The sequence below is a fragment of the Burkholderia gladioli genome (assembly GCF_000959725.1).
Taxonomy (GTDB): Bacteria; Pseudomonadota; Gammaproteobacteria; order Burkholderiales; family Burkholderiaceae; genus Burkholderia; species Burkholderia gladioli.
Window position 1 is genome coordinate 3,382,458 of the sequence record NZ_CP009322.1, and the last position, 54,690, is coordinate 3,437,147.

59 protein-coding genes and 1 pseudogene (1 of these 60 cut by a window edge) are annotated in these 54,690 nt (G+C 65.7%); 40 read left to right on the forward strand and 20 right to left on the reverse strand.

Annotated features, from left to right (window positions below; genetic code table 11):
- Window positions 1-138: 138 nt before the first annotated feature.
- Window positions 139-1,410: a sigma-54-dependent transcriptional regulator gene (locus BM43_RS14570; RefSeq protein WP_036055059.1), complete on the forward strand. Its 1,272-nt coding sequence runs from the start codon at window positions 139-141 to the stop codon at window positions 1,408-1,410.
- Between the two features lie 27 nt (window positions 1,411-1,437).
- Here the strand turns inward: BM43_RS14570 and BM43_RS14575 are convergent, their stop codons facing one another.
- Together BM43_RS14575 and BM43_RS14580 are read right to left on the reverse strand one after the other, a co-directional pair.
- Window positions 1,438-2,688 carry a phosphatidylserine decarboxylase family protein gene (locus BM43_RS14575; protein ID WP_036055057.1) on the reverse strand — a complete coding sequence of 417 codons (1,251 nt, stop codon included), beginning with the start codon at window positions 2,686-2,688 and terminating at the stop codon, window positions 1,438-1,440.
- A gap of 95 nt (window positions 2,689-2,783) precedes the next feature.
- The gene (locus tag BM43_RS14580) at window positions 2,784-3,287 is read right to left on the reverse strand and encodes a phage protein NinX family protein (protein WP_036055054.1); all 504 of its coding nucleotides are present in this window, start codon (window positions 3,285-3,287) and stop codon (window positions 2,784-2,786) included.
- Window positions 3,288-3,405: 118 nt separating this feature from the next.
- Between BM43_RS14580 and BM43_RS42710 the strand changes: the two genes are divergently transcribed.
- Window positions 3,406-3,816, forward strand: a complete 411-nt coding sequence (locus BM43_RS42710) for a DUF6566 family protein (RefSeq protein ID WP_366920185.1) — start codon at window positions 3,406-3,408, stop codon at window positions 3,814-3,816.
- On the opposite strand, the pseudogene BM43_RS14585 reads toward BM43_RS42710, so the two are convergent.
- Window positions 3,713-4,229: pseudogene (locus BM43_RS14585) on the reverse strand (ferritin-like domain-containing protein). The gene BM43_RS42710 and the pseudogene BM43_RS14585 sit on opposite strands and share 104 nt — an antisense overlap.
- Before the next feature lie 260 nt (window positions 4,230-4,489).
- Between BM43_RS14585 and BM43_RS41350 the strand changes: the two are divergent.
- From BM43_RS41350 to BM43_RS14615, 9 genes are all read left to right on the forward strand, one after another.
- Window positions 4,490-4,654: a hypothetical protein gene (locus BM43_RS41350; RefSeq protein ID WP_155296506.1), complete on the forward strand. Its 165-nt coding sequence runs from the start codon at window positions 4,490-4,492 to the stop codon at window positions 4,652-4,654.
- Window positions 4,655-4,806: 152 nt separating this feature from the next.
- On the forward strand, window positions 4,807-5,109 hold the full coding sequence (locus tag BM43_RS14590) for a hypothetical protein (protein WP_036055051.1): 303 nt from the start codon (window positions 4,807-4,809) through the stop codon (window positions 5,107-5,109).
- Between the two features lie 30 nt (window positions 5,110-5,139).
- Window positions 5,140-5,325: a hypothetical protein gene (locus tag BM43_RS40450; protein WP_036055048.1), complete on the forward strand. Its 186-nt coding sequence runs from the start codon at window positions 5,140-5,142 to the stop codon at window positions 5,323-5,325.
- A 14-nt stretch (window positions 5,326-5,339) separates the two neighbouring features.
- Window positions 5,340-5,651 carry a hypothetical protein gene (locus BM43_RS14595; RefSeq protein WP_036055045.1) on the forward strand — a complete coding sequence of 104 codons (312 nt, stop codon included), beginning with the start codon at window positions 5,340-5,342 and terminating at the stop codon, window positions 5,649-5,651.
- A gap of 68 nt (window positions 5,652-5,719) precedes the next feature.
- The gene (locus tag BM43_RS14600) at window positions 5,720-5,908 is read left to right on the forward strand and encodes a DUF3008 family protein (protein ID WP_013688905.1); all 189 of its coding nucleotides are present in this window, start codon (window positions 5,720-5,722) and stop codon (window positions 5,906-5,908) included.
- A gap of 46 nt (window positions 5,909-5,954) precedes the next feature.
- Window positions 5,955-6,116, forward strand: a complete 162-nt coding sequence (locus tag BM43_RS38880) for a DUF1328 family protein (protein ID WP_025099526.1) — start codon at window positions 5,955-5,957, stop codon at window positions 6,114-6,116.
- Window positions 6,117-6,162: 46 nt separating this feature from the next.
- Window positions 6,163-6,324 carry a hypothetical protein gene (locus BM43_RS41725; protein ID WP_167547487.1) on the forward strand — a complete coding sequence of 54 codons (162 nt, stop codon included), beginning with the start codon at window positions 6,163-6,165 and terminating at the stop codon, window positions 6,322-6,324.
- A gap of 444 nt (window positions 6,325-6,768) precedes the next feature.
- Window positions 6,769-7,728 carry a glycosyltransferase family 2 protein gene (locus BM43_RS14610; RefSeq protein WP_036057033.1) on the forward strand — a complete coding sequence of 320 codons (960 nt, stop codon included), beginning with the start codon at window positions 6,769-6,771 and terminating at the stop codon, window positions 7,726-7,728.
- Between the two features lie 69 nt (window positions 7,729-7,797).
- On the forward strand, window positions 7,798-8,496 hold the full coding sequence (locus BM43_RS14615) for a GNAT family N-acetyltransferase (protein WP_036055043.1): 699 nt from the start codon (window positions 7,798-7,800) through the stop codon (window positions 8,494-8,496).
- A 40-nt stretch (window positions 8,497-8,536) separates the two neighbouring features.
- Here BM43_RS14615 and BM43_RS14620 read toward each other — a convergent pair whose 3' ends face one another.
- Window positions 8,537-9,427 (reverse strand): LysR family transcriptional regulator, encoded by an 891-nt coding sequence (locus BM43_RS14620; protein ID WP_036055040.1) that lies wholly within the window; start codon window positions 9,425-9,427, stop codon window positions 8,537-8,539.
- A 105-nt stretch (window positions 9,428-9,532) separates the two neighbouring features.
- Here BM43_RS14620 and BM43_RS14625 point away from each other — a divergent pair, with 105 nt between their 5' ends.
- Window positions 9,533-9,958 (forward strand): PACE efflux transporter, encoded by a 426-nt coding sequence (locus BM43_RS14625; protein ID WP_036055038.1) that lies wholly within the window; start codon window positions 9,533-9,535, stop codon window positions 9,956-9,958.
- A 46-nt stretch (window positions 9,959-10,004) separates the two neighbouring features.
- Here the strand turns inward: BM43_RS14625 and BM43_RS14630 are convergent, their stop codons facing one another.
- Together BM43_RS14630 and BM43_RS14635 are read right to left on the reverse strand one after the other, a co-directional pair.
- Window positions 10,005-11,390 (reverse strand): cytochrome P450, encoded by a 1,386-nt coding sequence (locus tag BM43_RS14630; RefSeq protein ID WP_103693957.1) that lies wholly within the window; start codon window positions 11,388-11,390, stop codon window positions 10,005-10,007.
- The gene (locus tag BM43_RS14635; RefSeq protein WP_144417668.1) at window positions 11,390-12,493 is read right to left on the reverse strand and encodes a terpene synthase family protein; all 1,104 of its coding nucleotides are present in this window, start codon (window positions 12,491-12,493) and stop codon (window positions 11,390-11,392) included. The genes BM43_RS14630 and BM43_RS14635 overlap by 1 nt, the downstream gene beginning before the upstream one ends.
- Before the next feature lie 370 nt (window positions 12,494-12,863).
- On the opposite strand from BM43_RS14635, the gene BM43_RS41355 reads away from it, so the two are divergent.
- The 13 genes from BM43_RS41355 to BM43_RS14695 all read left to right on the forward strand — a co-directional run bounded on the left by BM43_RS41355 (window position 12,864) and on the right by BM43_RS14695 (window position 25,854).
- Window positions 12,864-13,013: an SH3 domain-containing protein gene (locus BM43_RS41355; RefSeq protein WP_155296507.1), complete on the forward strand. Its 150-nt coding sequence runs from the start codon at window positions 12,864-12,866 to the stop codon at window positions 13,011-13,013.
- Between the two features lie 177 nt (window positions 13,014-13,190).
- Window positions 13,191-14,468, forward strand: coding sequence for an L-fuconate dehydratase (locus tag BM43_RS14640; RefSeq protein ID WP_036055033.1), 1,278 nt, complete (start codon window positions 13,191-13,193; stop codon window positions 14,466-14,468).
- Window positions 14,469-14,520: 52 nt separating this feature from the next.
- The gene (locus BM43_RS14645) at window positions 14,521-15,297 is read left to right on the forward strand and encodes an SDR family oxidoreductase (RefSeq protein WP_036055030.1); all 777 of its coding nucleotides are present in this window, start codon (window positions 14,521-14,523) and stop codon (window positions 15,295-15,297) included.
- 21 nt (window positions 15,298-15,318) lie between these two features.
- Complete coding sequence (locus BM43_RS14650; RefSeq protein ID WP_036057031.1) at window positions 15,319-16,860, forward strand: sugar ABC transporter ATP-binding protein; 1,542 nt, start codon at window positions 15,319-15,321, stop codon at window positions 16,858-16,860.
- A gap of 29 nt (window positions 16,861-16,889) precedes the next feature.
- On the forward strand, window positions 16,890-17,927 hold the full coding sequence (locus BM43_RS14655) for an ABC transporter permease (protein WP_013688914.1): 1,038 nt from the start codon (window positions 16,890-16,892) through the stop codon (window positions 17,925-17,927).
- Between the two features lie 71 nt (window positions 17,928-17,998).
- On the forward strand, window positions 17,999-18,940 hold the full coding sequence (locus BM43_RS14660; RefSeq protein ID WP_036055028.1) for an ABC transporter substrate-binding protein: 942 nt from the start codon (window positions 17,999-18,001) through the stop codon (window positions 18,938-18,940).
- A 91-nt stretch (window positions 18,941-19,031) separates the two neighbouring features.
- Entirely contained in the window at window positions 19,032-19,829 is a 798-nt protein-coding gene (locus BM43_RS14665) for a FadR/GntR family transcriptional regulator (protein WP_036028255.1), read from the forward strand.
- 276 nt (window positions 19,830-20,105) lie between these two features.
- Window positions 20,106-21,005, forward strand: coding sequence for a LysR family transcriptional regulator (locus tag BM43_RS14670; RefSeq protein ID WP_036055025.1), 900 nt, complete (start codon window positions 20,106-20,108; stop codon window positions 21,003-21,005).
- A gap of 155 nt (window positions 21,006-21,160) precedes the next feature.
- Window positions 21,161-22,174 carry a zinc-binding alcohol dehydrogenase family protein gene (locus BM43_RS14675; RefSeq protein WP_036055022.1) on the forward strand — a complete coding sequence of 338 codons (1,014 nt, stop codon included), beginning with the start codon at window positions 21,161-21,163 and terminating at the stop codon, window positions 22,172-22,174.
- 90 nt (window positions 22,175-22,264) lie between these two features.
- Window positions 22,265-22,942: a TetR/AcrR family transcriptional regulator gene (locus BM43_RS14680; RefSeq protein ID WP_230676380.1), complete on the forward strand. Its 678-nt coding sequence runs from the start codon at window positions 22,265-22,267 to the stop codon at window positions 22,940-22,942.
- Window positions 22,943-23,140: 198 nt separating this feature from the next.
- Entirely contained in the window at window positions 23,141-23,995 is an 855-nt protein-coding gene (locus BM43_RS14685) for an N-acyl homoserine lactonase family protein (protein ID WP_036055020.1), read from the forward strand.
- A 66-nt stretch (window positions 23,996-24,061) separates the two neighbouring features.
- Window positions 24,062-25,258 carry an MFS transporter gene (locus BM43_RS14690; protein ID WP_230676379.1) on the forward strand — a complete coding sequence of 399 codons (1,197 nt, stop codon included), beginning with the start codon at window positions 24,062-24,064 and terminating at the stop codon, window positions 25,256-25,258.
- Window positions 25,259-25,566: 308 nt separating this feature from the next.
- Window positions 25,567-25,854, forward strand: coding sequence for a putative quinol monooxygenase (locus BM43_RS14695; protein WP_036028244.1), 288 nt, complete (start codon window positions 25,567-25,569; stop codon window positions 25,852-25,854).
- Window positions 25,855-25,945: 91 nt separating this feature from the next.
- Here the strand turns inward: BM43_RS14695 and BM43_RS14700 are convergent, their stop codons facing one another.
- Together BM43_RS14700 and BM43_RS14705 are read right to left on the reverse strand one after the other, a co-directional pair.
- Window positions 25,946-26,824: a LysR family transcriptional regulator gene (locus BM43_RS14700; protein WP_036055018.1), complete on the reverse strand. Its 879-nt coding sequence runs from the start codon at window positions 26,822-26,824 to the stop codon at window positions 25,946-25,948.
- Between the two features lie 103 nt (window positions 26,825-26,927).
- Window positions 26,928-27,314, reverse strand: coding sequence for a hypothetical protein (locus BM43_RS14705; protein WP_052710572.1), 387 nt, complete (start codon window positions 27,312-27,314; stop codon window positions 26,928-26,930).
- Window positions 27,315-27,643: 329 nt separating this feature from the next.
- Here BM43_RS14705 and BM43_RS14710 point away from each other — a divergent pair, with 329 nt between their 5' ends.
- The 5 genes from BM43_RS14710 (at window position 27,644) to BM43_RS14730 (ending at window position 32,463) form a co-directional block, all read left to right on the forward strand.
- On the forward strand, window positions 27,644-28,003 hold the full coding sequence (locus tag BM43_RS14710; RefSeq protein ID WP_052409109.1) for a carboxymuconolactone decarboxylase family protein: 360 nt from the start codon (window positions 27,644-27,646) through the stop codon (window positions 28,001-28,003).
- 248 nt (window positions 28,004-28,251) lie between these two features.
- Window positions 28,252-29,289: a LysR family transcriptional regulator gene (locus BM43_RS14715; protein WP_080741990.1), complete on the forward strand. Its 1,038-nt coding sequence runs from the start codon at window positions 28,252-28,254 to the stop codon at window positions 29,287-29,289.
- 218 nt (window positions 29,290-29,507) lie between these two features.
- Window positions 29,508-29,882 carry a response regulator transcription factor gene (locus BM43_RS14720; protein WP_036028238.1) on the forward strand — a complete coding sequence of 125 codons (375 nt, stop codon included), beginning with the start codon at window positions 29,508-29,510 and terminating at the stop codon, window positions 29,880-29,882.
- Window positions 29,883-29,923: 41 nt separating this feature from the next.
- A complete protein-coding gene (locus BM43_RS14725) occupies window positions 29,924-31,825 on the forward strand; it encodes a PAS domain-containing sensor histidine kinase (RefSeq protein ID WP_080741991.1) in 1,902 nt (633 codons plus the stop codon).
- 14 nt (window positions 31,826-31,839) lie between these two features.
- Window positions 31,840-32,463, forward strand: a complete 624-nt coding sequence (locus tag BM43_RS14730) for a response regulator transcription factor (RefSeq protein ID WP_036055016.1) — start codon at window positions 31,840-31,842, stop codon at window positions 32,461-32,463.
- A 29-nt stretch (window positions 32,464-32,492) separates the two neighbouring features.
- Here BM43_RS14730 and BM43_RS14735 read toward each other — a convergent pair whose 3' ends face one another.
- From BM43_RS14735 to BM43_RS14765, 7 genes are all read right to left on the reverse strand, one after another.
- Window positions 32,493-33,818, reverse strand: a complete 1,326-nt coding sequence (locus BM43_RS14735) for an MFS transporter (protein WP_036055014.1) — start codon at window positions 33,816-33,818, stop codon at window positions 32,493-32,495.
- A gap of 669 nt (window positions 33,819-34,487) precedes the next feature.
- Entirely contained in the window at window positions 34,488-35,249 is a 762-nt protein-coding gene (locus BM43_RS14740; RefSeq protein WP_036055012.1) for an SDR family oxidoreductase, read from the reverse strand.
- A gap of 27 nt (window positions 35,250-35,276) precedes the next feature.
- Window positions 35,277-36,089: an SDR family NAD(P)-dependent oxidoreductase gene (locus BM43_RS14745; RefSeq protein WP_036055010.1), complete on the reverse strand. Its 813-nt coding sequence runs from the start codon at window positions 36,087-36,089 to the stop codon at window positions 35,277-35,279.
- A gap of 379 nt (window positions 36,090-36,468) precedes the next feature.
- Entirely contained in the window at window positions 36,469-37,209 is a 741-nt protein-coding gene (locus BM43_RS14750) for a glycine betaine ABC transporter substrate-binding protein (RefSeq protein WP_036055008.1), read from the reverse strand.
- Between the two features lie 37 nt (window positions 37,210-37,246).
- A complete protein-coding gene (locus tag BM43_RS14755) occupies window positions 37,247-38,164 on the reverse strand; it encodes a DMT family transporter (protein WP_036055006.1) in 918 nt (305 codons plus the stop codon).
- A 77-nt stretch (window positions 38,165-38,241) separates the two neighbouring features.
- Complete coding sequence (gene nfsB, locus BM43_RS14760; protein ID WP_036028221.1) at window positions 38,242-38,895, reverse strand: oxygen-insensitive NAD(P)H nitroreductase; 654 nt, start codon at window positions 38,893-38,895, stop codon at window positions 38,242-38,244.
- 28 nt (window positions 38,896-38,923) lie between these two features.
- Window positions 38,924-40,138, reverse strand: coding sequence for an L-dopachrome tautomerase-related protein (locus BM43_RS14765; protein WP_042284220.1), 1,215 nt, complete (start codon window positions 40,136-40,138; stop codon window positions 38,924-38,926).
- A 493-nt stretch (window positions 40,139-40,631) separates the two neighbouring features.
- On the opposite strand from BM43_RS14765, the gene BM43_RS14770 reads away from it, so the two are divergent.
- From BM43_RS14770 to BM43_RS14795, 6 genes are all read left to right on the forward strand, one after another.
- The gene (locus BM43_RS14770) at window positions 40,632-41,198 is read left to right on the forward strand and encodes a TetR/AcrR family transcriptional regulator (RefSeq protein WP_025100761.1); all 567 of its coding nucleotides are present in this window, start codon (window positions 40,632-40,634) and stop codon (window positions 41,196-41,198) included.
- 232 nt (window positions 41,199-41,430) lie between these two features.
- Window positions 41,431-41,856, forward strand: a complete 426-nt coding sequence (locus BM43_RS14775) for an organic hydroperoxide resistance protein (protein ID WP_013688918.1) — start codon at window positions 41,431-41,433, stop codon at window positions 41,854-41,856.
- A gap of 79 nt (window positions 41,857-41,935) precedes the next feature.
- Window positions 41,936-42,985 (forward strand): alpha/beta hydrolase, encoded by a 1,050-nt coding sequence (locus BM43_RS14780; protein ID WP_036055004.1) that lies wholly within the window; start codon window positions 41,936-41,938, stop codon window positions 42,983-42,985.
- Between the two features lie 190 nt (window positions 42,986-43,175).
- Window positions 43,176-44,036, forward strand: a complete 861-nt coding sequence (gene kdgR, locus BM43_RS14785) for a DNA-binding transcriptional regulator KdgR (protein ID WP_036055001.1) — start codon at window positions 43,176-43,178, stop codon at window positions 44,034-44,036.
- 586 nt (window positions 44,037-44,622) lie between these two features.
- Window positions 44,623-46,443, forward strand: coding sequence for a sodium:solute symporter family transporter (locus BM43_RS14790; protein ID WP_063769139.1), 1,821 nt, complete (start codon window positions 44,623-44,625; stop codon window positions 46,441-46,443).
- A 201-nt stretch (window positions 46,444-46,644) separates the two neighbouring features.
- On the forward strand, window positions 46,645-47,904 hold the full coding sequence (locus BM43_RS14795; protein WP_052409110.1) for an alginate lyase family protein: 1,260 nt from the start codon (window positions 46,645-46,647) through the stop codon (window positions 47,902-47,904).
- Between the two features lie 67 nt (window positions 47,905-47,971).
- Here BM43_RS14795 and BM43_RS14800 read toward each other — a convergent pair whose 3' ends face one another.
- Window positions 47,972-48,862 carry a LysR family transcriptional regulator gene (locus BM43_RS14800; protein ID WP_017919345.1) on the reverse strand — a complete coding sequence of 297 codons (891 nt, stop codon included), beginning with the start codon at window positions 48,860-48,862 and terminating at the stop codon, window positions 47,972-47,974.
- On the opposite strand from BM43_RS14800, the gene BM43_RS40455 reads away from it, so the two are divergent.
- A complete protein-coding gene (locus tag BM43_RS40455) occupies window positions 48,812-49,222 on the forward strand; it encodes a hypothetical protein (protein WP_124083600.1) in 411 nt (136 codons plus the stop codon). The two genes, BM43_RS14800 and BM43_RS40455, sit on opposite strands and share 51 nt — an antisense overlap.
- 21 nt (window positions 49,223-49,243) lie before the next feature.
- Here BM43_RS40455 and BM43_RS14805 read toward each other — a convergent pair whose 3' ends face one another.
- A complete protein-coding gene (locus BM43_RS14805; protein WP_036054998.1) occupies window positions 49,244-49,711 on the reverse strand; it encodes a MerR family transcriptional regulator in 468 nt (155 codons plus the stop codon).
- 75 nt (window positions 49,712-49,786) lie between these two features.
- On the opposite strand from BM43_RS14805, the gene BM43_RS14810 reads away from it, so the two are divergent.
- Together BM43_RS14810 and BM43_RS14815 are read left to right on the forward strand one after the other, a co-directional pair.
- Entirely contained in the window at window positions 49,787-51,016 is a 1,230-nt protein-coding gene (locus BM43_RS14810) for an NADH:flavin oxidoreductase/NADH oxidase family protein (RefSeq protein ID WP_036054996.1), read from the forward strand.
- Window positions 51,017-51,249: 233 nt separating this feature from the next.
- A complete protein-coding gene (locus tag BM43_RS14815) occupies window positions 51,250-51,954 on the forward strand; it encodes an SDR family oxidoreductase (protein ID WP_036054995.1) in 705 nt (234 codons plus the stop codon).
- A gap of 89 nt (window positions 51,955-52,043) precedes the next feature.
- Here the strand turns inward: BM43_RS14815 and BM43_RS14820 are convergent, their stop codons facing one another.
- Window positions 52,044-52,661 carry a LysE/ArgO family amino acid transporter gene (locus tag BM43_RS14820; RefSeq protein WP_036054993.1) on the reverse strand — a complete coding sequence of 206 codons (618 nt, stop codon included), beginning with the start codon at window positions 52,659-52,661 and terminating at the stop codon, window positions 52,044-52,046.
- A gap of 103 nt (window positions 52,662-52,764) precedes the next feature.
- Here BM43_RS14820 and BM43_RS14825 point away from each other — a divergent pair, with 103 nt between their 5' ends.
- Window positions 52,765-53,655, forward strand: coding sequence for a LysR family transcriptional regulator ArgP (locus BM43_RS14825; RefSeq protein ID WP_013688926.1), 891 nt, complete (start codon window positions 52,765-52,767; stop codon window positions 53,653-53,655).
- Between the two features lie 91 nt (window positions 53,656-53,746).
- On the opposite strand, the gene fnr is transcribed toward BM43_RS14825, so the two are convergent.
- A complete protein-coding gene (gene fnr / locus BM43_RS14830; protein WP_013688927.1) occupies window positions 53,747-54,493 on the reverse strand; it encodes a fumarate/nitrate reduction transcriptional regulator Fnr in 747 nt (248 codons plus the stop codon).
- Window positions 54,494-54,608: 115 nt separating this feature from the next.
- A protein-coding gene (locus tag BM43_RS14835; RefSeq protein ID WP_013688928.1) for a universal stress protein crosses the window boundary here: on the reverse strand, window positions 54,609-54,690 show its 3' end. Its footprint extends 410 nt past the window's final position; only the last 82 of its 492 coding nucleotides appear in the window; its start codon lies beyond the right edge, outside the window; the stop codon is at window positions 54,609-54,611.

Sequence of the window (54,690 nt, forward strand, 5' to 3'; positions counted from 1 at the left end):
CGTCACGCCCGAGGGCAAGACGCCGGTTTTCCGCATTTCCGCTTCCACCGTTTCCTGACCGTGAATATTCCTGGCCTCCCGGCGCTTCGGCGCGAGGGGCGGACGGTGCCATGCCGGAATGCTCCAACAGGAGATTTCATGCCACGTGTGCTGATCGTCGATGACGATGCCGACACCCGAGAAATGCTTGCCGCACTGGCCCAGACGCGGCAATTACCTTGCGATTGCGCCGCCACGCTCGGCGAGGCGCGCTCGCAGATGCGCAACCAGTCCTACGACCTGGTGCTGTGCGACCTGATCCTGCCCGACGGCAACGGGATCGAGTTGTTCGACGATTTTCCCAGGCAGGACACGCCGCCCGAGCTGGTGTTCGCGACCGGCCATGCCACGCTCGATACCGCCATCGACGCGATGCGGCAGGGCGCGTCCGACTACCTGATCAAGCCGTTCCAGATGGGGCGGCTCGATACCCTGTTCAAGCGCGTCGCGCAGGCCGAAGAGCGGCAGGGCGAGGTGGAGGCGCTGCGCTCGGATCTCGAGCGCGCCGGCCGCTTCGGCCGCATGCTGGGCAAGTCGCCGGCCATGTGCCGCATGTACGACGCGCTCGCGCGCGTGGCGGCCACCGAGGCTTCGGTGATGCTGACGGGCGAATCCGGTACCGGCAAGGAGCTGGCCGCGCAGACCGTCCATGAGCTCAGCTTCCGCAAGCAGGGGCCCTTCGTGGCCGTCAATTGCGGCGCGATTCCGGCCAATTTGGTCGAGAGCGAGATGTTCGGCCACGATCGCGGCAGCTTCACGGGCGCGGACCGCCAGCACAAGGGTTTCTTCGAGCGCGCCGACGGCGGCACGCTGTTTCTCGATGAGATCACCGAGATGCCCTTCGAGCTGCAGGTCAAGCTGCTGCGCGTGCTCGAGACGGGGCAGGTGATGCGGCTCGGCTCCTCGCGCGAGACCAGCGTGAACGTGCGCATCGTGGCCGCCACCAATCGCGATCCGGCCGGCGCGGTCGAGGCCGGCGTGCTGCGGCCCGATCTCTATCACCGCATCAACGTGTTTCCGCTGGCGATGCCGCCGCTGCGCGAGCGCGGCGAGGACATCGTCCTGCTGGCCGAGGCCTTCCTGCGCCAGCTCAACCTCGACAGCGGCCGCGCGATGGTGTTCAGCGACAACGCCAGGCGGGCGCTGACGAAATACGACTGGCCCGGCAACGTGCGCGAGCTGCGCAATTTCGTGCAGCGCGCCAGCATCTTCGCCGACGGCGAGGAGATTGCCGTGCTGCCGCCGCCGGTGATGAGCGAGGCCCATGGCGAGGGACTGCGCGCCCAGGCGGCCGAGCTGGTCGACGCGGGGCTGCGGGCCGTCCATGACGGCATCGCCGTGCAGGGCGACAAGCCCACCATCAAGCGCTGAGGCGCCGCCCGGCGCTGGCGCGGGCCCTCAGCGGGCCACCGCGATGGCGGCGTTGACGGGCACCACGCCCGAGTCGCGATCCGGGGCGGCCTCCACCAGGAAATGCCCGATCACGTCGGGCTCGAACAGCAGGCAGAAGGTCGAGCCGCCGTATTGGAAATAACCGAGCTCGTCGCCCTTCGCCAGGCGCTGCCCGGGATGCACGTCGATCACGCACGAGGACACGTCGCCCATCCCCACGAACACGCAGGCCACCGAGCCCATGCCGGGGTCCTCGCATTCGATCACCACCACCGCGCGGGTGGCTACCGCCGTCATGTAGCCCTGCGAATCGTTGAGGCCGGCCGGATCGCGGCCCTCCACGTCCGCCGCCGAGAAATAGCTGCCCGCCACGCGATAGGCATGCGTGACGGTGCCGCCCACCGGCGCGTGCCAGCGATGGTAGTTCCAGGCGCTCAGGTAGGCCTGGTAGACGTCGCCGCCCACGAAGCGCTCGGCCAGCAGCGCATGGTTCGGCGTGAGCATGTCGCGAATCGAATAGGGCTGCGCCTTGATCCAGAAGTCGTCGACGCGCTGCACGCGGCCGGCGATCTGGTAGGGCGCCGCCTCGCAGGCGCTGATCACCACGCGCGGATCGCCCGGCTCGGCGACCGGACGCGCGTCCTCGCGCAGCCGCCGCGTGAAGAAGTGGTTCCATGAGTCGAAGCCCCAATGCGGCTCGTCCGGGCGGCAGCGAAAGGCATCGAGCTCCATTCGCTGGCGTGCTTCCGGACAGAACCAGCCGTTCGGGCCGTTTTCGTGGAGATGCTCGCGCGAATGCGGGCCCGAGAGGAAATCGCACCAGGTCGACAGCACGCGGCCCAGTTGCGTGTTGACGGCCTCGTCGCGGAACAGCGGATAACCCGACGGCATGCACATCGGCCAGTCGAGCAGGGCATTGATCGGGCAGACGATCAGGCTGGTCTCGCTGAACGGCGGCGCGTAGCGCATCACGTAGTCGAGGATCGTCATCAGGTCGTCGATGTTGTTGTAGCCCAGCGCGTAGCCGGCCGCTTCGGCTTCCCCGATCGCGCGCGTCAGGCTCATGCGCAGCACCGCGTCACGCTCGAACAGCGTGGCGAGGTCGGCCACCGCCGCCGCGCGCGGGCGGTTGCCCGCCTGCGCATAGGCGTCGCGCGCGAGCTGGCGGCGATAGGCCGTCATGTGCAGCTCCTCGCTCGCGAGCCAGTCGCCGAGGCGGCGGCGCGTGCTTCGGGCAGGGCCCTGGATCGATGGCATGCTCGTCTCCCTGTCGTTCCGTCGGTTGTTTTCGTCGTATGTTTCATCGGGCGAGCCGTCATTGCCGGTTCGCCGGGCGCGGTGTCGCCTGGCCGTCACGGCCGCGGCAAGGCGCCGATTTCGTTCGGATCGTGCGGGGCGTCGCGGCGCTCGCCGTCGCGGGGCAGCGGCGCGCCGGCCCGATGCGGCGTGACGCGGCCGTTGCTGACGGCATGCGGTTCGGTCGGCACCGGTTCGACCGTGTCGCCGAATCGCGCGCGAATGAAGGCCCGCAGCAGCGCGTGGCGCAGGTTCTCGCCCTCGCCGCGGGCGTCATGCGTGGCGGCGGTGCCGTCACCGGCGAAGCTTGCCGTCACGCTGGCCCGAGCCTCGCCCACCCGCGTCGAGCGCAGCTCGACCACGCGCTCCAGCACCACGGCGGCGTCGGCCCACTCGGCGGCGGGGGAAAAGCGGCTGTCCATGCGCCTGAAGCCGCCGCTGGCGACGGTGACCACGATGTCCGGTTCGACGGCGACGAAGATCAGCGGCAGCTCGTCTCGCGCCAGGGCGCGGGCGGTCCAGTAGTCGAGTTCACGCGCGTCGAGTCGGTCGATCCGCATGGCGGGCTCCGGAGTGGAAACCTTCCTGGCGCAGCATCGGCCATACCCGCCGGGGCGGCGGCGCGCGGGCATGCGCGCTGCGCCCCGCTCGAGACCAAGCTTCGAGCGGAGCCCCGCCATGAACGATATCGACAGGACGGTGACGAGCGACACTTACCGGAACCATGTGATCGCGGTGACGGTCGTGCGCGGCCCGCGCGGTGCGTGGCTGCCGCGCGTGAGCATCGCGCGCGACGAGGCCGGGCACGGCAGGGTCCTGCCTGGACAGCACGAACCCGAATGGCCGAGCGAGGCCGAGGCGGTGCGCGCCGGCCTCGCTCGCGGGCGCGAGGCCATCGACGCGGGCGAGGCGCCGCCGCCGGCTCGAGCGGCGGCCGCCTGGGGACGTGAGCGCCGCCAGGCGCCTCGCGCGGGCTCTCCTTCGCCTACTGCGGCGTCGAAGCCTCTGCCTGGCTGCGTGCCAGGTAGGCGTTCACGATCTCCGGCAGATGCTGCTCCATCCAGTTCGCCATCGCCACCTCCTCGCTGAGGATGCGTTCGCAGATCGCCAGCGTCTGCGCGTCGCCGGCGGCGCGCGGCCGTGATCAGCGTCCGGTAGGCGGCCACCTCGAAGTTCTCGAAGGCAAAACCGGAGATGGCGTTCTTGATCACCTCGTCGGTGGAGAACATGGCGGTAAAGGCCTGCAGCGCCGCCAGGCTGCGCGCGCCGAAATCCTTCAGGACCGACACGTCGCTGCCGCGCCGGCCGACGCACTCGCGAACCAGCCGCTGCTGCTCCCGCGTATCGCCGAGATGCTGCTCGATGCGGGCCTTCAGTTCCGGATAGTGTTCGAGCCGCCGCGCCATCGCGGTGAGCAGGGTGCCGGCCTGTTCCTCCATCGCGTGCGCGTCGCGCAGCCATTCGTCGAGATGCTCGTCGACCGAGCGTTTCGTGTGTGCCATTTCATGCTCCCGTCGGGCGGCGGTCTGGCCGTCCCGGTTGAGGTCGATAAGGGGCTGCGATGCTGCATTGCAGCTACGACGCGAGCGCGTCGCGCCCCGTCGCATGCAAGCGCCGCGCCCGCGCGGCGATACGGCCGGGGCGGGCGGCGCGCATCGGGCCCTGCGCTTTTTGCAATCGATTGTCAAAGTCACACAGCCGCGGCGGCGCCGGCGCGCGGGCCCGCATGGGCTGGTCCGGCGTGGATCGGAACGGAGCTTGCTTGAAGAAAGGCACGACGATTCGAGAGGCGTGCCGCATGCAGGCGAAGTTTCGGAAGCTGCTGCGATTCACGGCGATGGCCGCCGGCACGGTGCTGGTCGGTGGCTGGTCGATGGCAGTGCCCGTGGAAAGCGGCGAACCGGCGGGGCCGGATCGCAGGCGTTAGCGCCCCGGGGCCGGAAGCGGCGGCGAGTCTGGTTTCTGGTTTCGCGCGCCCGCCCGCCTCCGGATCGAATCGATGCGGGTGCAACCATCGCGTCGCGCCCGCTTATCGCGAATGGCGGCATCGGCGGCGGCGCCCTTGGCAAGGAGAGGAACATGAGCGAGAAACCCAACCCCGACGTGCACTATGAGGTGAACGTATGCGGCGGGACCTTCGACTCGGTGCGCGACCGGTTTCGCGCCTGGCAGCGCGAGCCCTTGATGGCGCGCCCGCAACGATCGATGTTCGCGGACAAGGCCGGCGTCGAACGGCTCGACGACACCGTGTTCGAGGCGCCCGAGGACGCGCAGCGCGCCCTGCGCCGTGCCTGCACGCCGCAAGACCGCAATGCGCTGGCGGCGCCGATCGACGACGGCGGGCGCGCGTTGTGGCTGGTGATGGCGGCCTATGTCGATTGAGCGCGGCCTGTCCCGAACCCGGAGCGAATCATGACCAACCCAGCCTTGCGCATGCACCGGCCCGAGCCCGGCACGCCGGACATCCCAGCGCCGGATCCGGCCGAGCCCCCCGGCCCGGGCCCGCGGCCCGACGAGGTGCCCGAGCCGTTCCAGGAACCCGTCGACGAGCCCGTGCCGCCGGTGCGCGGCTGGGCCGCGCCGGCCTGCTTTGCCTAACCAGGAGGTCCGCGATGAGTATCCGTGTGGAACCCGGCCCGCGCCGGGACATCGCCGAAACGATCGGCCGCTATTTCGAGGCGCGCGAGATGCCGTTCGATATCGAACCGACCTCCTCGGGCGGCCTGCACGTGGGCTTCGATCTCGACGGCCAGCCGGCCAGCGTGACGATCAGCTTCGACGCGCACGCCTACGAGCAGTTTGAGCATTGGGACATCCAGCACCAGCGCGCCGCCCTCACGCGCATCGGCGAGGGTTTCGCGCAGGCTTTCGCGCGTCGCGGCCCGAACGCGATCGCCGCCGATTTCCATGTGAGCCGATTCTGATCGACAGGCTTTTGCGCCGGGCACGGTGTTTGCATTGTCTCTCGGCACTGCCATCACGGAGGAGTGTCATGCCAGCCAAGTCACAAGCGCAGCAGCGCGCAGCCGGCGCCGCGCTGGCCGCCAAGCGCGGCGAGACGAAGAAGAGTTCGTTGAAACCGGCATCGAAATCGATGTACGAATCGATGAACAAGAAGCAACTGGAGGATTTCGCCTCCACCAAGACACGCGGTAAACCGCATCACAAGCACGACGCCTGACCCGCAGCCTGTCCACGCCTTTAACAACCCGAATGGGGAGGTTCATATGCTCTACTACGCCGTGGTTTTTTTCGTGATCGCCATCATCGCGGCCTTCTTCGGTTTCGGCGGGATTGCCGCCGGTGCCGCATCGATCGCGAAGATCCTGTTCGTCATCTTCCTGATCCTGTTCATCGTCTCGCTCGTGATGGGACGCATGCGCCGATGAGGCGAGCAGGCATCCCATTGTCGAACCGTCTACGAGGAGGTTTGCCATGACATCGAGCCATCGCCAGCACACCGGGCACGAGTCGAGCCGCTCCCGCGCGCGCGACGCGCATGCCGCGGGCCCGCTGGTCGAGGGGCTGCTGCGGATCCCCGATCGCGAATGCGCGAACCCGGCATCGGTCGCGAAGGAACTCGCGAAACCGATGTGATCCCACCCGGGGAGATGGGTGCGTCTTGCGCGCCCCTCTCCCCGGGGCATTTCCCGCCGCCGTCTTTCATCCCGCCCACGAGCTTTCGCTCGACGCTTCCCCGCGTTCGCATTCGGTAACCTTGCTTCGCACGATGTAAGGATTGCTTGGTATCGCGAGCACGGAATCATTCCTCGAATCACCCGCGCGCGATGCTGCGGATCGTGCAACGAAGTGTGCCCGGCCGGTCGGAATTGCCGCCCGCGGCGCCCCGGCGGGCCTCGCCGCCGGTCACTTCGACCACCCTTTACCGATCCCCGAAAACGCTTGCCCGGCCCGGCATCCGGGGCTTCCCTTACGCGCGATTATTTTCCATTTCTTTATATTTTTTTCTCCCGATCATGACGACCGACAGAAAGCTTGTTTGCAGATGCCCATCGATCACCTTTCGTGCGGAAGCGCCAGATGACCGCCCCCTCCATCAAAGTTTCGATCTGCGTACCGACTTATCGCCGAGCCCACCTGATCGGCCAGTGCATTGATTCGTGTCTCGCGCAGACTTACCGCAACCTCGAGGTCGTGATCGGCGACGATTCGCCCGACGACGCCACCGAGCGCCTGATCCGCCGTCGCTACGGCGACGACCCGCGCGTGCGCTACCGCCGCAACCGGCCGGGGCTCGGCCAGGCGCGCAACGTGACGAGCCTGTTCGCGCATGCCAGCGGCGACAAGATCCTGCTGCTGCACGACGACGATTTCCTGCTCGAGCATGGCGTGGAGCAATTGCTGGCGCTATGGCAGCGCCATCCCGGCCTCGATGCCGCCTTCGGCAAGCAGTACGTGGTGGACCACGACGGCCGCATCAGCCGCGCGGCCACGCGGCGCATGAACCAGATGTTCCATCGCAATGCCGCGGCGGCTGGCCTGCAGGCGCAGCCGGGCCGGGCCGGTCTGGTGCAGATGTTTCCGAACAACGGCTGGCTTGCCAATGCCGAGCTGGTCAGACGAATCGGTTATGAGGAGACCTACGGCTCCTGTTGCGACTATGTATTCAATACGCGTCTTTGTCTTGCCGCGGAGCGGATCTGCTATCTCGACGAATTCGTCTCCTGCTACCGCGAAACCGATGCCTCGATCTCGCAGGCCACGCGCCACACGATGCGCTCGGCTTCGCTGATGGCCTGGCGCTTCGTCAACGAGCTGGCGCTGCCGCCCGACCTGGAGCCGGCCCGGCGGCTCGCGCTGCGCCGGCTGGTGCCGATCGTGGTGTCGCTCTACGCGCGCAACCACGAGCCGCGCACCAGCCTGGCGATCGCGCTGCGCAATCTCTACGCTTACCGTTTCGGGCTGAGCCCGCGGCTCTACTACCACCTGCTGATGATCTGGAAGGGGCGGCACGCCCTGCCGGCGGCGGGCATGGAATAAACGGACGGGGCGATCCGTTCTGGTCGGCAGGCGCCTTGCGCGCCGATGCCCGACCACGACCGACAGCCCATGAAAACCGAATCCCGCGACTCCGACCTCCGTGTTCTCGACAACGCGATCTGGCAAGCCCTGACCACCCACCAGGCCCACTGGTCGATCGGCGGCGATCTCGCGCGCCGCTTCCATCCCGAGGTTTCGCCGCTGGCCGCGATCACGGCCGACGCGCCGGAGAACTGGCGCGCCCTGGCCGCGCTCACGCAACCGGGCGAACTGGTGATGGTGGCCGGCGAGCAGACCCTGCATCCCTCCGACGAATTCGAGGTGAAGGGCGAGGGCGTGCTCGACCAGATGATTTTGCTGGTGCTGCGCGACGAGGCCGACGACGGTTTCGTCCTGCTCGAGGAACGCGACGCGGGTGCGATGGCGGGATTGGTTGCATTGACCCGGCCCGGCCCCTACGAGGCTCGCACGCACGAGATGGGCCGCTACTACGGCGTGTGGCGCGACGGCGTGCTGGTCGCGATGGCGGGCGAGCGCCTGCATGTGCCGGGCCATACCGAGATCAGCGCCGTCTGCGTGCATCCCGAGCATCGCGGGCAACGTTACGCCGAGCGCCTGGTGAAGTTCGCCGCGCGCCAGATCGTGGCGCGCGGCGAGCTGCCGTTCCTGCACGTGTTCCAGGCGAATACCGGGGCGATCGCCTTGTACGGGAAGCTCGGCTTCGAGCGGCGCAAGCAGTTCCATGGCTTGACGCTGGTGAGGCGCTGAGGCGCGGTGAAGGGACGGCGCGCTACGTCGAGCAAATCGCTCAGGACTGCTTGGCCATCTCGCCGAGCGTCCTGACCAAGGCCGCGGCGCCCTGCTGCAACGGCCGCTCGCGCAGCCACACTGCATGCACCGGCATCGACAGCCCGTTCTCGATGTTCTTGAACTGCAGCCGCTGAAGGCGGCCATCGCGCAGCAGCGGCGCGATGGCCGACAGCGGGAAGTTGCCCCAGCCCAGGCCCGATTCCACCATCTCGATCGCCATCGCCAGGCTGTCGGTGCGCCAGCACGATTGCCCGACCAGCGGCCGGCTGTCGGCCAGCGGCAGGTCGCGGCTGGCCACCAGGATCTGCCGGACCTGCACCAGGTCCTCCAGGAAGGTATCGCCGCCCGCTTTCAACTGCGGATGCCGCGGGCCGATGCAGGCGGTCAGCCGCTCGCTGCCGACGTATTGGAAGTGCTCCCTCACGTCGACGGCGAGGCCCGCGTAGGCGATGCACAGGTCCACGCGCCGGCCGTGAAGCAGTTGCAGCGTGTCGTCCTGGGGCGCCGTCAGGATTTCGATCTCGAGCAACGGGTGCCGGTCGCTCAGCTCGCCGACGGCGGCCAGCAGCGGCTGCTTGTCGATATCGGTGGCGACCGCGATCGACAGCCTGCTTTCCAGCCCCTGCGACAGCTGCAGCGCATGCATGCGAAGCCGCCGGAATTGCTCGAGGGCCAGCCGCGCATGCGGCACCAGCGCGGCGCCCATCGCGGTGGGCACCGGCTCGCGGCGGCCGCGGTCGAACAGGGCGTAACCGAGCTCGGCCTCCAGGTTGGCGATCGCCATGCTCACGGCCGAGGGCACCTTGCCGAGCGAACGCGCCGCCGCGGAAAACGAGCCGCTGTCGATCACGGCCAGGAACAGTTCGATGCTGTCGTTGGAGAAATTCACGGCCCGACCTTTCAATTTATCTGATATCTACTGACTTTTTCTGTCAGTTGCGCTGACGTTATATTCGCGGCTTTCCACGTGCTTGTCACGAACGGAGGCGGGAATATGCAGGGCCTGAAACGCAAGCTGTTGTATGTGTCGCTCTACGAAATCATCGGCATGCTGATTTCGGCGCTGGGGCTGGCGCTGTTGTCGGGACAGTCGCCCACCAGCACGGGGCCGTTGTCGGTGATCATCACCACCATCGCGGTGAGCTGGAATTTCGTCTACACCACGCTGTTCGAATGCTGGGAAGCGCGCCAGGCGAATCGCACGCGCACGGTGGCGCGGCGCATCCTGCACGCGGTTGGTTTCCAGCTCACCCTGGTCCTGTTCCTGATCCCCTTGATCGCATGGTGGATGGGGATCAGCCTGGCGCAAGCCTTCCTGCTCGATCTCGCCCTGATCGTGCTGATCCCCTGCTACACCTTCGCCTTCAACTGGTTGTTCGACCTGGTGTTCGGGGTGCCGAGCTCGGCCTTGCAGGAGTGAAGCGGGCGGTTCTTGCCGGGCCGCCCGCTTCAGGGCCCGGCTGCCGCTACCGCCGCCGCAACCTCACCATGAACCGCGACGGGCTCAGCGTGGCGCGTCGCGGTATCGGCTCGACGGGCTGGCTCGTCACCGGCTCCAGCTTCCAGCGCGACAGGATGGCGGCCAGCGCCAGCAGGTTTTCGGTGGTGCCGAACTGATCGCCGATGCACTTGTGCACGCCGCCGCCAAACGGGATGAAGCCGTGCTCGGGAATCGCGGCGGCACGCTCCGGCAGCCATCGATCCGGATCGAAGCGCTCGGGCGCCGCGAACAGCGCCGGATTGCGATGCAGGACATAGGGGCTGTAGGCCAGCCCGTCGCCGACGCGCAGGCGATAAGGGCCCAGCATCGTGTCGCGCGTCACCACCCGCGTGAAGATCCACCCGGGCGGATACAGGCGCAAGGCCTCCATCATGGCGCGGCGCGTTTCGCCCAATTGCATCAGGTGCTCCGCCTGCGGCACCGCCGCGTCGCCCAAGGTGGTTCGCACCTCCGCCGCCGCACGTTCCGCGATATCCGGATGTCGGCCGAGCAGGTAGAGCGTCCAGCTCATCACGCCCGCCGTGGTCTCGATGCCGGCCAGGAACAGCGTGATCACCTGGTCGTGGACTTCCTGCTGCGACCAGGGCTGGCCGTCCTCGTCGCGCGCGGCCAGCATCATCGAGAGCAGGTCGCCGTGATCGACGCCCGAGGCGCGATAGGCGTCGATGATCTGTTCGATCGCCGCGTGCAGGCGCGCCACCGCGCGGTCGTAGCGCAGGCTGCCCGGCGTCGGCACCCTGCCCGGCAGGCCGCTGGGCAGCATCATCCGCACGAACAAGCCGCCCAGGTAGACCGAGAGATCCTCCACCAGCGAAGCTGCCGCCGCCCCGGCCACGTCGGCGGCGAACATGGTGCGCGAGGCCGTGCGCGCCGTGATGTCGTAGCAGGCCGCCGTCAGGTCGACCACGTCGCCGTCGCACCAGCCGCCGATCACGCCGCCGATCGCCTCGTTCATCACGTCGATGTAGGTGAGGATCCGCTTGCGCGAGAAGGCCGGCTGCATCTGGCGCCGCTGCAGCTTGTGGTCGTCGTAGCGGCTGGTGAGCAGGCTGTTGCCGGTCAGTTCGCGCACCTTGTCGAACAGCGCGCCACCCTTGTCGAAGGTGCGGCTGTCGTTGAGCACCTGGCGCGTCAGCTCGGGATCGGTGAGCAGCAGCATCGGCAGCCGCCCGAGGTCGACGCGTACCAGGCCGCCGAGCGGCGCGAGGCCGCTGAGGAAGCTCAGCGGCTTGAACAGCAGCCGGGCCGCGTGGCCGACGATCGGCAGGCTGCCGGGGGCGCGCGGAATCGGTGCTTCGGGCAGCGGAGCGGGATCCACGTGCGCCGGCTTGTCGGTCAGGTCGATATCCATCACCACCACCCCGCAAGCGAGGTCGGCGCGGGCAGTTTGGCTTGCCCGTCGTCCGGCTGGGTTTCACTGATCGGCCAGCCGTGCGCGAGCACATGCTCGAACGCGCTGGCCGGCTGAAGATAACGCGGCGAGAGCGCGCTGTAGTCGAGGTAGCCGCGGATCCACTGCGCGAGCCCATGCACGTAGCGCGTGGTGGCGGTGTCTCCATCGGCGCTCACGCGCTCGCGCAGCGCGACGAAGCGGGCCATCGCGTGGTTGCGCATCGCGCTCACCAGGCCGACCGCCTCGCCCACCGAACATTCGCGCGCCTCGGCGATCACGGCAACCAGGTTCTGGATTGCCGGGAAACCGTATTGCTCGGCGCGCAGCGCTTCCTTGTTGTAGGAGGTCAGGTCGTTGTCCCAGCCGATGATGGCAGCCGTCATCTCGCGCAGCATCCTCACGCGCGGATCGTGCCAGCCGGTGGCCGGGACTTCGTAGCCGCAGGCGAGGTCGGTGAAGGCGATGCAGGGGTAGACGCCGGATTGCTTCAGCCACATCGCGATGTAGTCGTCGATGCGCGGGCTGGCGCCTTGCGCGCGGTTGACCGCTTCCCACAGCAGGCCGTCGAAGTAATCGATGTGGGCGCGCACCCAGCGATCCAGTTGCGCGTGGGTGGCATGCGCCTCGACGTCGAGCCGCAGGTCGCGCAGCGCGGCCGCCCAGCGATTGCCGGGCAGCAGGTCGGCGCGCGGCTCCTCGAGGATGCGCGCCAGCTTCGCGAGCAGCACCACGTATTCGTCGAGCGGCGTGCCGCCGGGTTTCTCGTCGCTATGGACGTCGTCGAAGGACTGCAGCCACATCACCTCCTTGCCGGCCAGCGTCAGCCCATGTGGATCCGCGTCCGGCATCGACCGAGCCGGGAACAGCGGGAATCGGGCGCGGGCCAGGTACTCGCGCTGGCGGGCGTCCTCGTGGAGTTCGAAACGATCGGCCCAGGCCAGCACCCGGGCCTCGGCTTCGGCCGTGGCGGGTGAGATGGCGGGCGCGATCGGGCAGTAGAACACGGGCATCGCTTCCAGCAGGGAAGGGGGCGCCGCTTCCAGACAGATTGGATGGTTCACAGTGATCTTGTCGCATTGGGTAAGGGGGAAACCGGCGACGCGTTTGCTGCTTCGATGCCCAAACCGGGTGGCTTGGCGGTTCACGCGGCCAGCTGCGTATCCGAGCGACGCTGTGACGAAAGAGAGGTGAAAGGACGAGCCGAGGTGCGGCTGCACATGGGCGGATCCCGAGCGGCGATCGTTGCTGGAGAGAACGTGCCGCGCCGGGAGTTTATTCCCCATACTTATGGGATGTCCGGTCCCGCCGCCCGACAAGGGCCTGCTATCGCGGCTTCTGTCGTCATGTGGTCGGGAGCGGAAGTCATCGGGCACACTTCATCGTGGAGAAGCGGCGATACGCAAACAGTTCATCGGCGCGGTGCTGGCCGGCATGATCGCGGTATTCGCGGCACCCAGCCTGGCGCAGACGCCGGCTGTCACCAGCATGACCGTCAATCTCTACGCCGGGCCGGCCGGCGACTATCCCGTGGGGGCGCAACTGCCGGCCGTCGCTCGCCGGCCGTCGATGTCCTCGGCGTGACAGGACCTGTCATCACACGCCCAGGAAAACCCTGCGTTCGCTTTCCGTGACAAACGCCGGGTCGCTCACTATCATTGGATGGACCTTTTGTCCTTTGTGCCAATCGCGCGCCGGACATCGGCTGCCTGTCCCTCCGCGCATCACGCAAGTCCGGTTTCTTTTCTCAGACAATTAGTCATGCCTATCATTCGATCGATGCGCGTCCTCGACGTGCGCTTTCCGACTTCACGCCAGCTCGACGGCTCCGACGCGATGAATCCGGATCCCGATTATTCGGCCGCCTACGTCGTGCTCGAAACCGATCGGGAAGGCCTGGAAGGACACGGGCTGACCTTCACGATCGGCCGCGGCAACGAGATCTGCTGCGCGGCGATCGAGGCGATGCGCCATCTGGTGGTGGGTCTCGACCTGGACTGGATTCGCGAGGACATGGGCCGCTTCTGGCGCCACGTGACCTCCGACAGCCAGTTGCGCTGGATCGGCCCGGACAAGGGGGCGATCCACCTGGCCACCGGCGCGGTGGTCAACGCCGCCTGGGACTTGTGGGCCAAGGCCGAGGGCAAGCCGCTGTGGCGCCTGGTGGCCGACATGACGCCCGAGCAATTCGTGCGCGCCATCGACTTCCGCTACCTGACCGATTGCCTGACGCAGGACGAGGCGCTGGCACTGCTGCGCAAGCAGGCGCCCGGCAAGGCCGAGCGGATCGCCACGCTCGAACGCGAGGGTTACGCCTGCTACACCACTTCGGCCGGCTGGCTCGGCTACAGCGACGACAAGCTGCGCCGGCTCTGCCATGAAGCGATCGACGCCGGCTTCAACCACGTGAAGCTGAAGGTGGGCGCGAACCTGGAGGACGACATCCGCCGCGTGACGATCGCGCGCGAGGTGATCGGCCCCGATCGCAAGCTGATGATCGACGCCAACCAGGTCTGGGAAGTGGACGAGGCGATCGACTGGGTGCGCGAGCTGGCCTTCGCCAAGCCCTGGTTCATCGAGGAGCCCACCAGCCCCGACGACGTGGAGGGGCATCGCAAGATCCGCGAGGCGATCGGCCCGGTGCAGGTGGCCACCGGCGAGATGTGCCAGAACCGCGTGCTGTTCAAGCAGTTCATCGCGCGCGGCGCGATCGACGTGGTGCAGATCGATGCCTGCCGTCTCGGCGGCGTCAACGAGATCCTGGCGGTGATGCTGATGGCCGCGAAATACGGCTTGCCGGTATGCCCGCACGCGGGCGGCGTGGGCCTGTGCGAATACGTGCAACACCTGGCGATGATCGACTACGTCGCGATCGCCGGCACGCGCGAGGGCCGCGTGATCGAGTATGTCGACCATCTTCACGAGCATTTCGTCGAGCCCTGCGTGGTGCGCGACGCGGCCTACATGCCGCCGAGCGCGCCCGGCTTCTCGATCGAGATGAAACCCGAATCGCTGGAGCAGTACCGGTTCCGAGGCTGAGGATACGGCCCGCCCATCGAGGCCGGCAGAACACGAACGACGGAGACGCGAAGTGGATTTGAATCTGCAGGACAGGGTCGTGATCGTGACCGGCGGCGCGTCGGGCATCGGCGCGGCGATTTCGATGCGGCTGGCCGGTGAAGGCGCGATTCCCGTGGTGTTCGCGCGCCAGGCGCCGGACGACGCGTTCTGGCAGGAACTCGTGGGCAAGCAGCCGCGCGCGGCCTTCTTCGCGGTCGAGCTGCAGGACGACGCGCAATGCCGCGAGGCGGTGGCGCGGGCCGTCGCCCGTTTCGGCCGCCTCGACGGCCTCGTCAACAACGCCGGCATCAACGACAGCATCGGCCTCGACGCGGGGCGCGAGGCCTTCGTCGCCTCGCTCGAACGCAACCTGATCCACTACTACGTGATGGCGCATCACTGCGTGCCGCACCTGAAGGCGGCACGCGGCGCGATCGTCAACGTCTCGTCGAAGACGGCCGTCACCGGGCAGGGCAATACCAGCGGCTACTGCGCCTCGAAGGGCGCGCAGCTCTCGCTGACGCGCGAATGGGCGGTGGCGCTGCGCGAGGACGGCGTGCGCGTGAACGCGGTGATTCCGGCCGAGGTGATGACGCCGCTGTATCGCGACTGGATCGCCGGCTTCGACGATCCGCAAGCCAAGCTCGACGACATCGCCGGCAAGGTGCCGCTCGGCAGGCGCTTCACCACGGCCGGGGAGATCGCCGATACGGCCGTGTTCCTGTTGTCGGAGCGCGCCTCGCATACCACCGGCCAGTGGTTGTTCGTCGATGGCGGTTACACCCACCTCGATCGCGCGATCAGCTGAATGCAGCGGAACCCCGAACCCATGCCAACCGAATCGAACTCCGGCGCCGAACGCGCGCCCCTGATCGCGCTGAGCGGCATCAGCAAGCGCTTCCCCGGCGTGCTGGCGCTCGACGACTGCCGCTTCGACCTGCGCGCCGGCGAGGTGCATGCGCTGATGGGCGAGAACGGCGCGGGCAAGTCGACCCTGATGAAGATCCTGGCCGGCGTCTACCAGAAGGACGAGGGCGAGATCCGCATGGACGGCCGCGCGGTGGAGATCGCCGATCCGCGCACCGCGCAGGCGCTCGGCATCGGCATCATTCATCAGGAGCTGAACCTGATGAACCACCTGAGCGTGGCGCAGAACATCTTCATCGGCCGCGAGCCGCGCGGCCGCCTGGGCGTGTTCGTCGACGAGGAGCGGCTCAATCGCGACGCCGCGGCGATCTTCGCGCGCATGCGCCTCGATCTCGATCCGCGCACGCCGGTCGGCCAACTGACGGTGGCGAAACAGCAGATGGTGGAGATCGCCAAGGCGCTGTCCTTCGATTCGCGCGTGCTGATCATGGACGAGCCCACCGCCGCGCTCAACAACGCCGAGATCGCCGAGCTGTTCCGCATCATCCGCGACCTGCTCGCCAACGGCGTGGGCATCGTCTACATCTCGCACAAGATGGACGAGCTGCGCCAGATCGCCGATCGCGTGACGGTGATGCGCGACGGCAAGTACGTGGCCACCGTGCCGATGGCCGGCACCTCGATGGACAGCATCATCTCGATGATGGTCGGCCGACAGCTCGAAACGGAATCGCGCACGCCGCCCGATACCTCGGCCAACGAGGTCGCGCTGGAAGTGCGTGGCCTGTCGCGCGGCCGGGCGATCCGCGAGGTCGGCTTCACGCTGCGGCGCGGCGAGATCCTCGGCTTCGCCGGGCTGATGGGCGCGGGCCGCACGGAAGTGGCGCGCGCCGTGTTCGGCGCGGACCCGATCGACGCGGGCGAGATCCGCGTGCATGGCCGCGCGGTGACGATCCGCACGCCGGCCGACGCGGTGAAGTTCGGCATCGGCTACCTGTCCGAGGATCGCAAGCACTTCGGGCTCGCGGTCGGGCTGGACGTGCAGAACAACATCGCGCTGTCGAGCATGCGCCGCTTCCTGCGCCGCGGCCTGTTCCTCGACGCGCGCAAGATGCGCGACACCGCGCAAGGCTACGTGCGCCAACTGGCGATCCGCACGCCCTCGGTCACGCAGCCGGCGCGGCTGCTGTCGGGCGGCAACCAGCAGAAGATCGTGATCGCGAAATGGCTGCTGCGCGATTGCGACATCCTGTTTTTCGACGAGCCGACGCGCGGCATCGACGTCGGCGCCAAGAGCGAGATCTACAAGCTGCTCGATGCGCTGGCCGCCGCCGGCAAGGCGATCGTGATGATCTCCTCCGAACTGCCCGAGGTGCTGCGCATGAGTCACCGCATCCTGGTGATGTGCGAAGGCCGCGTCACGGGCGAGCTGAGCGCGGCCGAGGCCACGCAGGAAAAGATCATGCAGCTCGCCACGCAGCGCGAATCGACCGTCCTGTCCTGACCCAGCCGACCCAGACGCCCAAAGCCATCATGTCCAACGATACGCATCCCGTCCCGCCCCTCGCTTCCGGCGAGACGCCCGCCGCCGCCTCCAGCCTGCGGGCCCGCTTCTTCAACCCGGCCGCGCGCCAGAAGCTGCTGGCCTTCGCCAGCCTGCTGCTGCTGATCGTGTTCTTCAGCATCGCCTCCTCGAACTTCCTGGAGGTCGACAACCTGGTGTCGATCCTGCAGGCGACCGCCGTGAACGGCGTGCTCGCGGTGGCCTGCACCTACGTGATCATCACCTCCGGCATCGACCTCTCGGTCGGCACCCTGATGACCTTCTGCGCGGTGATGGCCGGCGTGGTGCTGACCAACTGGGGCATGCCGCTGCCGCTCGGGATCCTGGCCGCGCTGCTGTTCGGGGCCTTGTCCGGTTGCGTGTCGGGCTTCGTGATTGCGAAGATGAAGGTGCCGCCCTTCATCGCCACGCTGGGCATGATGATGCTGCTCAAGGGCCTGTCGCTGGTGATCTCGGGCACGCGCCCGATCTACTTCAACGACACGCCCGGCTTCACCGCGATCGCGCAGGATTCGCTGATCGGCAACCTGATCCCGGCGCTGCCGATCCCCAACGCGGTGCTGATCCTGTTCCTGGTCGCGATCGGCGCCTCGATCGTGCTCAACAAGACCCTGTTCGGCCGCTACACCTTCGCGCTCGGCAGCAACGAGGAGGCGCTGCGGCTGTCGGGCGTGAACGTGGACGCCTGGAAGATCGCCGTCTATACCTTCAGCGGCGCGGTATGCGGGATCGCCGGGCTGCTGATCGCCTCGCGCCTCAATTCCGCGCAGCCGGCGCTCGGCCAGGGCTACGAGCTCGACGCGATCGCCGCCGTGGTGATCGGCGGCACCTCGCTGTCGGGCGGCGCGGGCAGCATCCTCGGCACCATCATCGGCGCGTTCATCATGAGCGTGCTGACCAACGGCCTGCGCATCATGTCGGTGGCGCAGGAGTGGCAGACCGTCGTGACGGGCGTGATCATCATCCTGGCCGTCTACGTCGACATCCTGCGTCGTCGGCGCCGCTGACGCGCGCGGGCATGCGCTTCACCGCCGGTTCCGGCCGGCATCCCACTCGATACGAAAAAAGGAGACGCGAAGTGATCAGGAGCAAGCTGTTGAATGCGGTGGTGGGCATGACGTTCGCGGTCGGCCTCGCGGCCGGCGCGCAGGCGCAGGAAACCTATATCCCGCTGATCTCGAAGGGCTTCCAGCATCAGTTCTGGCAGGCCGTGAAGGCCGGCGCGATGCAGGCCGCCGCCGACTACAAGGTGAAGGTGAGCTTCGAGGGGCCCGAGACCGAGGCGATGGTGGACAAGCAGATCGACATGCTGTCGGCCGCGATCGCCAAGAAGCCGGCCGCGCTCGGCTTCGCGGCGCTCGACAGCAAGGCCGCGCTGCCGCTGCTGAAGAAGGCCCAGGCCCAGAAGATCCCAGTGATCGCCTTCGACTCGGGCGTCGACAGCGACATCCCCGTCACCACCGCCGCCACCAACAACAAGGCCGCCGCGGCGCTTGCCGCCGACAAGCTCGCCGCGCTGATCGGCGACGAGGGCGAGGTGGCGGTGGTCGCGCACGACCAGACCAGCCGCACCGGCATCGACCGGCGCGACGGCTTCCTGGAGCGCATGAAGGCGGCGCACCCGAAGGTGCAGATCGTCACCGTCCAATACGGCGAGGGCGACCAGCTGAAGTCGACCGAGGTGACCAAGTCGATCCTGCAGGCCTATCCGAAGCTCAAGGGCCTGTTCGGCACCAATGAAGGCTCGGCGATCGGCGTGGTGAACGGCGTGCGCGAGATGAAGCGCAAGGTGGTGATCGTCGGCTACGACTCGGGCAAGCAGCAGAAGGACGCGATCCGCAGCGGGCTGATGGCCGGCGCGATCACGCAGAACCCGGTCGGCATCGGCTACAAGACGGTCGAGGCGGCGGTGAAGGCGATCAAGGGCGAGAAGCTGCCGAAGGTGATCGACACCGGCTTCTACTGGTACGACAAGAGCAATATCGACGATCCGAAGATCGCCGCGGCGCTGTACGACTGAACCCGCGTATCGCGTCGTCGTTGCATCGGGCGACACGCCGATGCGGCGGCACGCGATGTTTCGGAATGAAACCGCCCAGCAAGGCCCAGGCATGTCCATCCAGCCGATCCAGAACCGTCGCCTCTACCAGCAGATCGCCGACAAGCTCGGTGCCCTGATCGAGGCCGGCGATTTCCCGCCGGGCAGCTACCTGCCGCCCGAGCGCGAGCTGGCCGAGCAGTTCGGCGTGTCGCGCACCTCGGTGCGCGAGGCGCTGATCGCGCTTGAGGTGAGCGGGCGTGTCAGCGTTCGTGTGGGCGATGGTGTGAAGGTGCGCCAGCCCGAGGCGGGCGCGACGGCGGCTGCGCTGCCGGTGCGTGCCGCGGCGTCCGGGCTTCCCGATGTGCCGGACAGGAAGCTCGCGCCGCTGGGCATCGTCGAGGTGGACCCCGAGCTCGGCATCGCGCTCGACCTCGATACCGAGATTCCGCCGTTCGCGCTGCTGCAGGCGCGCCGGCTGATCGAGCCGGAAGCCGCGGCGCTCGCCGCGAAGCACGGCTCGCAGACGCAGATCGCGGCGATCCACGCCGCCTTCCTGCGCAACCAGGAAGACAACCGCAGCGGCTCGCTCACCCATCCCGGCGACCGGCTGTTCCATATCCGCATCGCCGAGGCCAGCGACAACCCCGCCTACGCGCTGATCATCAAGCAGTTGCTCGCGCACAAATACGATCCGATGTTCCGGAGGTTGCAGTCGCTGTACATGTCGAACGACATGCCGCATCGCTCGGAGCTGGAACATCGCGAGATCCTCGACGCGATCCGCGCGCGCGACGCCGGTGCGGCGCGCCGCGCGATGGCCGGGCATCTGGACGAGGTGGTGCGGATCTTCGGGCGGGCGATGGATTGACGTTCGGATCGGCGCCGCAGCGTGTGTGGCCGGCTGCTGTCACTTGCGATTTTCGAGGCCGACGCTTGGCGCTGCCGGGTGCCCCATGGGCGAATTTCCTTATCGCGCCACCGTTCTTTCCAAGCCCTTTTCCCGCAATCCGTCGCTTGTTGTCCCTACACTGCGGTTCGATTAGCTTCGTGATACCTTGCAGCCGACCGCGGACGCGCGGTAAATCCGGACCGCGTATGGCAATGAGCTGGGTTGCCGGGAAGCAATCGGGGATAGAGAAAGTCGATGATCAAATTGGAAGACCTACGCATTTTCGTGTCCGCGGCGGACAACGGCAGCCTGTCCGCAGCGGCGCGGCAACTCGACATGGCGCCGGCCGTCGCCAGCGCCGGCCTGAAGCGACTCGAAGCCGAATTGGGCACGCGCCTGCTGGCGCGCTCGACTCGTAGTTCGCGGCTGACGCAGGACGGCGAGTGTTATCTGCAGTACGCCCGTAACATCATGGAGCAACTGGATGCGGGCAATAACGCACTGGCGCAGGGGCGTGGCGTCATTGGCGGCGCCGTTTCCCTGACGGTTCCATCGGACCTCGGGCGCAATATCTTGCTGAATTGGCTGGATGAATTCCAGCTCCGGTATCCGGGTGTGTCATTGCAGGTGCGTATCGGCGACCACGTCACCGACATGTTTCGTTCCCCGGTGACGCTGGCGATCCGATACGGCGTGCCGGCTGATTCCTCGCTTGTCGCGTTGCCTCTCGCGCCGTCGAATCGTCGCGTGCTGTGCGCCTCGCCTGCTTATTTTGCGGCGCACGGGCGCCCCGCGAAGCTCTCGGACCTGAGCGACCACAATTGCCTGCGCTATGCCCTCAGCGACAGCTTGCACGATCGTTGGACCTTCCACGACGGCGAGGATGTCCATGTGGTGAACGTGCGGGGCAACCGGAGCAGCGATGATAGCGAGGTGGTGAGACGCTGGGCGCTCGCAGGCCTGGGCCTTGCCTACAAATCGAAGATCGACGTACTCGAAGATCTCATGTCCGGTAGGCTCGAGGCGGCATTGCCGGAATTCGGCGGTGAGGAAGCGCCGCTTCACATGGTCTGCGCGCATCGCACAATGCTCTCGCCCACGGTGACGGCATTGCGCGATTTCCTCCAGCTCCGGATGGAGGCCCTGCTGGCCTGAGGCCTGAAGATAGGAGGCGCTCGCGATATCGATGCGCCTGCCCATTTTCTCGCGTGTGTTGAAAGTGAAATCGCGCTTCCGGTCTGTAACTGAACAGCGAACTGCCGCATCCTGGCGCCAGGACTCGATGTTTCCATTACAGACGGAGTGTGATCATGAAAGCCATTGGCTACTATCGTAACCTGCCCATCAACGACCCCGATTCGCTGGTCGATCTCGATCTGCCCGAGCCGACGCCCGGCGAGCATGACCTGCTGATCGAGGTTCGTGCCGTGTCGGTCAATCCGGTCGACGTCAAGGTACGGATCGGCATGGCGCCCGAGGCGGGACAGCCCAAGGTGATCGGCTGGGATGCGGCCGGCGTGGTGCGCGCGGTAGGCAACAAAGTCAGCTTGTTCCGCCCTGGCGACCGCGTCTGGTACGCGGGATCGTTACTGCGCGCCGGCACGAATAGCGAATTGCATGTGGTCGACGAGCGCATCGTCGGCAAGATGCCTCAGTCGCTCGATTTCGCTGCCGCTGCCGCGCTTCCGCTGACGACGATCACGGCATGGGAGCTGCTGTTCGATCGCCTGGGCGTCCGCGAGGGCAACGAGGACGCGGGCGGCAGTTTGCTGGTGATCGGAGCGGCGGGCGGCGTGGGTTCCATTCTGGTGCAGTTGGCGGCCAGGCTCACGGGCCTGACGGTCATCGGTACGGCATCACGCCCTGAAACCCGCAGGTGGGTGGAGTCTCTCGGCGCACACTATGTCATCGACCACTCGAAGCCCTTGTCGGAGGAGCTCGGACGTATCGGTTTCGACGGGGTCGACTGCATCGCGAGCCTGAATCAGACCGATCATCACTTCGATCAGATCGTCGAGTCCATCAATCCCCAAGGTAAGCTGGCGCTGATCGACGACCCGGAGCTGTTCGATGTGCGCAAGCTCAAGTCGAAGAGCGTGTCCTTGCACTGGGAGTTCATGTATACGCGATCGATGTATGCCACCCGTGATCAGATACGCCAACACGAGTTGCTGAATCGCGTGTCCGACCTGATTGATGCCGGTGTCCTGCGCACGACCATGAACGAGACGTTTGGAACAATCAACGCCGCCAATCTTCGGCGTGCGCACCAACTGATCGAGACCAACAAGGCCCTCGGCAAGATCGTACTGGAAGGCTTCTGATCGGTCGGGCATGCCGTGCCGCGTGTCATCTGCCTCATGGAGGATGCGCGCGCACGGGCTCCTTGGCCGGATGGCGACACGGCCCAAAGCATGGCGCTGCCGGTACGCCGGTGCCGGCAGCGTGCGGCCGCTGCGGCATATCCATCCTCGTCGTCGGTCATGGCATTTAAAACCGTTTGGTTTAAAATGGCGACCGTATCCGACGTGGGGGTTTCCATGGGCCGTCCGAAAAAGTTCAGCAGGGAAAGCGTTCTGGAAAAAGCACTGCCCGTGTTCTGGCAATACGGCTATGCCGGCACCTCGCTGCACCAGCTGGAGCAGGCGACCGGCGTGAACAAGTCCGGCTTGTACGCGGAGTTCGAAGACAAGGAGGACCTGTTCCTGAACGCCCTGCTTCACTACTATGCGAACCGGGGCGCTGACCGCATCCTTGCCTCGACGCCGAAAGGATGGGGCAATATCGAGCGGTTCCTGCGCCTCGGGGAGAAAGGGGAGGCCGGCTGCGTCGGCTGTTTTTCCGTTAACAGCTTGCGCGAATTCGCCTCCCTCCCCGAGCGCTCACGCGAGGCGATCAGCGCCTATCATCGCCGCTTGCTTCCCGACATCGTCGAGAACATCGAGGCGGAAAAGCACACCATGCCGGCTTCGGCGATTGCCGAGATCGTGATGGTTTTCTTCTCCGGCTTCTGTATCGAAAGCAACCTCGATGGTGCCCCTCCCCTAGGCGACCCTGTCGCCGCCTTTATGTCCGCGCTGCGACACATGTAGGTTCGGTGTAGCCGTTCCCGCGGCAAGTGATAGCGGCACTTAGATTTCTTTTTTAGAACCGATTGGTTTTTTATATTGGCGCGTGGGCGCCGGCATCGCTATATTGAACCAATTGGTTCAATAAAAGGAAACCGATGGGGCGCTCCCGAAAACGGGCGCTTCATGTTCATTTCCCTATCCCTATCAAGGAGCAGCGCGATGTCCCTGAAGATTTATCCCATCAACTTCGGCAACATGTCGCTCGATTCGAGTGGATTGGTCTTGTTCCGCGAGCCCGGCAAACAGGTCACCATTCCGGTGCTCGGCTTCCTGATCCTGGGAGGGAAGGAACCGCTTCTGGTGGATACGGGTTCGCGCAGCGCCGAGCAATATGCGGCGTTCGGGCTGCCCTACGAGGTGACGCCGGAAATGACGCTGGAACATCATCTGAGCCAGCATGGACTGAAGATCGGGGACATCGGTCAGATCATCCATACGCACGCGCATGTCGATCATGTCGGCATGACCGATCGCTTTCCGATGAGTACCCGCGTCGGCATCTCGCGTCGCGAGCTCGAATTTGCCGCATCGGGCATCCAGGGGCCGCTGATGTACACGGCTGCCGATACCAAGCATCTGATCGACCGCCTGCATACTCGCGGCGCCATTCGTCTTTTCGACGTCGACGGTACGTTCGAGGAGGAGGTTATTCCCGGCGTCGCGGTGCGTTTGTCCGGTGCGCATACGCCCGGCTCGCTGTCGGTTCTGGTCGAAACGAGCGAGGGTATCGCGAACATCTGCGGCGACATCGCCTACAACCTCAAGGATCAGTTGATCGATCCGATCCTGGACCAAGCCGCGCACGAGCCGACCATCACGGCCAATCGTGCGATGACGATCCTCGACGAGAAGCGGGCGATCAAGCGGGCGCTTTCCGACAGCCGCTTTCTTCTTCCGAGCCACGATGTGCCCGCCTTGATCGAGCACGGAAAGGTGGTCGCCACCATGCCGGGAGCCATTTCCAATCCGCACGCCGATGTCATCAGCGTTCAGGCTTACACCCCGATTGCGTAATACCGGCCTCGCGCGCCAACACGTTGCGGCCGACGCGCGATCCCTGGACGATTGATGGAGCTTTTCGTGAATCCTGTCTATCCCCCCTCAATTCCGCGCGCGTTGCGAGTGTTGGCGCTCGCCTACTTCGTGCAAGCCACGGGCGCGCTCTCGGTCGTGGGCAGCCTCGATGCCGTTTCGAAGGAGTGGCATCTGGCAGACTCCCAGAGCGCGTTGCTGATTACCGTGTTCGGCGTGACGTTCGCCATTGCCGCACCGCTCCTGCAGGTGCTGCTGGGACACCTCAGACGGCGAGTGCAGGTGCTGGCGGGCCTGGCGCTGTTCAGCGCGGCCGCGTTGGCTTGCGGGATTGCTCCGGACTTTCCGACCTTGCTTGCCATGCGGATCTTGATGGGGCTCGGCGCATGCTTCATCGGTCCGGTGCTTGCCGCGCTCGGATCGGGGCTGGTGCAAGCGGAAGAACGGGGCAGCGCCATCGCCACCGTGCTGCTTGGCCTGAGCATTGCCGGACTGGTCGGGATGCCCATATCGGCCTGGATCGCGCATGCCTGGGGGGCGCGTGTCCTGTTTCTCGTCATCGGCATCACCGGTGCGTTTACCGCCGCCATGATCGTCTGGATGGTGCCCGACCACGTGCGCGGAGACGACGTGAAAATGTCCTCGCTGCTCACCCTGCTGGTTCGAGCCGAGTCCCTCAGTGCCTTCCTCGTGGTCTTTTTCATCGCATCTGCGGTCTACACAACGTATGCGTTCGTGGCGCCGATCGTGCGCGACGTCTATCACGGTGGCCAGGCCGATATATCGGCAGCGCTCGTCGTGCTCGGCGGCGCCGGGATCGTCGGAAACATTTTTGTCGCGCGCGCCGCGCGGCGCTACACGGCTGAACGCATGCTGCTGGCGGGAATGTCGTTGCTCGCGGTCGCGATCGTCTACTTGTGGTTGATGCCGGCCCACGTTTTCTGGCTGTTCCCGGCGCTGACAGTGTGGGCATTTGCCACCGACATTCTGTGGCCGTCACAGCAGCGCCGCATCGTCGAATTGGCGCCCGAGCGCCGCGGCGTGGCGTTGGCTCTTACCGCGTCGTTCGTCTTCTGCGGAATCGGCGTCGGTTCGGCTGCCGCGGCGTGGATCTACCCCAGATACGGCTTCGCCGGGCTGTTGTGCGGTTCGATCATGTTCCTGCTGCTCGCCGTGGCCAGTCTCGGGGTTTCCGTCAGCGCGAGGGCCCGTCGGCCGGCCATGTGCGTGAACTCGACGACCTGAGGTGCTTGCGGTCGAGTAGCCCGGCAACGAGATGCCGGCTGGAACTCGCGAGGCGGTAAGCGGCGATCGCGCCGGCAGACTGCAACGAGCGCGAATGGATCGGGCGTGCCGTTGTCGCGTGTGCATTTTCATCCGCCCGTTGATAGTGATGTTCGGATTCGTCACTGTCCGATATCGGGCAATCCAGGGATGATCGAAGTGGCAAGCACGGCCGTCGCCGCATGAACGATGGACGCATGAAGCCGAATTACCGCCGGCGATCCGCGTGTCGATTGACGCGGTCCGGCTCACCAAGGACAGGACGCGATATGTCGATCAAATTCATTGTTGCCATCATCAGTACATCGGCGCAGCACGCCGAGGACGTGGAGCGGGCTCTCGAACGCGCGGTGCCGGAAGTCCGCAAGGAATCCGGCTGTCTTCAATACGATTTGCATCGCGACCAGACCCGTCCGGGACGGTTCGTGATGATAGAGCGGTGGCGCGACGCGGAGGCCTTGAAAGCGCACGGTGAGGCAGCTGCCTTCAAGGCGCTGTCCGAGGTGCTGAGCACGCGCGCCACCTTGGACATCGCGGATCTGGCCGCCGTCGTCTGAACTCCTGGCATCGGCGGCCGGTACGAGCCCACGCTGGCTCTTCCCGGGGAGCGGTGCACCACGCGTTGCCGCCGACCTGGATGAAGCTGGTTCAAAGCTCGTCCAGACGCGCGCGGATGAATTCGTTGAAGGTCCTGACCTTGGCATCGAGATAGCGGCGCGACGGATACAGCAAATGGATTTGCAGGTCCGAAAGCCGATGCTCCGGAAGGATTTCGACAAGCGAGCCGCTCGCGATGTCCGCACGCACCAGATGGCGGGGCAGTGCGCCCACGCCAAGCCCGGAGAGAAGGGCCGTCTTCAGCGCGTCGACATCGTCCGATACGAATCGGGGATTGCCGGAAATCTCGACATGGTCGGCTTTCCCAACGTTTGGGGGCATGGTGTCGAACCGGATCGGAACGAGTGCATGCGCGCCAAGGCCTTCGGGCCTGGTGAGCGGATGACGCCGGAGAAAAGCCGGCGAGGCCACCAGCGTCATCGCACACGTCCCGACTGGCCTCACGATGTTGGCCGAATCGGGAAGCGTCGTGGCCACCACGATTGATACGTCGAGATCCTCCTGGATGAGATCGGTCGTGCTGTTGCCGATGCGTAGATCCACGGCGACGTCCGGGTGCAGGGCGTGATAATCGATCAGCGAATTGGTGATGAAATTAACGCCGAGTTCGCGGCAGCATTGCACCCGAAGCCGGCCCCGCGCATGCGTATGAGCGGAGCCGGCCTCGGTCTCGGCCTGGTCGAGACATTCGAGTATCTGCTTGCAGGCTCGATAGAAGCGCTCCCCGGCTTCGGTTACCGACATCTTTCGAGTAGTCCGTTGCAACAAGCGGGTCTTGAGATGGTTCTCGAGGTTGGACACGGCGCGCGAAATAACGGCGGTGCTGCAATCGAGCAGTTCCGCAGTACGCGTGAAGCTTCGCGTCTCGACGACGAGAGAGAACACCTGCATGTTGGTCAGCTTGTCCACGTGCGCTCCAATATCGTTGGGAAGATCCAGTGATTCGGTACGGCGTCCGGCGGCATCGCGTGCGACCATGCCGGCAACCGGTTTTGCCGAGGAACGAGAGCCATCAGAAAGAGGCGGAGCGAATGCTCCGGTCGCTCGCCGTGTGATGGTTCCGCAATAGGCTCGCCACGATCGCGGCCTTGATGATCAGGCCGACGGCCAGCATCACGGTCAGTAGCGGCGAGACCGAGGCAATGCCGGGAAGCGAGAATCCGACGGCAAGCACGCTGGCCGCGCAGACGAACGTCAGCAGGCGCAGCGCGAGACCGAACCGGGCAGCCGCGCCCACGATCAGCAGCAGCCACAAGGTCCGCCCGACGAGCATGGGCAACATCTCGTCCTGGCTTCGCATATAGAGCGTCTCGAGCAGGGATTCGAGCAGCCAGTAAACGGCCAATGCCTTGATCGAGACAATCGCGTAGCTGCTCAGTTGAACTCGCCGATGGATCATTGCTGCCTCGCAATAAATATTTACCCGATGCGGCAAGATAACAAGCAAACAAGCATGTCGGCCATCGTTCAGTCGTCGATGCAGGCCTATTCCACCGTGCCGGGTCCTATATACCGAGGTATAGGAGGCATGGCCCATTTTTGCCGCTGCGGCGGGAAAGCGGGCGAAACGTCGATTGGAAGAATGGTGTTTTAGGCGCGAGGCTATTCAAGCTTCGCCGCGTCCGACCTAGGATGCGCGTATCTTTTACTCCGCGATCGGTCGGGACGCCCAATCCCAAGGGATTGGCCGACATGCTGCACCTTGACGCCATCGTCGCGTAAAGCTCGTTGAGGAAAGCCGATATCGAGACGATCAAGCTCGCCATCAGCGCATTATCCGACTGTGATTACTGCGTCGCCGCGCATTCGCTGCTTGGCAAGGGAGCCGGGCTGACCGCCCAGACCTTGCGTGATATTCGCGAAAACATGATTACCGGCGACGCCCGGCGGGATGCCCTGCTGAATTTCGTGCGGACCGTCTATTCGACTCGCGGCACGGTGCCGACCGACGTCGTCGACGCGATTCGTGCGGCAGGGTTTACCGATCAGCAAGTCATCGACATGTTGTTCGTGGTGACATCCATCACGTTTACCAATCTGGTCAACCGCGTCAACGATACCGTCGTCGACTTTCCGGTTGCCGCCTGAGCCACATCGGCGTCCCCAAAAGGCGCGGTGAGAACGAATCCGCATGATCCGCGGATTCGTTTCTTCTTGCCTGGAGCCGATGTGCACCCTGGCCGCGCCTGGTCCGGGAAGGCGCGCGTCGAGTATGTAGGGCACGGCAGGTTAACACCATCGTATGGGACGGCGAATCCCACCAGGTAATAGAGTGAGCGGCGCGAGTTCTCTAAACTGGGCCCTGTCTTCCCCAGCAACGATTGTCGGAGAAAAGCATGGACCGAACCCTGCAGGCAATGTCAGTCTTCGCCCACATCGCACGCGTCGGCAGTTTCACAGCGGCGGCGGAACTGCTAGGCATCAGTGCAGGGTCCGCCAGCACGCTGGTGCGGCAGCTCGAGGGACACCTGGGCGTGATGCTGCTGCATCGCTCGACGCGCTGTATTCGCCTGACTGCGGAAGGCACGCAGTACTTCGAGCATTGCGAACGGATCCTCGGCGAAATCGACGAAATGAAGGACCGGCTCGGTGGTGGAGGAAAAATCGCGAAGGGCCGACTGGCGGTGGACGTCGATCAGGAGGTGGCTCACACTCTGTTGCCGCTGGTCCCCGGATTTCGTGCCGAATTCCCCGATGTGGACTTGCGCGTCGATGTGGGCGGGGAGCAGGATGGACTGATCGCCAATGGCGTCGACTGTGCGGTGGTCGTGGGCCAACTTGCCGATTCGTCGCTGCGCAGCCGCCGTGTCGGCGATTTCCATGCAGTGACCGTGGCGAGTCCGGCGTATCTGGCGCGGCGTGGCACGCCGCATGGCCTTGATGAACTCCACGCTCACGACGTGATCCACTACACGCCTCGCCGGTTCGGGCCGCCGCGTGAATTCTGCTTCGGCGTGGGTGCCGACGAGGTACGCGTCAAACTCGCCGAGCGCATATGCGTCAATGACGCGAGGGCGGTGCTCCGTTACGCCGCTGAAGGCGTCGGCATCGCCCAGGTATGTCGGAGAATGGCGGCCGAGGAACTGGCTGCGGGGCGGCTTGTCGGCGTTCTCGAAGAATATGGCCCGGCCCCGTTACCCATCTCCGTGCTCTATACCGATCGCCGCCACGTGCCTATGTCGATCAGGGCGTTCATCGACTGGATACAATTGCAGCTCGATCGCGGGCAGGCCGAGCCTGTTGCGGCCCTGTCGCGTCATGCCATCGAGGCTCGCGAGACCAGCGCGTCGTGGATCGCCAACGCTCGCGTTGCCGCGGGGCGATTGGGCCAGGGCGGCGCTCGGCGACCCGCGCCCATATTCGCAGGAGCATGATGGGCAGGGAAGCAGGCGCGGTAACCTGCCTTGCGATATGCTTGCGCCCCGGCCTGTCCATCCGAAAGGTGACGTCCAGCGCGCAAGGGCGAGGCGAGCGTTCATACATTCGTATAGTTCTCGGGCTGGCGGAGGGCGTATAAGATTCGGCCGGGGCATCGACGCTGGGCGCTCGAACTTGCGCCATCCTTAACGACGCGATCAGGGACATTGCTCGCATGCTCACTCATCCAGTGGTTTCGATCATAGACGACGACTCTTCGGTTCGTCTTGCGACGCGCAGTCTGGTGCGCTCACTGGGCTGGGACGTGCGGGTCTACGAATCCGCGGAGGCATTCCTGGATGCCGACGAGGTGGCCGATGTTGCCTGTATCATCTCCGACGTGCAAATGCCGGGGCTCTCCGGGCTCGAGATGTACGAATGTCTTCTCGAGCGCGGTGCCGCGCCTCCCGTCATCTTCATTACATCTTTCCCATCCGAGGCGACGCTTCGGCACGCAATGAAGCTGGGAGCCATCTGCGTCTTCAGCAAGCCTGTCGACCCGGCTGCCATCGAGCAGCGCCTGGAAGATCTCCACGGCTCGCATGCCTGAAGGCCACGTTCAACATCATCGTGTCGAAGCAATAACATTCCATGAGTGACGATCGTCGCCTACACCAAGGCGGTGCCGTGGACGCGAGGTCCGTCGTCGGTCCCCGCAGGCGCCGGCCTGGAAGGCCGGAAAACCAGGGTGACAACGTCGACGAGGTGCTGCAACGAAGTCAGCGCACCGTGTATGTCATCGCCGCGGCGCTGGGCCTCTGTATCTTCCTGATCGACGCATTCGCACCGGTCGACGTCGCCGTCGCCGTGCTCTATGTCGTTGTCGTGCTGATGGTGGCGTCAGTTGCGTCGCAGACCGTCACGGTCGCGGTCGTCTGGATGTGCGTGTCGCTGACCGTGCTCGGATTTTTGCTCGCCCAGAGCGATCAGACCGCATTCAGCTCCGTGGCGCGCTGCATCGTGAGCGTGCTGGCGATCGTGACCGTGTCCGCGCTCGCGCTCAGGAACCAAAGCAGTCGTGTGACGCTGCAAAAGCAGATCGATCTCCTGAACCTCACCCACGATGCCATTGTCGTGAGTGGCCTGGATGGTCGTATCAGCTTCTGGAGCGTCGGTGCCGAAAGCCTGTACGGGTGGACCGAGGAGGAGGCGATCGGACGGAATATCCACGAACTCACGCGCACCGCCTCGTCGGTGCCGATCGCCGACTTGCTGGCAAGCACGATCGAGGCCGGGCATTGGCAGGGTGAATTCCTGAGAACCGGCAAAAGCGGTGCGGTGGTGGTGATTTCGAGCCGTTGGACAGTGTCGCGCGACAAGTGGGGGCAGCCCGTCGCCGTTCTGTCGACCGATAGCGACATTACGCAGGCCAAGTCGCTCGAGGGCGAGCTGCGCCGCCAGAAGGAGGAACTGGTCGCGACGATCGACGCGATCCCCGCCATGGTCTGGAGTACCTCCAACGACGGCCGCATTGTTTATCTGAATCGACGGTGGTCCGATTACGGCGTTGAAATCAATGGCGACAAGGATGTCTGGCATGACATCATTCATGCCGAGGATATCGGCGAATTCGAGTGCAGATGGCGCGAGGCGATTGCAACCGGCAGCGGTTTCGAAGTGACCGCCCGCGTGCGGCTCGGCAATGGCGCCTATCGCTGGATGATCATCGGCGCTGCGCCGCTTCGCGGTGCCGACGGGACGATTACCCGCTGGTACGGCGTCAACACCGATATCGAGGCGCGCCGTCATGCCGAGCAGGCGCTGGAGCGCTCGAGGTCCGAGCTCGCCCACGTGACGCGCATCACCATGCTCGGTGAACTGGCGGCCTCGATCGCGCATGAAGTCACCCAGCCCTTGGCGGCGATCGTGACGGCAGGCGAGGCTGGGATGCGGTGGCTCAAGCGATCGCCGCCCGAGTTGTCCGAAGTGCGATATTCGCTGGAGCAGATGACGCACGATGCCAAGCGGGCCACCGACGTGATACGTCAGATCCGGGCGATGGCCAAGCGCAGGGATCGGGATAGCGAGGCGATCGACCTCGGTGTGGTGGTCCAGCAGTCGATCGACCTGATGCGTCGCGATTTGCAGGGCCAGCAGATCGACGTCTCGGCTTCGCTCCCGACGAGCGACATGCGGGTGAGCGGCGACCGGGTACAGATTCAGCAGGTGGTGATCAACCTGCTGATGAACGCGGTTCAGGCGATGGCAGGCGTGAAGGATCGCGAGCGGAAATTGGCGGTTTCGGTGCTGCGCAACGACGACGAGGCACGCGTGATCGTGGCGGATTCCGGGCACGGCATCAACGAGGCGGATGCCGCTATGTTGTTTACGCCCTTCTTCACTACCAAGGCGGAAGGGATGGGCATGGGGCTGTCGATTTGCCGCTCGATCGTGGAAGCACATGGGGGCCGTATCTGGGCCGAGTCGCGCGAGGGCAGCGGTGCGTCCATGCAGTTCACGCTGCCGATAAGAACGGAGGCAATCGATGGGTGAGGAGAAACAGGGCAATGGCTGAGCAGTCGATCGTCTATGTCGTCGACGATGACGATTCCATGCGCGCGGCGCTCGGCATGCTGCTGCGCTCGGTCGGGCTGCGCGTCGAGCTTTTTGGCTCGGCCCAGGAGTTCCTGGCCTTCGAGCGGCCGGACGTCGCGAGTTGCCTGATTCTCGACGTACGGTTGAAGGGCCAGAGCGGGCTGGTGCTGCAGGAGCAGATCGTCGCCGGCGAGATGGGTTTGCCGATCATCTTCATCACGGCGCACGGCGATGTCGCGATGTCGGTCAAGGCGATGAAGAATGGCGCACTGGATTTCCTGTCCAAGCCGTTTCGCGATCAGGAGATGCTCGACGCGGTGGAGGCCGCGCTGCTCAAGCATGAGGCGCAACGTAAATCCGAGGGGCGCGTGGCCGCCATCCGGCATCGTTACGAATCGCTGACGCCGCGCGAGCGCGAGTTGATGGGATTCATGGTGCGAGGCTTGCTCAATAAGCAGATCGCTGCGGAAATGGGGCTGAGCGAGATCACCGTCAAGATCCATCGCGGCAACGCCATGCGCAAGATGGAAGTGCGCTCGCTTGCCGAATTCGTTCTCGCGGCGAAATCGCTCGGCATCGATCCGAGCGAGGACTGAAGCCTGCACGGCGGCTGGCGGTGGCCAGCCTAGCGATTGACGAGATGCTTCGGCAGCAGCAAGGTCAAGACCAGCCCGAGCAGCAGGCAGGCAATGATGCAGAAGACGGGCAAGGCGAAGCCTCCCGAGGACTGTTTCAGTTGCCCGACCACGTAGGGGCCGAAGAACCCCCCGATATTGCCGATCGCGCTGATCCAGGCGATACCGCTCGCGACCGCCGCCGGACCCAGGACCGCGGTCGGCATGCCCCAGAACACCGGCGGGATCGACAGCAGTCCGGCGTTGGCGATGCAGAGGGCCAGCACGCTCAGCCAGAGGTTGTCGTGCCAGAGCAGCGAAAGAGCCAGGCCCGCCGCCGCCATGAAAAACAGGCCGGCAAGCAGCATGCGGCGCTCACGGTGCCGGTCCGCCCGGCGCCCCGCGATCAGCATGACGGCGACGGCGACGGCATTGGGCAAGGCGGCAACCAAGCCGATCACGGTGTCCCGCTCCACGCCGAGCGACTTGATGATGGTGGGCGCCCACAGGGTGTAGCCATAGATGCCGAATACATCAAGAAAGTAGATGACACCGAAAATCCAGAACAGCCAGCTCGCGAACATCTCCGTATGGCTGGCCGACGCGCTGATGGCACGATCTTCCGCGAGGATACCGATCAGGTAGGCGCGGTCGGATTCGGAATGGTGGCGACTCAGCGTGACATCGTCCTCCAGGTATTTCCAGCAGAGTAGCGCGGCACCGAAAGCGGGGATCGCTTCCACGATCAACATCCACTTCCAGCCGGACACATCGAGAAGACCGTCGGAGAATTCCATGATGAAGCCGCTCAACGGTGAACCGATCAATCCGGCGAGCGGCAAGGCCGCATAAAAGACGGACAGGATTCTTGCGCGATGGAAGCGGGGAAACGACTGGGAGATGTAGTAAACCACGCCGGGCACCAGGCCGGCCTCGGTCACGCCAAGCAAGTAGCGCATGATATAGAACTGCTTGGGCGTTGACACCAGCGTGGTCAACGCAGAGACGATGGCCCAGGCCAGGATGATCCGCGTCAGCCAGCGTTTCGCGCCGACTCGCTGCAATATCATGTTGCTCGGGACTTCGAACAAAACATAGCCCAAGGCGAACGTGCCTGCGCCGAATCCGAACACGGCATCGGTAAACCCCAGTTCCTGGCTCAGTTGCAATTTGGCGAAGCTGACATTCACGCGATCGATGTAGGACGCCAGATACGCGAACATGAAAATCGGCAAGATACGGAATGCCAGACCTCTGCAGATGCGGTTTTCCTGCGCTGCCTCGCTCATCGCGCCATAGGGCGCGGGATCAGATGATCGTGCCGCATTGAGTTCCAAGAAGTTCTCCCTGGGATCGAAGGAGAGACGGTTCTCTCGGCCGCACAGGACTGCTTACGAGGCATCGTTCGATGCACGCTCCCTGCATGGTCCGTACAAACAGTCGACTGAAGGCGCATTACCAATGCATCGCGTCGAGATGGTGTCTCGACGAACCACGTACGCCCGGTCGACCCACATGAAGGAGGGGCGCCGTATCGACCATCCTCGGATGTAACGGACCATTCCCATTCTTCGGGACAGGCCGCTTGAACCTGCCGGGATTCGTCGGGCGGGCAATGCCCGTAACCGGTGTCGAGCACGACAGCAGGCACATGCCGCCGTACATCGATGCGGTCCGGATTTTACCGGATGCCACTCTTTCCAGGTTAACGAATTTGGCCAGAACGGTACGAATATTTCTATAAAAGATTTTTTTTCGCAACCCGCGCTCTTCTTTGAAAAGGCGCATTCATCCATGAATCAAGTTGGCACGATCCGCGATGGCGGCGGTTCGCGATCTCGCGGGCACCCGGTCACGAGATGCACGGCGCAGGCTCGACGAATCCGGCTGCATTCGGCTCGAAGTAGACGGGCTGTCAGGTGTGGGCTCGCCATCGGTAGCCAGTTCCTGTCTGCTCCATGCGGAGCGCGTGAGTGATCGCGCCGCGCATGGAGCCGTCCGGGATATCAAGCGACGGGAATCGGATTTTCCTCGAGGGATTGATTGAACGCGTCGACGAAAGCATGCTCGTCCGGCCCGACATTGTCGCGCAGCGGTTGCGCGATTCCGACCACCACCTCGGTGGTCGCCGTCTCGAGGCGTTCGAGCGTCTCGGCGATGAAGGCGTCCAAGGGCATGGCACGCGGGTCGCCGCTCTTGTGGACGAGGTCGGTGTCGACCCACGGAGGCGCGATCTCGAGCACACGGACGGTGGTGTCGCGCAGTGCGAATCGTTGCGACATCGAGTACGAGTGAATCGCCGCCTTGGTTGCGGAGTACAGCGCCGTTGCGGCCAGCGGGACGTAGGCCAGCACCGAGCTGTTGTTGACGATATACGACTGGGGCTGTTTTTTCAGATGTTCGACCAGCGCGCCGCTCATGCGCACGGGCCCGAGCAGATTGGTGTTGACGAGACGAACGGCCTGTTCGTCGTCGACGGCGCCGGCTGCGTCGTCGAACGGCATGATGCCGGCGTTGTTGATCAGCACGTTCAAGGACGGGTAACGCTCGATCAAATGCCGTGCCACGTCCCGGATTTGCTCGGCGTTGCCGATGTCGAGCTCGACGGTGTCGATGCCGGGGTTGGCGGCGGCGATTTCGTCGAGCAGGGCCTTGCGTCGTCCCGCGATGATCACCTTGTTGCCACGTTGATGGAATGCTTCCGCCAGTGCACGACCGATGCCGGAGGTGCCACCGGTGATGAGAATCGTGTTTTCAGTGAGTTTCATGGTCTTGCTCCTTGGATAAATACGGGTTCAGTGGGGGACAGCGGAGGTCACGAGATAACGCGTGGCGGGATGCTTCGACGATAAATGGGGCGCCATGTTGCGCCGTGCCGCCTCATAGGCATCCCACTGCGCGATGTCATGGAGCGAGGGGATGGTGATCAACTCGCCGCGGTCGAAGCCGAGCAGTGCCGCATCGACCATGTCGGATGCGGACATCACGATTTCCTCGGGAAGCTGGTCAAGTGGCAGGCCGCCGGTCTGCCAAAAATCGGTCGCGGTCGCGCCGGGGAGTAGGGCCTGGACACGAATGCCCTGACTGAAAAGCTCATGGTGGAGCGATTGGCTGAAAGCCAGCACGAACGCCTTCGTGCCGCCATATACGCCATTCAGCGTCTCGGGGGAGAGCGCCGCGATCGAGGAAACGTTCACGATCGCGCCGTTGCCGCGCGCGATGAAACCCGGCACCGCGGCGTAGGTGAGGCGCATCAGTGCGGTCACGTTCAGGTCGATCATGCGGGTCATGGCATCCGCGTCGCTGTCGAGCAGGGATTTGTGCGTGCCTACGCCTGCGTTGTTCACCAGAAGGGTGAGATCCGATGCCTTCTGGATGGCGGTCTCGATGCGTTGGACGTCGTCGCTCCGGTTCAGATCCGCGAAGATGGTGCTGACGGTGCGTCCCGTTTCCTCCGCCAGCCTTTCCGCGTGGCGGGCCAGTCGTTCACGATTGCGCGCCACGAGAATCAGGTCGTATCCGCGACGGGCAAGTCGGTCGGCATACACCGCGCCGATTCCCGATGATGCGCCGGTGATGAGGGCGGTGCCACGCTTTGTATGGCTCATGTCCTTCTCCTGATGGGATGGTCGAGATTCGGATAAATCGATGCGGACTACGAACGAGATGGGTTTGGAAATCAATCGAGCCGCATACAGGCAGTGATATGGAGTCTATGGACTGCGAGGTTCCGGATCAACGAGAGGCGTCCGAACACAGCTTTCGGAATCGCCAAAGAATGCCGGGGCTGGCGCATGGACGGGCGCATGCGTGCAACCTCGACCGCTCAGTCCATCGTCGGCGGGGCGCTATGCAAGGGCCGGGAAATGCGTGAGCAAGGAGTCGACGACTCGCGGGAACGGAGCGTCGGCATGTCTGCGCGAGCGGGCTGCACGCGCGACATGCTGTTCGTTGAGCGACTTGGTTGCAGCGGCTCGAAACCAGGGTTCAGGAGGATGGGGTGGCGGCGCCGCGCATCAGTTGATGGTCCAGGCGGCTCACCTGCGCATTTCCCAGTGTCAGTTCGCGCAGGGCAGCCACTGCATCGGGCGGCAGCCGATGCAGTGCGTCCTTTCTCAGGATGAGCGTGGCGTCATCGACGCCGCCGAGCAGCCCGTCGGGATCCTTCAGTTCGCGTATCCGATACCGTTCGTGCAGGTACTGCGGTGCCCAGAGCGGCACGACGACCCACTGTCCCGCCTTCACGGCGTTCTCGAACGCGTCCGTGCAGTCCTCGAGCGTTCCGTTCTCGAAGGCGTACCCTGCCTTGTCGAGACCGTAACGCGCGACGATATCGCGCGAGAAACGGCTGATTCCCGCACCGGGGCCGATGCCCTGAATCCGCTTGTTCATCCGCTCAGCAACTTCCGGTTTGGCCAGGTCGGCCAGCGTGTCCACCGCCTCTTGCGGAACATAGTCGGGTACACCCCACAGCGCGTACGGACGGTACATGACAGCCAGTTTTTCCACCTCTGTCTCGAATGGTCCGAGATATTGGCCATGGCTGCTTGGAAGCCAGGCGCTGCAGAGCATGTCGGCTCGACGCTCGCGAAGGAGCGAGAAGGCTTCCTCGTGGGGCGCCAGCAGTTCGTGCGATTCGACGCCGTATGTTCGCAACGTCGATTGCACGACCGCCGAGGCCGCGCGATGAAATGACAGATCGATGGTCACGATGGTGATTTTCGACATGGAATGGTTCTCCGGCGAAGCAGTGGTGTGTCGATGGCTAGGCGATCGAGAGGGCGATGCCGCTCACGATCAAGATGACGCTTCCCATCAATGAAAACGTGATGGGCTCGTGGAGGAACGCGATCGAAGCCAGCAAGCCGACGATCGGTACGCCGAGCATTGCGGTGGCCATGCTCGAACTCGACATCCTGGTGTTGGCGGCGTTGACCGCGCAAAAGCAGAAGGCAGTGGCCAGTGGTCCGATGAAACCGAGGCATGCCGCCAAGGTCATGCTGCCGTCGCCGGAATACTGGCCTTCATGAAAACGGGCGAGTATCAACAACGGGACCGCGGCGATCGCCATCTGCCATGGCGCGAGCGCATAAGCGCTCGACGCGCTTCGGAAGTGACGCAAATGGAGTATGCAGACCGCCCAGCACAGCGAAGCCGCCAGCAGCATAAGATTGGCCAGCACGATGCCGCGGTTGTGCCAGTCGATGTCGAGCGGGTTGAAAAGCACGACGACGCCGGCCACGCCCAGCGCGACGCCTGCCGACTTGCGGCCGGAGAGGCGCTCCCGGAACAGGAGAACCGCGATCGGGGTGACCCAGATCGGCGTGGTGTAGGCAAGCACTGCCGATCGGCCCGCGCCGATGCGGTGCAGGGCGATGGCGCTCAAGGCCGTGAAGGCGAGCATCTGGAGCAGCCCGACGCTCGCGAGCAAGGGTATGTCGGCTCGCTTGGGCAGGGCCAGTTCCCGCCTGACCGCTTGCAGCGCGAAAAGACATGCTGCGCCGGAGGCGAAGCGGATTGCCGACATCCAGAGCGGTGAGACATGGGCGAGGCCGACCTTCATGATCGGCCAGTTGGCACCCCAAACGATGATCGCGGCGCCCAGCAGCATCGCGCTGCCATACGGGGAGGCTGTTGGGCGAGACGATTTCGAGGCCGTGATCGGCGAGACAAGGTCGGACATGATGTGATCCACGAGATGAGGCCGGTGCCCGTGGGGCGGAGCCTGGCGCGCTCGGCATCCGCGCCAGGCTGGCGGCCTCAGATAAACGTAAATATCTGCTCGCGCGGCAGCCTGGACTTCGGCAGGCTGGCGTTGAAATCCTGCGGGCCGCGATATCCGAGCGAGACCAGGACGACACTGCTGAGGCCGCGTTCGCGTAGCCCCAGGCTCTCGTCGAGGGCCCGGCTGTCGAAGCCCTCCATCGGCGTCGCGTCGATACCCAGCATCGCGGCCCCCAGCAGCAGGCCGCCCAGTGCCAGATAGACCTGTTTCTCCATCCATTGAGCCGTATCCTTCAGGTCGAAACGATGCATGGCCACGTAGGAGCGGCGGCTCCTGTCCTGCGCGGCCTGGGCATCGGCGAGTCGAAAGCGTCCGTCTCGTGCCTCCTGCTCGAGAATGGCCGAAAGGTGTTGCTCGTCCATGTCGACGCGCACGCACAGTGCCATGACATGCGAGGCTTGCTTGATCTTCGACTCGTTGTAGGCGTATGGCCCTGTCGCCGCGGCGGCAACGCGATCCCTGCCTTCGGCGGTCGACGCGATGACGAAGTGCCAGGGTTGCGAGTTCACGGAAGACGGGGAGTGATGGAGCAGGTCGACCAGCGCATCGATCTGCTCCTGGGGCAGACTGCGCCCGGGCTCGAAGGCTTTGACGGTATGACGTGCATGCACTGCGTCGGTAAGTTTCATGATTTTTGCCGGGTGGGATGAAAGGGGCTCAGTGGGTCGGGGCCGGCTCGGCATCCACGCGAACACGGAACAGGGCATAAGGCTTTTGGCGCTGGTCCGTTCCCGCGTGGAAACCGGCTTGGCGATGTAACTGATTGGCGGTGAAGTAGAGATAGCCGTCCGGGCCGACCGCCAGTGTGTCGGGCCACAGGATGCGGGGGTCGTGCACCAGGGTTCGCCACTCGCCCCCGGGGTGCCACGCCCTGATGGCGTCACGTTCGTAGTCGCCGGCATATATCGTGCCGTTCGCATCGGCGGCGAGGCCGTCGGAGGCTCCTTTTTCGCCGAGATCCTTGACTGCGGCGGCGAGTTCGGCTTCCGTGACGGACATGTCGCGCAGCAGGGAGGTCGGGACCGAATAAAGATGGCGGCTCGAAAGCGGGCAGTAGTAGAGCGTCTGTCCGTCGGGAGACAGCGCGATGCCGTCCGACGCCACCGAGAACGGCTTGGATGTGCCGTCGGCGTTGCGGACGCGCAGCGATTCGCCTTCCACGACAGGGGAAAATGCGGGGTCCGCCGATGTGGAGACGTCGCCGGTGAGGCGGCGAATGGCATGGCCCGAAGCGAGGTCGACGACAATCAGACCGCCGACGCCGGACAGCGACGAGTCCGTCACGTACGCAACGCCGGCTTTGCCGATGCGGAAATCGAAGCGCACGTCGTTGACGTAGGTGTCGGCTCGCATGACGTCGGCCGGGAACACGATGGTCTTGACGACGCGATTCCTCGCCAGGTCGATGGCAACCAGCTTCGCGCCTCCCTTGAGCGGCGCGGCGAATTTGGGTGCTGCCGTATCCAGTACCCAGACGTGGCCATTCAAATCGGCGACGACGCTCTGCACGCTCAGGAAATGGCCGGCGGGCCGCGATGCGTCGGGCCGGTTGATTTCCGCGTTCGGATACGGCACGACGGTGCCGTTTTTCAGTTCGCCCACGGTGAAGGGGACGTCGTCTCCCCAGCGTGGATAGTTGACGAAGATGCGTCCGTCCTCGGCGACGGTGACGCCGGTCGGCATCGGGCCGCTGAATGTCGCCACCGTTTCCAATGAACCGGACGTGCGTTCGGTGGCGAGCGTCTTGGCGGCAGGCTCGGCGGCGGCGTCTTGCGCGACGGCCGGTGGCGAGCCGGCCGCGATCCATACCGCGGACGCAAGCGTCGCGATGGCAGTCAGACGGGAAAAGGAAAATCGCTTGGATGATTTCATGATGATGGTTTGGCTATTCGAGATGTCTTGTGCGTTGCAGCGATGTTGTCAGCTGTGATCTCCATGAAAAACCGTAAAAAACCGAGAAGACTTTCGTCGTGTCGATGAAAATGCAGCGCGCGTCACCTCGGCACACCGCAGCGTCTACGCGAAGCGTGCGGTGCTTGGGATAGGGGTGCCGGGCGGGCCTCGATCGCTCTGGGATATGACTGCGATCTGGTGGAGACTGTATCGACGGGGGCGCGGCGGGAAAATCGTCACGAGGTGTGATCGACGTCACGGGAGACGGTCGGCCTCGCTATCCCTACGTATAGGTTTAAGGTGCGGGCTGTCGGATCAAACCGTGTTTTCCGATCACGCGGCTATAGGCGCCGAGCGGAGCGACACGTGATCCCAGCTCCGGCGGGCTGCCCGCCCGCTTCCGCGGCGTCCCTAGGAAAATTTTTCGAAAAACCGCTTGACTCTCTATCTTCCAGTAGATAAATTACGACCCATGGAAACGAAAACGCCAGTCCGCGAACAGGTTCTCGAACACGCCATCGAGCTGATCATGCTCCTCGGCTACAACGGGTTCAGCTATCGCGATCTGTCGGAGCGGGTGGGGGTGAAGACCTCGAGCATCCACTACTACTTTCCATCGAAGGACGACCTGGTGCTCGAAGCGGTGCGCGAGTACAGCGAGACGGTGATGAACGGCGTCGCTGCCATTTCCCCCTCGCTGCCGGCCGACGAGAAGCTGAGCCGCTACACGAAGCTGTTCGGCAAGACGCTCGGCGACGGCAACCAGATCTGCCTGTGCGGCATGCTGGCGGCGGATATCGAATCGCTGCCCGAGCCGGTCCGGCAGGCGGTGCAGGCGTTCTTCAACGCGAACGAGCAATGGCTCGCGGCGCTGCTGGAGCAGGGCGCGGCCGACGGCACGCTGGTGTTCAGCGGCAAGCCCGAACATGCGGCGCGCACCTTGTACGCCGCGTTCCAGGGCGCGGTGCTGGCGAGCCGGCTGTTCAAGTCGAAGGCGCGCCTGGACGAAGTCGAGAAGGCGTGGAAGAAAGCGCCCTGACGCGGCGGAGGTAGGTAAAAAGATCGAAAGGCGGTTCACCGCCTTTTTATTGAAGCTGGTTATCTATCTATTGGTAGATAAAATTGCAGGAAACAGCGCAGACGGCAAGGTCTGCATTTTTTGAGTCGTGTTGTCTATCTAGTAGTCGATAGTGGCGCGGCGAGCAGTTCAGCCGGCGATGGCGGAAAGGGTTCCGCCCCGGCCTGGTTCATTCATCCAACAGGAGTCAGTCATGTCGATCGAAAACGTTCTGTACCGCGCCCATGCTCACGCCACCGGTGGCCGCGACGGCCGCGCCGTGGTGCCCGAAGGCAAGCTGGATTTCAAGCTGGTCACGCCGCGCGAGCTCGGCGGTGCCGGCGGCGAAGGCGCGAACCCGGAACAACTGTTCGCGGCCGGCTACAGCGCCTGCTTCCTCGGCGCGATGAAGTTCGTCGCGGCGCGCGACAAGATCAAGATCCCGGCCGACGTCGCGATCGACGGTAGCGTCGGCATCGGCGCGATCCCGAACGGCTTCGGCATCGAGGTCGAACTGAAGATCTCGCTGCCCGGCATGGAGCGCGAAGCGGCCCAGGCGCTGATCGAGAAGGCGCACATCGTCTGCCCGTACTCGAACGCGACGCGCGGCAACATCGACGTCACGCTCACGCTGGTCTGATCGCCGGCGCTCGCTTCTCCCCGCATCGAAATCCGCCATCCAGGCCAAACCATTCGGGCCCATTGCCCAGGAGTCCATCATGAAGATCGTCAAGCCGCTGTTGATTGCCGTCGCGATTGCCGCCGCCAGTTCCGCGTTCGCCGCCGGCACGGCCGGCTCGCACACCCCGTCGGCCGCGCCGGTCGACCAGCCCGATGCGGTCACGAGCCGCTTCCTCGCCGCCCTCAATAGCCAGAAGGGCCCGGGCCTCGAGACCCTGTCGCCGGAAAAGGCGCGGCAGGTGCTGGTGGGTGCGCAGAACAGCGTGAAGGTCGATCTGTCGGGCATTGAGGTGTCGAACCGCACCATCGAACAGGACGGCCTGAGCGTGCCGGTCACGATCGTGCGTCCGGAAGGCGTGAAGGGCAAGCCGCCGGTGTTCATGTTCTTCCACGGCGGCGGCTGGATCCTCGGCGACTTCCCGACCCATGAGCGGCTGGTGCGAGACCTGGTGGTGCAATCCGGCGCGGTGGCGGTGTTCGTGAACTACACGCCTTCGCCGGAAGCGCAGTACCCGGTGGCGATCAACCAGGCCTATGCCGCCACCAAGTGGGTGGCCGCGCACGGCGACGAGATCGGCGTGGACGGCAGCCGCCTGGCGGTGGTGGGCAACAGCGTCGGCGGCAACATGGCGGCGGTGGTGGCCCTGATGGCGAAGGACAAGGGCGGCCCGGCGATCCGATTCCAGGGCCTGCTCTGGCCGGTGACGGACCACAACTTCAACGATGGCTCCTACGTCGCGTACCAGAAGGATCACTTCCTGACGCGGCCGATGATGAAGTGGTTCTGGGACGCGTACACGAAGAAGGAAGCGCAACGCAACGAGATCTACGCCTCGCCGCTGCGCGCCTCGCTCGACGAGCTGAAGGGCCTGCCGCCCGCGCTGATCCAGGTCGCGCAGTTCGACGTGCTGCGTGACGAGGGCGAAGCCTATGGACGCAAGCTCGACGCGGCCGGCGTGGAGGCTGCCACCACGCGCTACGACGGCACCATCCATGACTTCGGACTGCTGAACGCGCTGGCCGAGGATCCGGCCACCAAGGCGGCGATGAAGGCGATGGCCAACGAGCTGAAGACGCGCCTGAACTGAGGCGTCGCGCCTCGATGACACGGCCCGGCCGCGCTGGCATGCGCGGCCGGGCCGTTTTCAGGTCCAGCGGTTCCGGTGCATGCGAGCGTCGCCGATAACCCACATTCAAGCCCCTCGTGTGCGCCGCATTGGCGATCGGCCCGCGCGAGGCGTTATGCTTGGCGGTTTCGGATCTCACGGACAGGCGGACATGACATCAATGCCCAGGTCGCGCGGCGGCAAGCAGGCGGAAGGCGAGACGCCGGCCGAGCCCGGCGCGGACAGGACCGAATCGGTCGCGGCGGTCGGCAAGGTCTTCACGATCCTGTCGGCGCTCGGCGCGAGCGGCACGGCGGGCGCGGCGGAATTGTCCCAGCAATTGGGCATGTCGCGGCCGGTGGTGCAGCGCCTGCTGCAGACGCTCGAGTCGCTCGGCTACGTGGCGCGCGTGGCCGGCGAGGATGGCGCGGGCGAGCACTACCGGCTCGCGATCCGCCTGTTCGAGCTCGGCGCCAAGGCGCTGGAGAGCGTCGACCTGGTGCGCGAGGCCGATCTCGAGATGCGCCATATCGCCTCGATGACGCGCGAGGCGATCCATCTCGGCGCGCTCGACGAGGACGCCATCATCTACATCCACAAGATCGACGCCGATTACGGGCTGCGCATGCAGTCGCGCGTCGGCCGCCGCAATCCGCTGTACAGCACCGCGATCGGCAAGGTGCTGCTGGCCTTCATGCCTGATGACGAAGTGCGCGAAACGCTCGCGCGCGTCGAGTTCAAGCCTTCCACCGCGCGCACGCTCGGCTCGGCCGAGGCGCTGGTCGCGATCCTGCCGCAGGTTCGGCGGCAGGCTTACGGCGAGGACGACGAGGAGCAGGAGGAAGGGCTGCGCTGTCTCGCGGCGCCGATCTTCAATCGCTTCGGCAATGCTGTCGCGGCGCTCTCGATCTCGTTTCCCACCATGCGCTGCGGCGCGAACACGCGCACTCACTACGTCGAATTGCTGCGCGAGGCCGCCCAGGCGATCTCCGCGCGGATCGGCTATCGCGGCCCCTGGCCCGCGTCGCGCTGAGCGACGGCGCGCAGCCGGCATGGCCATCGGACCCGGCCATGCCATGCGCTTTCACTACCACGCGAAGCGGTCGTGCGCTTGCGAGCGCATCAGCGCTTCCATGAAGTCGTCGTCGCCACAAGACAGCATGTCGTCGTGACTCCCTGCCGACACATGCGCCGCGCCATGGACCGGCAGACCATGCGGCGCCGGATCGCCGCTACGGGCGGGCCGTCTTGCTTCATTTCTCCTCCAGTGCCCAGCTTGTCGTTTTCATTGCAGCCGGCATTGAATCACATCGATCAAATTTGCGGAACATCGTTTCGAATTCAATCAAAAAGAAATCGCTGTCAAAAAAGATGACTGATGGAAATGCCAGTGCTTTATCGATACGACCTTGATTTTCAGGGGTAAACGATAGGCGGCTCAGTGCATTTCGATTCGGACCATCGTTCCGGATGCGTGCTAGATTGCCTTCATGCCGGCCCGGGCGGCAAGTCCGGGAATCCTCGCGAAGCGTGTCGTCGTGTCGGTTGGGGGAAGTCGTTCGGGCATTGGCGCGGCAGACGTTTCGGCATCCATATCAAGAACGAGAAGGACGAGACAGATGGACGTCAATATCGCCGTGGTGGCCGGCTATTTCCTGTTGATGTTCGCGATCGGCACCGCGTTCAGGAAGATGGCCAGCCAGTCGGCCAGCGATTATTTTCGCGGCGGCGGCCGCATGCTGTGGTGGATGGTCGGCAGCTCCGCGTTCATGATCCAGTTCTCGGCCTGGACCTTCACCGGCGCCGCCGGCGAGGCCTTCCGCAACGGCTTGCCGGCCTGCTACGTCTATATCGGCAACTGCGTCGGCTACCTGGTCGCCACCTTCTGGTTCGGCAGGCGCTTCCGCCAACTGCGTTGCGACGCGCCCACCCAGGCGATCCGCCAGCGCTTCGGGCGCGGCAACGAACAGTTCTTCACCTGGTCGGTGATTCCGCTGTCGATCCTGCAGGGCGCCGTCTCGCTCAACGCGCTGGCGGTGTTCTTCTCGGCCGTCACGGGCTTCCACCTGGGCGCCACGCTCTGGCTCACCGGCTTGTCGGTGCTGGCGCTGTCCTTCCTCGGCGGCGCCTGGGGCGTGGTCGCCTCCGACTTCGTGCAGTCGATCGTGGTGGCGGTGATGTCGGTGGCCTGCGCGATCGTCGCACTGGTCAAGCTAGGCGGGCCGGGCGAGATCGTAGCGCGCTTTCCGGCCGATTTCCTCACCGGGCCCGACTACAGCCACGGCAGTCTGCTGGTGGGCTCCTTCCTGTTCCTGTGCGTCAAGCAGATGCTGGCCATCAACAACATGAAGGATGCCTATCGATTCCTGAACGCCAAGGATTCGCGCAACGCGACCCGGGCGGCGCTGTTCGCGCTGGTGCTGATGACGGCGGGCGCGCTGATCTGGATGGTGCCGCCCTGGGCCGCGGCGATCCTCTACCCCGATGCGGCCGTCGCGCATGCGCACGACCTGGGGTCCAAGTCGGGCGACGCGGTGTTCCTGGTGTTCGTCGAGCGCGCGATGCCGCTGGGCACGGTCGGCCTGCTGATGGCGGGCATGTTCTCGGCCACCATGGCCTCGATGGACGCGGCGCTGAACCACAACGCCGGGATCTTCGTGCGCAGCTTCTACCAGCCGGTGATCCGCGGCGCTCGCGCATTGTCCGAGCGCGAATCGGTGCTGGCCGGCAAGGGCATGAACGTGATCAACGGGCTGGTGATCATCGTGATCGCGCTGGGCTTCTCCCACCTGAAGGGCCTGAGCCTGTTCACGCTGATGATGCGGGTGGGCACCCTGGCGACCTTGCCGATCGTGGTGCCGCTGTTCCTCGGCCTGCTGATCCGGCGCGTGCCCGATTGGGCCGGCTGGGCCACGTTGGTGGTCGGGCTAGGCGTGTCCTGCCTGTGCAGCGCGGTGATCTCGGGCCACGAGCTGAGCCGCTGGTTCGGCTGGGGCTTGAGCGCGCGCGAGACTTCCGAGTTCGACACCATGTGGGCCGTGCTCTGCCATTGCGTGCTGACGGGCGGTTTCTTCGTCGCCACGCGGCTGTTCCATCGCCAGCCGGACGCGGCCCGCGCCGGCGTGCTGTCGAAGTTCTGGCGCGATTACGCGACGCCCGTCCACAGCGACGGCCTGCAGGGCGAGTTCGATCGCCTGCAGCGACTCAAGCTCGGCCGCATCACGCAGGGGATGACGGCGGGCCTGCTGGCGATGGTGGCGATTCCGAATCCTGCCTGGGGGCGGCTGGTGTTTCTCGGTTGCGCGCTGGCGGTCGGCACCATCGGCACGCTGCTGGTGCGCAGCGCGCGGGCGACGAAGCCGCTGCCGGACGCGGCCATGCCGATGCGCGACGGCACGCGCGACGACGGCAGCCTGCGCGCGACGCGCTCCGGCGCCTGAACCCATCATCCGAATCGAGCGTCGCGGCGCCTGCCCGATGTAGGCACCGCGATGCGTGAAACGCGCGTCGAGGGCCGTCGCGCGAGCGGGTCGTGCCCACCCGCCGATGCAAGGGGCAAGCTCGAAAGGCGACTTCGATCGTCACGGCAGCCGCAAGCCGGTCGATCGGCAATCCATATCGATAGCAACCCAGGAGATGACATGAAGCGAAGATTCCAGGTCTCGATGATGGCAGGCGGCGCGCTGGCGATGCTGGCGCTCGGCGCGGCCGGCGGCAACGCGCAAGCGGCGGGTTTCAAGCACCCCGGCATCCTCGTCACGCAGGCGCGCCTCGACTACGTGAAAGGGCAGATCGCCGCGAACAACAAGCTGTTCGTCAATGCCTTCAACCAGATGAAGGGCAGCAGCTGGGCCTCGAAAACCTACAAGATTGCCGGCACGCTCGACGGCGGTTATATCTCGTGCGATGCGGTGTCCTCGAACGATCACGGCTGCAAGGCCGAGCAGGGCGACATGACGGCGGCCTACACGCAGGCGCTGATGTGGTACCTGACGGGCGACAGCACCTACGCGAAGAACGCCGTGTCGATCATGAACTTCTACGCGCGCAACCTGAAGGGCGGCCATCGCGGCGCCAACGCGCCGCTGCAATCGGCCTGGGCCGCCGAGGTCTGGCCGGCCGCCGCCGAGATCATCCGCTACACCTACAGCGGCTGGTCGGCCAGCGACGCCAAGGCCTTCGGCACCATGCTGAGCACCCAGCACCTGCCCTACATCACCGGCAGCAACGGCAATGGCGGCAACGGCAACTGGAAGCTCAGCATGATCGACGGGATGATCGGCATCGCCGTCTACAACGACGACCAATCGCTGTTCAACACCGCCACCGGCACCTTCCGCCAGTGGATGTCGGCCTATTACTACAACGCCGCGAAGGACGGCGGCGGGCCGGTCAAGTTCTCCGGCAGCCCGGGCGGCTGGAACGGCCAGACCGTGTTCAACGCGCAGGTCAGCGGCGTCACGCAGGAAACCTGCCGCGATACGCAGCACGTCGGGCTCGGCATGGCCGCCACCTTCAACGCGGCCGAGACGGCCTATATCCAGGGCACCGACCTCTATGCCGTGTTCGCGGACCGCCTCACCACCTCGCTCGAATTCCTCTCGAAGCTGCTGCACGGCACCCGCAACACCTCGCAGACGGCCTACCAGCCGGTGCCGAATGCCTACCTCGGCGCGCTCTGCACCGACGTCTCGGGGCATGCGAACCAGTTCGTGCCGGTGTTGAAGGGCACCATGGTGCGGGCCTACAACGCCTATGCGATCCGCAAGGGCATGTCCCTGCCGGCCACCAAGGCGCACCTGCTCGACGACATCATTCCGGCCGCCGAGGCGAATGACGGCCACAACGTGCAGTGGGAGGTGCTGACGCACGGCGACAGCCCGTCGACACCGGTGGAGTGAACGTCGGGCGGAAGTGCGTCGGCATCGACGGCGCGCGGCACGCGGCGCTGCGCGAGGTCCCGTCGGTTCAGGCCTTGCGCAGTGCCGCGCGCACGAAGGACACGAAGCGCTCCATCACCGGGTCCTGGCGCGTGTCGGGCCAGGCCAGGCCGACGCGCCAGCGCGCATCGCGATCGCGCAGCTCGAGCACGGCCGCGTCGCGCAGCAGGTGCCGCGCGCGCGAGGGAATGAAGGCGACGCCGGCGCCGGCCGCCACCGAGGCCAGCACCGACTGCACGTCCTCGGCCTGCTGGCTGACGTTCGGCACGAACTCGCGCGCGCGGCACCAGCGCTCGACCTGCGCGGCCAGGCCGGCGCCGCGCGAGCGCTGCAGCGCGATGAAGCCGATCTCGTTGAGCGTGGCCAGCCTGGCCGGCAACTGGGCCGGGGTGATCGGCGGCAGTTGCGGCGGCAGCGCCAGCGCGAGGTTTTCCTCCACCACCTTGAACGAGGACAGGCCTTCCACGGCCTGCGCCGGCATGCGCATGAAGCCGGCTTCGAGCTTGCCGGCCAGCAGGCGCCGCGTCTGTTCGCCCGAGGAGAGATCGCTCAGCGTGACCGAGACGGAAGGGTGCTGGCGCCGGAACTCGGCGATCAGCGGCGGCACCAGGGTCAGCACCGACAGGCAGATGCCGATCCGCAGATGGCCGCGCCGACCGCTGCTCGATTCGCGCGCGCGGGCCAGGATCTCGTCGGCATCGCGCACCAGCGCCTGCGCATCGAGCAGGAAGGCGTCGCCGAACGGCGTCAGCTCGGCGCCGTGCCGGCCGCGCTCGAACAGCCGGCCGCCCAGGCTCGCCTCCAGCGCGCCGATCTGCTTGCTCAGCGCGGGCTGGCTCATGTGCAGCGCATCGGCCGCGCGGCCGAAATGGCGCAGCTCGGTGACAGTCAGGAAGGCGCGCAGCAGTTTCAGTTCCATTCTGCGTGGTTATCGAATCGCTCAAAACATTCATTTTACGGATCGATCGCCGCCGCGTTCAATACGGGCTCCTGCTGCCTCGAAGGATTTGCCATGTGCGCCCGACATTTCGATTCATGCCCGACCGGAACCCATGCGGGGGCCGCGGCGGAGCCGCGCGAGCGGGAGACTGGCCGCGACGGGGCCACCGGGGTGGAGCTGGGGAATCAGTGCGTGCCGACCGAATCGACGGTCGGCAAGCGCGCGCGGGCGAGATTCGTCGAACCGCTCGGCGAAGCGGCGCCGCGGGCGGCGACGGGCTCGATCGCGGTCAGCCTGGCGATCGTCTCGTTCCGCAACTGGCCGCGGCGTGGATTGTGAAGGCGTGAAACCGGCCCGGGCTCAGCTCGCCGTGTCGGCGTGCTCGGGCGGCAAGGGGGAGGGGGCGGGCGATGATGCCGCCGGCGGCGCGGCGACCAGTTCGTCGAGCATGCGTTTGGCATTGTCGCGGCAGGCCATCTCGTCGGGCTTGCCCTCGACCTGCCGGATCACCTCGAGCAGCCGCGCCTTGCTGGCGGCGAGCCGCTGCTCCATGGCCTCGATATCGGCCACCTTGGCGCGCAGCTTGGGTACCAGGTCGGCGTGTCGCCAGTCGGCCAGGTCGTCGGGCAGCATGCTGCGGATTTCGCCGAGCGAGAAGCCGGCTTCCTGCGCGCGCACGATGAGGGCCAGCACCAGTTGCGCCTCGGGCGCGTACTCGCGATAGCCGTTGGCCTGGCGCTGCGCCGCGCGCAGCAGGCCGCTGGCCTCGTAGAAGCGGATCCGCGACGGCGCGAGGCCGCTGCGTTTCGCCAGTTCGCCGATCTTCATCGCTGCCTCCCGGGGCTTGACATTCAAGCGAACTTTAAACTTATCGTGGGCGGCATTCAATGCGGGGAGCCGCTCATGACACTTTTCAATTCGCTGACACTGCCGAACGGCGCGACCGTGCCGAACCGCCTCGCGAAGGCGGCGATGGAGGAAAACCTGGCCGATGCCGATCATGCCCCTTCGGAGGCGCTGCTGCGCCTGTATCGCGCCTGGGCCGAGGGCGGCGCCGGGCTGATCCTGACCGGCAACGTGATGATCGACCGCCGCGCGATGACGGGGCCGGGTGGCGTGGTGCTCGAGGAAGATGCGCACCTCGAGCGCTTCCGGCGCTGGGCCGAGGCAGCGCGCGCGGGCGGCGCCCAGGTGTGGATGCAGATCAACCATCCCGGGCGCCAGATGCCGGCCGAGCTCGGCCAGCCGACCATCGCGCCCTCGGCCGTGCCGCTCGACATGGGCGCCTTCTCGAACCGTTTCCCGGTGCCCGAGGCGATGGACGAGGCGCGCATCGACGAGGTCACGCGGCGCTTCGCGCGCACCGCGCAACTGGCCGAGGCGGCGGGTTTCACGGGCGTGCAGATCCACGCCGCGCATGGTTACCTGTTGAGCCAGTTCCTCTCGCCGCTGTCGAACCGGCGCGGCGATCGCTGGGGCGGCTCGATCGAGAACCGCGCGCGGCTGCTGCTGGACGTGGTGCGCGCCGTGCGCGCGGTGGTGAGCCCCGGTTTCGCGGTGTCGGTGAAGCTGAATTCGGCGGATTTCCAGCGCGGCGGCTTCGACCCCGAGGACGCGAAACAGGTGGTGGCGATGCTCAACGAACTCGCCGTCGACCTGATCGAGCTGTCGGGCGGCAGCTACGAGGCGCCGGCTATGCAGGGCCAGGCGCGCGACGGCCGCACGCTCGCGCGCGAGGCCTATTTCCTGGAGTTCGCCGAGGACATCGCCGCCGTCTCGCGCGTGCCGCTGATGGTGACGGGCGGGATCCGGCGCCGCGCGGTGGTCGAGCAGGTGCTGGCCAGCGGCGTGGCGATGGCCGGCATCGCCACCGCCATGTCGATCGATCCGGCGCTGCCGCGGCGCTGGCGCGCCGGCGAGGAGATCGTGCCGGTGCTGCGGCCGGTCACGCTGAAGAACAAGATGCTCGGCGCGATGGCCAACATGGCGATGGTCAAGTACCAGCTGGTGAGGCTGAGCCGCGGCCGTCGTACCCGGCCGGACGTCTGGCCGGTCGGCGCGCTGGTCCGGCAACGCCTGGCCAATGCCTGCCAGACGCGGCAGTATCGACGCTGGACCGGCGCGGCGCGCTGAATATCCTGTAGAAAAACTGGTGGTGGACGGGCGCCCGATGCGATCGCGACATACTGCATCGGGCTTCAATTCCTGGCGGAACAGCCGACCCTCGCGGGATTTGCAAAGGCAGTAGAAATTCTCCTGACTCTAAGCAGAATTGATGGTTCGACACCGGCGTTTGCGCGTCCTACAGTGCGGCATGCACGGGACGGCCGGAGCCTGGGCCGCCCATTCTCAACCCAGGAGAAAACATGTCTGCAGAAAAAGTTGCACTCGTCACCGCCGCCGGCAAGGGCATGGGCGCCGCGATCGCGCGTGAGCTGGCCGCCGGCGGTTATCGCGTCGCGCTGATGTCGCCTTCGGGCAGCGCCGTCGAGCTGGCCGCCGAACTGGGCGGCTTCGGCATCGCCGGTTCGGTCACCGAGGATGCCGATATCGGGCGCTTCGTCGACGAGACACTCGCCAGGTACGGCCGCATCGACGCGGTCGTCAACAACACCGGTCATCCGCCCAAGGGCGATCTGCTCGCGATCGGCGACGAGCAATGGCATCTCGGCCTCGATCTGGTCGTGCTGAACGTGGCGCGCGTGCTGCGTCGCGTGACGCCGGTGTTCGAGAAGCAGGGCGGCGGCGCGGTGGTCAACATCTCGAGCTTCGCGGCCGACGCGCCCGAGCAGGCCATGCCGGTGTCCTCGGCGCTGCGCGCCGCGCTCAGCGCCTTCACCAAGCTCTATGCCGATCGTTACGCGAGCGCGGGGATCCGCATTAATTCGGTGCTGCCGGGCTTCATCGACAGTTGGCCGGAAACGCCCGAGATCGTCGCGCGGATCCCGGCGGGGCGCTTCGGCAAGACCGAGGAGATCGCGAAGACGGTGGCCTTCCTGCTGTCGGACGGCGCCGGCTACATCACGGGCCAGAACCTGCGGGTGGACGGCGGGATCGTCCGCGCGCTGTGAATCGGCTCGAGCCGGGCGCGATCGCCCGATGAAGACATCGCCGGCCTTGCGTATCGCGCAGGCCGGCGATCTCGCATCCGGGGCCCGCTTCAGCGCAACTGCACGGCCGCCAGGCACAGGATCATGCTGCCCACCGCGCCGTCGAGCAGGCGCCAGGCGAGCGCCTTCCTGAACCAGGGCGCGAGCAGGCGCGCGCCATATCCCACCCCGACGAACCACAGCACGCTGACCAGCATCGCGCCGATCGCGAAGGCGGCGCGCGTGCCGTCCGGCTCGCGGGCGCCGGCCGTGCCGATCAGCAGGAAGGTGTCGAGATAGACATGCGGGTTGAGCCAGGTCAGCGCGAGCGTGGAGAGCACCACCGGCCAGGCGCCCTGCGGGGGCGGCGCGGCGCTGCCGCTCACGTCGAGCGTCGCGTGGCCCGGCTTCAGCGCGCGGCGCAGCGCGCTCAGGCCGAACCAGGCCAGGTAGGCGAGGCCGAGATAGAGCACGACGTGGATGAAGGTCGGGTAGCGCTCGACCAGGACCGAGGCGCCGCCGACGCCGGCCGCGATCAGCAGCATGTCGGAGGCGGCGCACAGCAGCACGATCTTGCCGACGTGCGAGCGCATGATGCCCTGGCGCAGCAGGAAGGCGTTCTGCGCGCCGATGGTGATGATCAGCGAGGCGCAGAGCGCGGCGCCGTGGGTGAAGGCAATCCAGTTCATGGCAAGGAGGGGGCAGTAGACTCGTTCAGAAATTGCCGCTAGTCTGCGGGCAGGCTTCGGATAAGCGAAGCTAATTTCCCTAATGTCGATGAAGGAAAACTGAATGCTCGACTACGCCCTGCTGGAGGCGCTGGCCGCGGTGATCCGGCACGGATCCTTCGAACGCGCGGCCAGGGACCTGAACGTCTCGCCCTCGGCCGTCTCGCAGCGCGTCAAGCTGCTGGAAGAGCGCGTCGGCAGCGTGCTGGTCAAGCGCGGGCAGCCCTGCGTGGCGACCACCTCGGGCGCGCTGCTGTGCCGGCATACCGAGCGCGTGCAGTTGCTGGAGGCCGAGCTTTCCGGGCGCGTGCCGCACCTGCCGGGCAGCGTCGGCGCCTGGCCGACCTTGCGCGTGGCCGTCAACGACGACAGCGTCGCCACCTGGTTCATCGACGCGGTCGGCCCGTTCTGCGCCGAGAGCAACACCTTGCTCGACCTCGTGATCGACGACCAGGACTACACGGCCGAGCGGATTCGCGACGGCAGCGTGCAGGGCGCGATCACGGCGCAGGCCGAGCCGATCCAGGGCTGCCGCTCCACGCGCCTGGGCCGGATCCGCTATCACGCGGTGTGCTCGCCCGATTTCCATGCACGCTATTTTTCCGACGGGCTCACGCGCGAGGCCCTGCGTCGCGCGCCCTGCGTGATGTTCAGCCCCAAGGACAGCCTGCAGATGCGCTTCATCCGGCGCGCCGTGCGCACCGATCTCGATCCGCCCAAGCACTGGATTCCGCACGTGGCCGGTTATCTGCGTGCCTGCGAGACGGGGCTCGGCTGGGGCATGTGTCCGGACCGGATGATCGAGCGGCAGGTGGCGGCCGGCGAGATGATCGACCTCTCGGAAGGGCGCAGCATCGATATCGAGCTCTACTGGCAGAGCTGGCGGCTCTCGATCGACTGGCTCGACGAGTTCAGCCGCGCGCTGAAGACGCAGGCGGCGCGCTGGCTCGATTGAGCCGGCTGGTTCGGCACGAAAAAATGGCGCCCAATGGGCGCCATTTGCGTTCGTGGTGGGAAGCGGGAGCGCTGCGCGAGGCAAGGCGCGATCAGATCGCCTGCAGGCCTTCGAAATCGAGGATATGCACGATGCGGCCCTGCATCGACAGCAGGCCGTTGCGCTGGAACTTCGACAGCGTGCGGCTGACGGTTTCGAGCGTGATGCCGAGGTAGCTGCCGATTTCCTCGCGCGTCATGCGCAGGTTGAACTCGGTGGACGAATAACCGCGCGCGAGGTAGCGCCGCGACACGTCGAGCAGGAACGCGGCCACGCGTTCGTCGGCGTTCAGGGAGCCGAGCAGGATCGACTGCGTGGTTTCGCGCACCAGTTGCTCGCTCATCAGCTTGAGCACGCGCGCCTGCAGCGTGCTGGTTTCGGAGCAGAGCGAGCGCAGCGGGGCATAGGGGATCACGCAGACGGTGCTGTCCTCGAGCGCGACGGCGGTGCGCGGGTGCTGGTTGTCGGCGATGCCGTCGAGGCCGAGCGGCTCGCCGGCGAGATGGAGGCCGGCCACCTGCTCGCGGCCGTCGTGACGCGTGGCGACCGACTTCAGCGCGCCCGAGCGCACGGCGTAGAGACTGTCGAAGCCGTCGCCCTCGCGGAACAGCGCATCGCCGCGACGGACCGGGCGTGCCAGGCAGATGACCGTCTCGAGCCGTTCGACGGCATCGTTGCTCAGGCCTTGCGGCACGCAGAGATGGCGCATCGAGCAGGTCGAGCAGTGCGCGGCCTGGTGAGGGGACCAGGAGGGGGAGGGACGGGAGCGGACGGGGGACAGCGGGGTAGGGGTCAGCATGTGGTGCTCGCACAAGGGAATCACAACGGGGTCATTGTCCCACCGGGTTTTCCATGAGCTGAGCGGCAAAACGCCGCGACGCGAGCTGCGTCGCGGTTGCGTTACGGCAAGGCAATCAGGTTTCCGAATTGTCCGGTTCGGCGGCGGCCGCCGGCGGATGCGAGGCGGCCGAGGGGATCAGCAGCACCGGCAGCGAG

What these genes read in the sequence shown, in the direction of transcription:
- BM43_RS14570 (WP_036055059.1), top strand. Translation starts at nt 139, where the DNA reads ATGCCACGTGTGCTGATCGTCGATGACGATGCCGACACCCGAGAAATG.
- BM43_RS14575 (WP_036055057.1), bottom strand. Translation starts at nt 2,688, where the DNA reads ATGCCATCGATCCAGGGCCCTGCCCGAAGCACGCGCCGCCGCCTCGGC.
- BM43_RS14580 (WP_036055054.1), bottom strand. Translation starts at nt 3,287, where the DNA reads ATGCGGATCGACCGACTCGACGCGCGTGAACTCGACTACTGGACCGCC.
- BM43_RS42710 (WP_366920185.1), top strand. Translation starts at nt 3,406, where the DNA reads ATGAACGATATCGACAGGACGGTGACGAGCGACACTTACCGGAACCAT.
- BM43_RS14590 (WP_036055051.1), top strand. Translation starts at nt 4,807, where the DNA reads ATGAGCGAGAAACCCAACCCCGACGTGCACTATGAGGTGAACGTATGC.
- BM43_RS40450 (WP_036055048.1), top strand. Translation starts at nt 5,140, where the DNA reads ATGACCAACCCAGCCTTGCGCATGCACCGGCCCGAGCCCGGCACGCCG.
- BM43_RS14595 (WP_036055045.1), top strand. Translation starts at nt 5,340, where the DNA reads ATGAGTATCCGTGTGGAACCCGGCCCGCGCCGGGACATCGCCGAAACG.
- BM43_RS14600 (WP_013688905.1), top strand. Translation starts at nt 5,720, where the DNA reads ATGCCAGCCAAGTCACAAGCGCAGCAGCGCGCAGCCGGCGCCGCGCTG.
- BM43_RS38880 (WP_025099526.1), top strand. Translation starts at nt 5,955, where the DNA reads ATGCTCTACTACGCCGTGGTTTTTTTCGTGATCGCCATCATCGCGGCC.
- BM43_RS41725 (WP_167547487.1), top strand. Translation starts at nt 6,163, where the DNA reads ATGACATCGAGCCATCGCCAGCACACCGGGCACGAGTCGAGCCGCTCC.
- BM43_RS14610 (WP_036057033.1), top strand. Translation starts at nt 6,769, where the DNA reads ATGACCGCCCCCTCCATCAAAGTTTCGATCTGCGTACCGACTTATCGC.
- BM43_RS14615 (WP_036055043.1), top strand. Translation starts at nt 7,798, where the DNA reads ATGAAAACCGAATCCCGCGACTCCGACCTCCGTGTTCTCGACAACGCG.
- BM43_RS14625 (WP_036055038.1), top strand. Translation starts at nt 9,533, where the DNA reads ATGCAGGGCCTGAAACGCAAGCTGTTGTATGTGTCGCTCTACGAAATC.
- BM43_RS14630 (WP_103693957.1), bottom strand. Translation starts at nt 11,390, where the DNA reads ATGGATATCGACCTGACCGACAAGCCGGCGCACGTGGATCCCGCTCCG.
- BM43_RS41355 (WP_155296507.1), top strand. Translation starts at nt 12,864, where the DNA reads ATGATCGCGGTATTCGCGGCACCCAGCCTGGCGCAGACGCCGGCTGTC.
- BM43_RS14640 (WP_036055033.1), top strand. Translation starts at nt 13,191, where the DNA reads ATGCCTATCATTCGATCGATGCGCGTCCTCGACGTGCGCTTTCCGACT.
- BM43_RS14650 (WP_036057031.1), top strand. Translation starts at nt 15,319, where the DNA reads ATGCCAACCGAATCGAACTCCGGCGCCGAACGCGCGCCCCTGATCGCG.
- BM43_RS14655 (WP_013688914.1), top strand. Translation starts at nt 16,890, where the DNA reads ATGTCCAACGATACGCATCCCGTCCCGCCCCTCGCTTCCGGCGAGACG.
- BM43_RS14665 (WP_036028255.1), top strand. Translation starts at nt 19,032, where the DNA reads ATGTCCATCCAGCCGATCCAGAACCGTCGCCTCTACCAGCAGATCGCC.
- BM43_RS14670 (WP_036055025.1), top strand. Translation starts at nt 20,106, where the DNA reads ATGATCAAATTGGAAGACCTACGCATTTTCGTGTCCGCGGCGGACAAC.
- BM43_RS14675 (WP_036055022.1), top strand. Translation starts at nt 21,161, where the DNA reads ATGAAAGCCATTGGCTACTATCGTAACCTGCCCATCAACGACCCCGAT.
- BM43_RS14680 (WP_230676380.1), top strand. Translation starts at nt 22,265, where the DNA reads ATGGCGCTGCCGGTACGCCGGTGCCGGCAGCGTGCGGCCGCTGCGGCA.
- BM43_RS14685 (WP_036055020.1), top strand. Translation starts at nt 23,141, where the DNA reads ATGTCCCTGAAGATTTATCCCATCAACTTCGGCAACATGTCGCTCGAT.
- BM43_RS14695 (WP_036028244.1), top strand. Translation starts at nt 25,567, where the DNA reads ATGTCGATCAAATTCATTGTTGCCATCATCAGTACATCGGCGCAGCAC.
- BM43_RS14705 (WP_052710572.1), bottom strand. Translation starts at nt 27,314, where the DNA reads ATGATCCATCGGCGAGTTCAACTGAGCAGCTACGCGATTGTCTCGATC.
- BM43_RS14715 (WP_080741990.1), top strand. Translation starts at nt 28,252, where the DNA reads ATGGACCGAACCCTGCAGGCAATGTCAGTCTTCGCCCACATCGCACGC.
- BM43_RS14720 (WP_036028238.1), top strand. Translation starts at nt 29,508, where the DNA reads ATGCTCACTCATCCAGTGGTTTCGATCATAGACGACGACTCTTCGGTT.
- BM43_RS14725 (WP_080741991.1), top strand. Translation starts at nt 29,924, where the DNA reads ATGAGTGACGATCGTCGCCTACACCAAGGCGGTGCCGTGGACGCGAGG.
- BM43_RS14730 (WP_036055016.1), top strand. Translation starts at nt 31,840, where the DNA reads ATGGCTGAGCAGTCGATCGTCTATGTCGTCGACGATGACGATTCCATG.
- BM43_RS14740 (WP_036055012.1), bottom strand. Translation starts at nt 35,249, where the DNA reads ATGAAACTCACTGAAAACACGATTCTCATCACCGGTGGCACCTCCGGC.
- BM43_RS14745 (WP_036055010.1), bottom strand. Translation starts at nt 36,089, where the DNA reads ATGAGCCATACAAAGCGTGGCACCGCCCTCATCACCGGCGCATCATCG.
- BM43_RS14750 (WP_036055008.1), bottom strand. Translation starts at nt 37,209, where the DNA reads ATGTCGAAAATCACCATCGTGACCATCGATCTGTCATTTCATCGCGCG.
- BM43_RS14755 (WP_036055006.1), bottom strand. Translation starts at nt 38,164, where the DNA reads ATGTCCGACCTTGTCTCGCCGATCACGGCCTCGAAATCGTCTCGCCCA.
- nfsB (WP_036028221.1), bottom strand. Translation starts at nt 38,895, where the DNA reads ATGAAACTTACCGACGCAGTGCATGCACGTCATACCGTCAAAGCCTTC.
- BM43_RS14765 (WP_042284220.1), bottom strand. Translation starts at nt 40,138, where the DNA reads ATGAAATCATCCAAGCGATTTTCCTTTTCCCGTCTGACTGCCATCGCG.
- BM43_RS14770 (WP_025100761.1), top strand. Translation starts at nt 40,632, where the DNA reads ATGGAAACGAAAACGCCAGTCCGCGAACAGGTTCTCGAACACGCCATC.
- BM43_RS14775 (WP_013688918.1), top strand. Translation starts at nt 41,431, where the DNA reads ATGTCGATCGAAAACGTTCTGTACCGCGCCCATGCTCACGCCACCGGT.
- BM43_RS14780 (WP_036055004.1), top strand. Translation starts at nt 41,936, where the DNA reads ATGAAGATCGTCAAGCCGCTGTTGATTGCCGTCGCGATTGCCGCCGCC.
- kdgR (WP_036055001.1), top strand. Translation starts at nt 43,176, where the DNA reads ATGACATCAATGCCCAGGTCGCGCGGCGGCAAGCAGGCGGAAGGCGAG.
- BM43_RS14790 (WP_063769139.1), top strand. Translation starts at nt 44,623, where the DNA reads ATGGACGTCAATATCGCCGTGGTGGCCGGCTATTTCCTGTTGATGTTC.
- BM43_RS14795 (WP_052409110.1), top strand. Translation starts at nt 46,645, where the DNA reads ATGAAGCGAAGATTCCAGGTCTCGATGATGGCAGGCGGCGCGCTGGCG.
- BM43_RS40455 (WP_124083600.1), top strand. Translation starts at nt 48,812, where the DNA reads ATGGCGCAGCTCGGTGACAGTCAGGAAGGCGCGCAGCAGTTTCAGTTC.
- BM43_RS14800 (WP_017919345.1), bottom strand. Translation starts at nt 48,862, where the DNA reads ATGGAACTGAAACTGCTGCGCGCCTTCCTGACTGTCACCGAGCTGCGC.
- BM43_RS14805 (WP_036054998.1), bottom strand. Translation starts at nt 49,711, where the DNA reads ATGAAGATCGGCGAACTGGCGAAACGCAGCGGCCTCGCGCCGTCGCGG.
- BM43_RS14810 (WP_036054996.1), top strand. Translation starts at nt 49,787, where the DNA reads ATGACACTTTTCAATTCGCTGACACTGCCGAACGGCGCGACCGTGCCG.
- BM43_RS14815 (WP_036054995.1), top strand. Translation starts at nt 51,250, where the DNA reads ATGTCTGCAGAAAAAGTTGCACTCGTCACCGCCGCCGGCAAGGGCATG.
- BM43_RS14820 (WP_036054993.1), bottom strand. Translation starts at nt 52,661, where the DNA reads ATGAACTGGATTGCCTTCACCCACGGCGCCGCGCTCTGCGCCTCGCTG.
- BM43_RS14825 (WP_013688926.1), top strand. Translation starts at nt 52,765, where the DNA reads ATGCTCGACTACGCCCTGCTGGAGGCGCTGGCCGCGGTGATCCGGCAC.
- fnr (WP_013688927.1), bottom strand. Translation starts at nt 54,493, where the DNA reads ATGCTGACCCCTACCCCGCTGTCCCCCGTCCGCTCCCGTCCCTCCCCC.